56 protein-coding genes, 2 tRNA genes and 1 pseudogene (1 of these 59 running past the window's edge) are annotated in these 54,797 nt (G+C 70.6%); 37 read left to right on the forward strand and 22 right to left on the reverse strand.

The features are described 5' to 3' along the window. Positions 1-78: 78 nt before the first annotated feature. Complete coding sequence (pepN, locus tag ACCP09_RS07510) at positions 79-2,640, reverse strand: aminopeptidase N (RefSeq protein WP_433744370.1); 2,562 nt, start codon at positions 2,638-2,640, stop codon at positions 79-81. A 132-nt stretch (positions 2,641-2,772) separates the two neighbouring features. On the opposite strand from pepN, the gene ACCP09_RS07515 reads away from it, so the two are divergent. Beyond that, positions 2,773-3,384: a mycothiol-dependent nitroreductase Rv2466c family protein gene (locus ACCP09_RS07515; RefSeq protein ID WP_433744373.1), complete on the forward strand. Its 612-nt coding sequence runs from the start codon at positions 2,773-2,775 to the stop codon at positions 3,382-3,384. Here the strand turns inward: ACCP09_RS07515 and ACCP09_RS07520 are convergent. Both ACCP09_RS07520 and ACCP09_RS07525 read right to left on the reverse strand, forming a co-directional pair. After that, a complete protein-coding gene (locus ACCP09_RS07520; protein WP_433744376.1) occupies positions 3,371-4,051 on the reverse strand; it encodes an MBL fold metallo-hydrolase in 681 nt (226 codons plus the stop codon). The two genes, ACCP09_RS07515 and ACCP09_RS07520, sit on opposite strands and share 14 nt — an antisense overlap. Further along, entirely contained in the window at positions 4,048-4,725 is a 678-nt protein-coding gene (locus ACCP09_RS07525; protein ID WP_433744489.1) for a 2-phosphosulfolactate phosphatase, read from the reverse strand. The genes ACCP09_RS07520 and ACCP09_RS07525 overlap by 4 nt, the downstream gene beginning before the upstream one ends. A 44-nt stretch (positions 4,726-4,769) precedes the next feature. On the opposite strand from ACCP09_RS07525, the gene ACCP09_RS07530 reads away from it, so the two are divergent. Together ACCP09_RS07530 and ACCP09_RS07535 are read left to right on the forward strand one after the other, a co-directional pair. After that, positions 4,770-5,240, forward strand: a complete 471-nt coding sequence (locus ACCP09_RS07530; protein WP_017987650.1) for a ribose-5-phosphate isomerase — start codon at positions 4,770-4,772, stop codon at positions 5,238-5,240. Then, positions 5,240-6,049, forward strand: coding sequence for an Fpg/Nei family DNA glycosylase (locus ACCP09_RS07535; RefSeq protein WP_433744380.1), 810 nt, complete (start codon positions 5,240-5,242; stop codon positions 6,047-6,049). The genes ACCP09_RS07530 and ACCP09_RS07535 overlap by 1 nt, the downstream gene beginning before the upstream one ends. Positions 6,050-6,094: 45 nt before the next feature. Here ACCP09_RS07535 and ACCP09_RS07540 read toward each other — a convergent pair whose 3' ends face one another. Both ACCP09_RS07540 and ACCP09_RS07545 read right to left on the reverse strand, forming a co-directional pair. Next, positions 6,095-6,883 carry a hypothetical protein gene (locus ACCP09_RS07540; RefSeq protein WP_017987652.1) on the reverse strand — a complete coding sequence of 263 codons (789 nt, stop codon included), beginning with the start codon at positions 6,881-6,883 and terminating at the stop codon, positions 6,095-6,097. A gap of 46 nt (positions 6,884-6,929) precedes the next feature. Further along, positions 6,930-7,715 (reverse strand): class I SAM-dependent methyltransferase, encoded by a 786-nt coding sequence (locus ACCP09_RS07545; protein WP_433744384.1) that lies wholly within the window; start codon positions 7,713-7,715, stop codon positions 6,930-6,932. 85 nt (positions 7,716-7,800) lie between these two features. Here ACCP09_RS07545 and ACCP09_RS07550 point away from each other — a divergent pair, with 85 nt between their 5' ends. Both ACCP09_RS07550 and ACCP09_RS07555 read left to right on the forward strand, forming a co-directional pair. Then, positions 7,801-8,670, forward strand: coding sequence for an LLM class F420-dependent oxidoreductase (locus ACCP09_RS07550; protein ID WP_433744387.1), 870 nt, complete (start codon positions 7,801-7,803; stop codon positions 8,668-8,670). 11 nt (positions 8,671-8,681) lie between these two features. Continuing rightward, complete coding sequence (locus ACCP09_RS07555) at positions 8,682-9,128, forward strand: nuclear transport factor 2 family protein (protein ID WP_017987656.1); 447 nt, start codon at positions 8,682-8,684, stop codon at positions 9,126-9,128. 315 nt (positions 9,129-9,443) lie between these two features. On the opposite strand, the gene ACCP09_RS07560 is transcribed toward ACCP09_RS07555, so the two are convergent. Together ACCP09_RS07560 and ACCP09_RS07565 are read right to left on the reverse strand one after the other, a co-directional pair. After that, positions 9,444-10,079, reverse strand: coding sequence for a YdcF family protein (locus ACCP09_RS07560; RefSeq protein ID WP_433744391.1), 636 nt, complete (start codon positions 10,077-10,079; stop codon positions 9,444-9,446). Positions 10,080-10,086: 7 nt separating this feature from the next. After that, complete coding sequence (locus tag ACCP09_RS07565; protein WP_027931729.1) at positions 10,087-10,635, reverse strand: AAA family ATPase; 549 nt, start codon at positions 10,633-10,635, stop codon at positions 10,087-10,089. Between the two features lie 802 nt (positions 10,636-11,437). Here ACCP09_RS07565 and ACCP09_RS07570 point away from each other — a divergent pair. The 11 genes and pseudogenes from ACCP09_RS07570 to ACCP09_RS07620 all read left to right on the forward strand — a co-directional run bounded on the left by ACCP09_RS07570 (position 11,438) and on the right by ACCP09_RS07620 (position 22,122). Then, positions 11,438-12,688, forward strand: a complete 1,251-nt coding sequence (locus tag ACCP09_RS07570) for an ATP-binding protein (RefSeq protein WP_433744394.1) — start codon at positions 11,438-11,440, stop codon at positions 12,686-12,688. Further along, on the forward strand, positions 12,688-14,064 hold the full coding sequence (locus tag ACCP09_RS07575; protein WP_433744397.1) for a DUF6414 family protein: 1,377 nt from the start codon (positions 12,688-12,690) through the stop codon (positions 14,062-14,064). Before ACCP09_RS07570 ends, ACCP09_RS07575 begins: the two co-directional genes overlap by 1 nt. 48 nt (positions 14,065-14,112) lie before the next feature. Beyond that, complete coding sequence (locus ACCP09_RS07580; protein WP_433744400.1) at positions 14,113-15,351, forward strand: helix-turn-helix domain-containing protein; 1,239 nt, start codon at positions 14,113-14,115, stop codon at positions 15,349-15,351. A gap of 4 nt (positions 15,352-15,355) precedes the next feature. After that, a pseudogene (locus ACCP09_RS07585) lies at positions 15,356-15,915 on the forward strand (flavoprotein). Positions 15,916-16,030: 115 nt separating this feature from the next. Then, the gene (locus tag ACCP09_RS07590; RefSeq protein ID WP_433744403.1) at positions 16,031-16,306 is read left to right on the forward strand and encodes a hypothetical protein; all 276 of its coding nucleotides are present in this window, start codon (positions 16,031-16,033) and stop codon (positions 16,304-16,306) included. Positions 16,307-16,354: 48 nt separating this feature from the next. Next, positions 16,355-16,807 carry a hypothetical protein gene (locus ACCP09_RS07595; RefSeq protein ID WP_433744406.1) on the forward strand — a complete coding sequence of 151 codons (453 nt, stop codon included), beginning with the start codon at positions 16,355-16,357 and terminating at the stop codon, positions 16,805-16,807. Positions 16,808-16,824: 17 nt separating this feature from the next. Further along, positions 16,825-17,115, forward strand: a complete 291-nt coding sequence (locus ACCP09_RS07600; protein WP_433744409.1) for a GntR family transcriptional regulator — start codon at positions 16,825-16,827, stop codon at positions 17,113-17,115. A gap of 520 nt (positions 17,116-17,635) precedes the next feature. Further along, a complete protein-coding gene (locus tag ACCP09_RS07605; RefSeq protein ID WP_433744412.1) occupies positions 17,636-19,165 on the forward strand; it encodes an FtsK/SpoIIIE domain-containing protein in 1,530 nt (509 codons plus the stop codon). Next, complete coding sequence (locus tag ACCP09_RS07610; protein ID WP_433744415.1) at positions 19,165-20,775, forward strand: replication initiator; 1,611 nt, start codon at positions 19,165-19,167, stop codon at positions 20,773-20,775. Before ACCP09_RS07605 ends, ACCP09_RS07610 begins: the two co-directional genes overlap by 1 nt. A 10-nt stretch (positions 20,776-20,785) precedes the next feature. Continuing rightward, positions 20,786-20,995, forward strand: a complete 210-nt coding sequence (locus ACCP09_RS07615) for a helix-turn-helix domain-containing protein (protein ID WP_167499005.1) — start codon at positions 20,786-20,788, stop codon at positions 20,993-20,995. Next, positions 20,995-22,122: a tyrosine-type recombinase/integrase gene (locus ACCP09_RS07620; RefSeq protein ID WP_433744419.1), complete on the forward strand. Its 1,128-nt coding sequence runs from the start codon at positions 20,995-20,997 to the stop codon at positions 22,120-22,122. The genes ACCP09_RS07615 and ACCP09_RS07620 overlap by 1 nt, the downstream gene beginning before the upstream one ends. A 91-nt stretch (positions 22,123-22,213) precedes the next feature. Here ACCP09_RS07620 and ACCP09_RS07625 read toward each other — a convergent pair. Beyond that, positions 22,214-22,284 (reverse strand) — tRNA-Gly (locus tag ACCP09_RS07625). A gap of 82 nt (positions 22,285-22,366) precedes the next feature. Here ACCP09_RS07625 and ACCP09_RS07630 point away from each other — a divergent pair. The 7 genes from ACCP09_RS07630 to ACCP09_RS07660 all read left to right on the forward strand — a co-directional run bounded on the left by ACCP09_RS07630 (position 22,367) and on the right by ACCP09_RS07660 (position 27,751). Next, positions 22,367-22,443 (forward strand) — tRNA-Pro (locus ACCP09_RS07630). A gap of 281 nt (positions 22,444-22,724) precedes the next feature. Continuing rightward, entirely contained in the window at positions 22,725-23,456 is a 732-nt protein-coding gene (locus ACCP09_RS07635) for an MHYT domain-containing protein (protein ID WP_228684872.1), read from the forward strand. Between the two features lie 40 nt (positions 23,457-23,496). After that, positions 23,497-25,737 (forward strand): sensor histidine kinase, encoded by a 2,241-nt coding sequence (locus tag ACCP09_RS07640; RefSeq protein WP_433744422.1) that lies wholly within the window; start codon positions 23,497-23,499, stop codon positions 25,735-25,737. Between the two features lie 17 nt (positions 25,738-25,754). Beyond that, complete coding sequence (locus ACCP09_RS07645; protein ID WP_027931727.1) at positions 25,755-26,165, forward strand: roadblock/LC7 domain-containing protein; 411 nt, start codon at positions 25,755-25,757, stop codon at positions 26,163-26,165. Further along, entirely contained in the window at positions 26,162-26,524 is a 363-nt protein-coding gene (locus ACCP09_RS07650) for a DUF742 domain-containing protein (protein WP_051362752.1), read from the forward strand. Before ACCP09_RS07645 ends, ACCP09_RS07650 begins: the two co-directional genes overlap by 4 nt. Further along, positions 26,505-27,092, forward strand: coding sequence for a GTP-binding protein (locus tag ACCP09_RS07655; protein WP_123683418.1), 588 nt, complete (start codon positions 26,505-26,507; stop codon positions 27,090-27,092). The genes ACCP09_RS07650 and ACCP09_RS07655 overlap by 20 nt, the downstream gene beginning before the upstream one ends. 41 nt (positions 27,093-27,133) lie before the next feature. Next, positions 27,134-27,751 (forward strand): flavin reductase family protein, encoded by a 618-nt coding sequence (locus ACCP09_RS07660; protein WP_433744427.1) that lies wholly within the window; start codon positions 27,134-27,136, stop codon positions 27,749-27,751. A 522-nt stretch (positions 27,752-28,273) separates the two neighbouring features. Here ACCP09_RS07660 and ACCP09_RS07665 read toward each other — a convergent pair. Beyond that, positions 28,274-29,233: a DNA polymerase domain-containing protein gene (locus tag ACCP09_RS07665; protein ID WP_378332821.1), complete on the reverse strand. Its 960-nt coding sequence runs from the start codon at positions 29,231-29,233 to the stop codon at positions 28,274-28,276. An 87-nt stretch (positions 29,234-29,320) separates the two neighbouring features. Between ACCP09_RS07665 and ACCP09_RS07670 the strand changes: the two genes are divergently transcribed. After that, positions 29,321-30,415: a serine/threonine-protein kinase gene (locus ACCP09_RS07670; protein ID WP_433744492.1), complete on the forward strand. Its 1,095-nt coding sequence runs from the start codon at positions 29,321-29,323 to the stop codon at positions 30,413-30,415. Positions 30,416-30,419: 4 nt separating this feature from the next. On the opposite strand, the gene ACCP09_RS07675 is transcribed toward ACCP09_RS07670, so the two are convergent. After that, positions 30,420-30,875 carry a GNAT family N-acetyltransferase gene (locus tag ACCP09_RS07675; RefSeq protein ID WP_027931722.1) on the reverse strand — a complete coding sequence of 152 codons (456 nt, stop codon included), beginning with the start codon at positions 30,873-30,875 and terminating at the stop codon, positions 30,420-30,422. 85 nt (positions 30,876-30,960) lie between these two features. Between ACCP09_RS07675 and ACCP09_RS07680 the strand changes: the two genes are divergently transcribed. Then, positions 30,961-31,494: a DUF1360 domain-containing protein gene (locus tag ACCP09_RS07680; protein WP_123683414.1), complete on the forward strand. Its 534-nt coding sequence runs from the start codon at positions 30,961-30,963 to the stop codon at positions 31,492-31,494. A 58-nt stretch (positions 31,495-31,552) separates the two neighbouring features. Beyond that, on the forward strand, positions 31,553-32,935 hold the full coding sequence (locus ACCP09_RS07685; RefSeq protein ID WP_433744432.1) for an aldehyde dehydrogenase family protein: 1,383 nt from the start codon (positions 31,553-31,555) through the stop codon (positions 32,933-32,935). 206 nt (positions 32,936-33,141) lie between these two features. Here ACCP09_RS07685 and ACCP09_RS07690 read toward each other — a convergent pair whose 3' ends face one another. From ACCP09_RS07690 to ACCP09_RS07705, 4 genes are read right to left on the reverse strand one after another with little or no spacing between them, the layout of a single operon-like run. Continuing rightward, the gene (locus tag ACCP09_RS07690; RefSeq protein ID WP_433744435.1) at positions 33,142-34,338 is read right to left on the reverse strand and encodes an NAD(P)/FAD-dependent oxidoreductase; all 1,197 of its coding nucleotides are present in this window, start codon (positions 34,336-34,338) and stop codon (positions 33,142-33,144) included. Continuing rightward, complete coding sequence (locus ACCP09_RS07695; RefSeq protein ID WP_433744438.1) at positions 34,335-34,547, reverse strand: ferredoxin; 213 nt, start codon at positions 34,545-34,547, stop codon at positions 34,335-34,337. Before ACCP09_RS07695 ends, ACCP09_RS07690 begins: the two co-directional genes overlap by 4 nt. 10 nt (positions 34,548-34,557) lie before the next feature. Further along, a complete protein-coding gene (locus ACCP09_RS07700; RefSeq protein ID WP_433744441.1) occupies positions 34,558-35,469 on the reverse strand; it encodes a pyridoxamine 5'-phosphate oxidase family protein in 912 nt (303 codons plus the stop codon). A 35-nt stretch (positions 35,470-35,504) separates the two neighbouring features. Continuing rightward, entirely contained in the window at positions 35,505-35,966 is a 462-nt protein-coding gene (locus ACCP09_RS07705) for a VOC family protein (RefSeq protein ID WP_027931717.1), read from the reverse strand. 101 nt (positions 35,967-36,067) lie between these two features. Between ACCP09_RS07705 and ACCP09_RS07710 the strand changes: the two genes are divergently transcribed. Beyond that, the gene (locus tag ACCP09_RS07710; protein ID WP_431910148.1) at positions 36,068-36,613 is read left to right on the forward strand and encodes a CGNR zinc finger domain-containing protein; all 546 of its coding nucleotides are present in this window, start codon (positions 36,068-36,070) and stop codon (positions 36,611-36,613) included. Positions 36,614-36,625: 12 nt separating this feature from the next. On the opposite strand, the gene ACCP09_RS07715 is transcribed toward ACCP09_RS07710, so the two are convergent. Continuing rightward, on the reverse strand, positions 36,626-37,675 hold the full coding sequence (locus tag ACCP09_RS07715; RefSeq protein WP_123683407.1) for a LacI family DNA-binding transcriptional regulator: 1,050 nt from the start codon (positions 37,673-37,675) through the stop codon (positions 36,626-36,628). A gap of 124 nt (positions 37,676-37,799) precedes the next feature. On the opposite strand from ACCP09_RS07715, the gene ACCP09_RS07720 reads away from it, so the two are divergent. The 4 genes from ACCP09_RS07720 to ACCP09_RS07735 are packed head-to-tail and all read left to right on the forward strand — an operon-like array spanning position 37,800 to position 42,343. Then, the gene (locus ACCP09_RS07720) at positions 37,800-39,089 is read left to right on the forward strand and encodes an ABC transporter substrate-binding protein (RefSeq protein WP_027931714.1); all 1,290 of its coding nucleotides are present in this window, start codon (positions 37,800-37,802) and stop codon (positions 39,087-39,089) included. Positions 39,090-39,108: 19 nt separating this feature from the next. Then, entirely contained in the window at positions 39,109-40,089 is a 981-nt protein-coding gene (locus tag ACCP09_RS07725; RefSeq protein ID WP_027931713.1) for a carbohydrate ABC transporter permease, read from the forward strand. Then, positions 40,086-40,928 carry a carbohydrate ABC transporter permease gene (locus ACCP09_RS07730; protein WP_123683405.1) on the forward strand — a complete coding sequence of 281 codons (843 nt, stop codon included), beginning with the start codon at positions 40,086-40,088 and terminating at the stop codon, positions 40,926-40,928. The genes ACCP09_RS07725 and ACCP09_RS07730 overlap by 4 nt, the downstream gene beginning before the upstream one ends. Before the next feature lie 2 nt (positions 40,929-40,930). Further along, positions 40,931-42,343 (forward strand): GH1 family beta-glucosidase, encoded by a 1,413-nt coding sequence (locus ACCP09_RS07735; RefSeq protein ID WP_433744449.1) that lies wholly within the window; start codon positions 40,931-40,933, stop codon positions 42,341-42,343. Between the two features lie 5 nt (positions 42,344-42,348). Here the strand turns inward: ACCP09_RS07735 and ACCP09_RS07740 are convergent, their stop codons facing one another. From ACCP09_RS07740 to ACCP09_RS07765, 6 genes are all read right to left on the reverse strand, one after another. Beyond that, positions 42,349-42,789 (reverse strand): YbjN domain-containing protein, encoded by a 441-nt coding sequence (locus ACCP09_RS07740; RefSeq protein ID WP_051362751.1) that lies wholly within the window; start codon positions 42,787-42,789, stop codon positions 42,349-42,351. A 12-nt stretch (positions 42,790-42,801) separates the two neighbouring features. Further along, on the reverse strand, positions 42,802-43,521 hold the full coding sequence (locus ACCP09_RS07745; protein WP_027931710.1) for a PP2C family protein-serine/threonine phosphatase: 720 nt from the start codon (positions 43,519-43,521) through the stop codon (positions 42,802-42,804). Positions 43,522-43,606: 85 nt separating this feature from the next. Continuing rightward, positions 43,607-45,478: an ArnT family glycosyltransferase gene (locus tag ACCP09_RS07750; protein WP_433744454.1), complete on the reverse strand. Its 1,872-nt coding sequence runs from the start codon at positions 45,476-45,478 to the stop codon at positions 43,607-43,609. Positions 45,479-45,504: 26 nt separating this feature from the next. Then, a complete protein-coding gene (locus ACCP09_RS07755; RefSeq protein ID WP_433744456.1) occupies positions 45,505-46,743 on the reverse strand; it encodes a glycosyltransferase in 1,239 nt (412 codons plus the stop codon). Between the two features lie 55 nt (positions 46,744-46,798). Next, positions 46,799-48,685: an ArnT family glycosyltransferase gene (locus tag ACCP09_RS07760; protein ID WP_433744459.1), complete on the reverse strand. Its 1,887-nt coding sequence runs from the start codon at positions 48,683-48,685 to the stop codon at positions 46,799-46,801. Beyond that, positions 48,682-50,205 (reverse strand): sensor histidine kinase, encoded by a 1,524-nt coding sequence (locus ACCP09_RS07765; protein ID WP_378332811.1) that lies wholly within the window; start codon positions 50,203-50,205, stop codon positions 48,682-48,684. The genes ACCP09_RS07760 and ACCP09_RS07765 overlap by 4 nt, the downstream gene beginning before the upstream one ends. A gap of 156 nt (positions 50,206-50,361) precedes the next feature. On the opposite strand from ACCP09_RS07765, the gene ACCP09_RS07770 reads away from it, so the two are divergent. Genes ACCP09_RS07770 through ACCP09_RS07795 form a run of 6 tightly spaced genes read left to right on the forward strand, consistent with a single transcriptional unit; the run spans position 50,362 to position 53,910 of the window. Beyond that, positions 50,362-50,955, forward strand: coding sequence for a hypothetical protein (locus ACCP09_RS07770; protein ID WP_433744463.1), 594 nt, complete (start codon positions 50,362-50,364; stop codon positions 50,953-50,955). A 1-nt stretch (position 50,956) separates the two neighbouring features. Next, the gene (locus ACCP09_RS07775; RefSeq protein ID WP_378365966.1) at positions 50,957-51,172 is read left to right on the forward strand and encodes a hypothetical protein; all 216 of its coding nucleotides are present in this window, start codon (positions 50,957-50,959) and stop codon (positions 51,170-51,172) included. Further along, positions 51,172-52,071, forward strand: a complete 900-nt coding sequence (locus ACCP09_RS07780; RefSeq protein WP_433744466.1) for an FAD:protein FMN transferase — start codon at positions 51,172-51,174, stop codon at positions 52,069-52,071. Before ACCP09_RS07775 ends, ACCP09_RS07780 begins: the two co-directional genes overlap by 1 nt. Continuing rightward, positions 52,068-52,601, forward strand: a complete 534-nt coding sequence (locus tag ACCP09_RS07785; RefSeq protein WP_433744469.1) for a ferric reductase-like transmembrane domain-containing protein — start codon at positions 52,068-52,070, stop codon at positions 52,599-52,601. Before ACCP09_RS07780 ends, ACCP09_RS07785 begins: the two co-directional genes overlap by 4 nt. Beyond that, a complete protein-coding gene (locus ACCP09_RS07790) occupies positions 52,598-53,710 on the forward strand; it encodes an NADH-ubiquinone oxidoreductase-F iron-sulfur binding region domain-containing protein (protein WP_433744472.1) in 1,113 nt (370 codons plus the stop codon). The genes ACCP09_RS07785 and ACCP09_RS07790 overlap by 4 nt, the downstream gene beginning before the upstream one ends. Positions 53,711-53,712: 2 nt before the next feature. Next, entirely contained in the window at positions 53,713-53,910 is a 198-nt protein-coding gene (locus ACCP09_RS07795) for a ferredoxin (protein ID WP_228684870.1), read from the forward strand. Positions 53,911-54,245: 335 nt separating this feature from the next. Here the strand turns inward: ACCP09_RS07795 and ACCP09_RS07800 are convergent, their stop codons facing one another. Beyond that, positions 54,246-54,797: the 3' portion of a helix-turn-helix domain-containing protein gene (locus ACCP09_RS07800; RefSeq protein WP_433744475.1), read on the reverse strand. Its footprint extends 30 nt past the window's final position; the window shows 552 of its 582 coding nt (coding positions 31-582); its start codon lies off the right edge, out of view; it ends in the stop codon at positions 54,246-54,248.

Here is a 54,797-nt window from a genome sequence, read left to right on the forward strand (position 1 = left end):
TTCGTTGCCGGCTTGCGTTTGTTGAAAGCAAAAAGGGCGCCGAGCTGCTTGTGCCCGGCGCCCTTTTGCTTCTGTTGATCAGGCCTCGTCGAATTCCCGTGCTGCCAGTGCGCGCACGATGCCGGCCCGGCCTTCCGAAACCAGCCGCCGGAGGGCAGCAGGGTGGTCGCCGGCCAGCCACTCGTCCGCGGCCTGCACCGTGGCGTGTTCGACCGCCCAGGCGGGGAACAGGCCGACGACCGTGGGCTGGGCGCGTTCGCTCGATCGGCGGGACCAGACCTCGTCGATGGCGGCGAAGTAGGTGTTCACGTAGCCCGTCAGCAGGTCCTTCTGCCCGGGGTGGGAGAAGCCGCCGATGATGGCGTTGCTCATCGCGTTCGGGAGGTCGTCGTCGTAGACCGCGCGCTGCCACGCCTCCGCCTTGGCCTCCGGGGTCGGGCGCAGGGCACGGGCGTACTCGGCGTGGCGGCGGCCCGTCGCGGTGTCGTCGCGGGCCAGTTCCGCGTCGATCTCCTCGTCCGCCGCCCGGCCGTGCGCCACCAGCGCGTTCAGCAGGCGCCAGCGCAGGTCCGCGTCGACGACCAGGCCCTCCAGCGGGTTCGACCCGTCGAGCCAGCCCGCCAGCACGTCGACCGTCGCGTCGTCCAGGACCGAGCCTGCCAGCGAGTTGACGAACGCCAGCTGGTGGTCCGAACCCGGCTCGGCGGCACGGGCCAGCTCCAGCAGCTTCCGGGTGAACTGCGGCCACCCCTCGGCCGCCGCCCAGGACGGCTGCGCGTACGAGTTCAGCGCCGTCTGCGCCTGCAGCAGCAGCCGCTGCACGACACCGACCTCGGTCTCCGCGTGGATCCCGTGCAGCACGATCTGCAGGAAGTCCCTGGCCTTCAGCTCGGCCTCGCGGGTCATCTCCCACGCGGCCGACCAGCACAGGGTCCGCGGCAGCGGCTCGGTGATGTCGGCGATCCGGTCGACCAGCGTGGTCAGCGAACCGGCGTCCAGGCGCATCGTGCAGTACGTCAGGTCGTCGTCGTTGACCAGCACCAGCTTGCCCGCCGGCTGACCGACCAGGTCCGGCACCTCGGTGCGCTCGCCCTCGACGTCCAGCTCCACCCGCTGCTTGCGGACCAGCTTGCCGTTCTCGTCGTCGTAGACGCCGACCGCGATGCGGTGCGTGCGCAGCTCACCCGCACCCGGCTTCGCCCCGGTCTGCAGCACCGCGAACGAGGTGAACCGGCCTTCGGCGTCGGTTTCGAACTTCGGCCGCAGCGAGTTCAGGCCGGTCGTCTCCAGCCACTGCGCGCTCCACCCGGACAGGTCGCGGCCCGAGGCCTCCTCCAAGGCGCTGAGCAGGTCGGCCAGCGTCGCGTTGCCCCACGCGTGCTTGCCGAAGTACACCCGCAGCCCGGCCAGGAAGTGGTCCAGCCCGACGTAGGCCACCAGCTGCTTCAGCACGCTGGCGCCCTTGGCGTAGGTGATGCCGTCGAAGTTCACCTCCACGGCCTGCAGGTCCACGATGTCGGCCGCGATCGGGTGCGTCGAGGGCAGCTGGTCCTGCCGGTAGGCCCACGACTTCTCGATGTTCGCGAAGCTCGTCCAGGCGTGCTCGTACTCGGTCGCCTCGGCCTGAGCCAGCACGCTCGCGAACGTCGCGAACGACTCGTTCAGCCACAGGTCGTCCCACCAGCGCATGGTGACCAGGTCGCCGAACCACATGTGCGCCATCTCGTGCAGCAGCGTCTCGGCGCGCCGCTCGTAGGCGTAGCGGGTGACGCGGCTGCGGAAGACGTAGTCCTCCAGGAACGTCACCGCGCCCGCGTTCTCCATCGCGCCCGCGTTGAACTCCGGCACGAACAGCTGGTCGTACTTGCGGAACGGGTACGGCGTGGCGAACGCCTTGTGGTAGAAGGCGAAACCCTGCTTGGTCTCGGTGAACAGTCGCTCGGCGTCCATGTGCTCGGCCAGTGACGCGCGGCAGTAGATGCCCAGCGGGATCGTGCCGTGCTCGTCGGTGTACTGGTCGTGCCACTCCGCGTACGGGCCGGCGATCAACGCGACCAGGTACGTCGAGATGCGCTCGGAGGTGGCGAAGACCGTGCGGGTGGCGCCCTCGGCGGTCTTCTCCGTGCTCTCCACCGGCGCGTTGGACACGACCTTCCAGTCGCTCGGCGCGGTGACCGTCAGCCGGTAGGTGGCCTTGAGGTCGGGCTGGTCGAAACAGGCGAACATGCGCTTCGCGTCGGCCGTCTCGAACTGCGTGTACAGGTACACGGCGTCGTCGACCGGGTCGACGAACCGGTGCAGGCCCTCGCCGGTGTTCATGTAGCGGCAGTCGGCCTCGACGACCAGCTCGTTGGTCGCGGCGAGGTCCGGCAGTTCGACGCCGTTCTCCTCGGTGTAGCCGGAGACGTCCAGCGCCGTGCCGTTCAGCGTCGCGGAGCGGACGGAGCCGGCGACGATGTCGACGAACGTGCTCGCGCCCGGCTTCGTGGCGGCGAACCGGATGGTTGTCTTCGAGTCGAAGCTTCTCTCGCCCGGGCCGCCGTTACCGTCCGTGAGGTCGAGGGCGATGTCGTAGGACTCGACCTCGAGCAGCTCGGCACGCTGTTTGGCTTGGTCACGGGTCAGGTTAGGGGCGGGCACAGGCACCTCGGAAACGCTCGCGGTTGTCATTCTCGGTGATCCCGCTATCCAATCATGTTCCGGCGGGGAACAAGTGCACTCCGCGTGCTGTTGGCCCGTTTGACGGCCCCAGCACCCACAGGGAGAACACTGATGACCGCAGAGCGCACACGGGTGGACTTCTACTTCGACCCCGTCTGCCCGTTCGCCTGGATCAGCTCGCGCTGGATCCTCGAGGTGGAGAAGCAGCGCGACCTCGACCTGACCTTCCGCGTCATGAGCCTCGCGGTCCTCAACAGCGGGCGCGACCTGCCCGCGGAGTACAAGGAGCTGCTGGAGAAGGCGTGGGGCCCGGTGCGCGTGGCCACCGCGCTCGCACAGGAGAAGGGCGAGGCGGTCCTGCGGGACTTCTACACCGAGTTCGGCACCCGCTACCACAACCAGGGCAACAAGGACATCCCCGAGGTCACCCGCCAGGCCCTGGAAGCCGTCGGCGCGCCCGCCGACCTCGCGTCGGCGGCCGACTCCGCCGAGTACGACGACGCGCTGAAGAAGAGCCACCACGAGGGCATGGACCCGGTCGGCATGGACGTCGGCACCCCGACCATCCACATCGACGGCGTCGCGTTCTTCGGGCCGGTGCTCAGCTCGATCCCGAAGGGCGAGGACGCCCTGAAGGTGTTCGACGGCGCCCGGCTGCTGGCCAGCTACCCCGACTTCTACGAGCTCAAGCGCACCCGCACCGGCGAGCTCAACTTCGACTGAGCTCGTCGCGCTGGGCGGCCACGAAGTCCGGGCCGACCGGATCGCCGTGCCCCGGCACGATCGTGGCGGGTTCGAGCGCGAGCAGCCGGCCCAGCGCCGACGGCCAGTGTGCGGGGTGCGCGTCCGGTCCGATCGACGGTGGCGCGCCCTGCTCGACGAGGTCACCGGCGAACAGCACCCCGGCGTCCGGCACGTGCACGGCCACGTCGTGGTCGGTGTGCGCCACGCCGGGGTGGACCAGCTCGACGGACCGCCCGCCGCCGAGGTCCAGCTGGACGCTGTGGGTGAGCAGGTGGTCCGGCAGCACCAGCCGGGCCGCGGCGAGCCGCTCGGCTTCCGGCTGGCCGGCCAGCCGGCGCACCCACGCCGCCCGGTCGGACTCGCCTTCGCGGATGAGCGCGTCCCGGCAGCGTTCGTGCGCCCACACCGGGCAGGGCAGGAACGCGGCGGTGCCGAAGTGGTGGTCGAAGTGGGCGTGGGTGATGACCACGACCCACGGCAGCGCGGTGATCTCGCGGATCTCCGCCGCGAAGGCCGCGCCGTGGACCTCGTCGCAGCCGGTGTCGATCACCAGGCACCGCTCGGCGCCCACCACCAGACCGAGCGTCTGGTCCAGATGCTCGTAGCGGCGGGCGTGCACGCCGTCGGCCAGTTCGAGCCAGGTCACGCTGCCTCCAGGAGATCGCCGACGAGGACGGGGGCCACGGTGCTGACGTCCACCTGAGCGGCGAGCTCGACGTCCCGTCCGTGGCCGTTGAGGGTGAGTTCCCGCCCGGAGACACATCCTCGCAGCGCTTCGGCGATGTCGGTGCCGCGGTAGGCGGTGGCGGCCAGCAGCGCCTCGGCGGAGGCGTCGCGGCCGGACAGCGCGGCGGCAATCGCGCCCGCGCCGAGGAGGTCCTCCACACACGGCCGGAGCGGTCCGCGGGGAGCGGTGGTCGTGATGTTGATGCCCCAGCGCTCGCCGGCCGGGACGACACCGATCGGGCGCTCGCCGGCCAGCTGGTCGGCGGCGGCCGCGACCGCCGAGGCGTTGCGCAGGCAGCCCACGAGCACCGTCGCGCCGGTCCCCGCGGCCTCGGCGCACAGGGTCGCGCCGTTCGGGGACGGTAGGTCGAGCAGCCCGGGATCCGCACCGACCGCGGCCGGCAGCGGCACCTGGCCACCACGCCAGCGCAGGGGACGGACCCGGCCGCCGCGGCCGGTCACCAGGTCCACGGTCGTGCTGAACGACAGCACGTCCACGACGATCAGCACCGCGCACTGCCGCCCCAGCTCGGCGACCCCTTCCGCACCCCACTCCAACCGCAGGTCATGCCCGTCCTGGGCGAACGCGTCCACACCCCCAGCATGCCCGGCTTCCACCCGGATGCGAGACTCCACCCGTGCGCGTCTACTTGGGATCAGACCACGCCGGCTTCGAGCTGAAGAACCACTTGGTCGAGTACTTGAAGGGCCAGGGCCACGAGGTCACCGACATCGGCCCGGCCGTCTACGACGCCGCCGACGACTACCCGGCCTTCTGCATCGAGACCGCCCGCCGCGTGGTGGCGGACGAGGGCAGCCTGGGCATCGTCATCGGCGGTTCCGGCAACGGCGAGCAGATCGCCGCGAACAAGGTGAAGGGCGCCCGGGCCGCGCTGGCCTGGAAGCCGGAGATCGCCGAGCTCGCCCGCCAGCACAACCACGCGCAGCTCATCGGCCTCGGTGCGCGCATGCACACCGTCGAGGAGGCCACCGCGATCGTCGACGCGTTCCTGTCGACCCCGCCGTCGGAGGACGAGCGGCACGGCCGCCGCGTGCAGCAGATGCTCGACTACGAGCGCACCGGCACCCCGCCGCCGCTGCCTGCCTGATGCCCGAGGGGCACACCCTCCACCGGCTCGCCCGCCTGCACCAGCGGCGGTACGCGGGCGCGCCGGTTGGCGTTTCCAGTCCGCAGGGCCGCTTCGCTAGCGAGGCGGCCCTTTTGGACGGTCAGGTCATGCTGAAAGCCGAGGCCTACGGCAAGCACCTGTTCCACGACTTCGGCCCGCTCGGGTCCGTGCACGTCCACTTGGGACTGTACGGCACGTTCACCGAGGCGAAACTGCCGGAAACCCCGCCGGTGGGCCAGGTCCGGCTGCGGCTGACCGGCCGGACGCACTGGACGGACCTGCGCGGGCCCACCCGGTGCGAGCTGCTCACGCCGGACGAGGTCGACGCGATCAAGGCGCGCCTCGGCCCCGACCCGCTGCGCCGCGACGCCCGCCCGGACGAGGCGTGGCAACGGATCTCGGCGTCCCGCACGTCCATCGCCGCGCTGCTGATGGACCAAAAGGTCGTGTCGGGTATCGGGAACGTGTACCGCGCGGAGGTGCTGTTCCGGCACCGGATCAACCCGACGGTGCCCGGCCGCGCGCTGGACCACGTGCAGTGGAAGGAGATGTGGACCGACCTCGTGGCGCTGATGCGCAAGGGCGTGCGGATCGGCCGCATCGACACGGTGGACGACGAGCACCTGCCCGAGGTCACCGGCCGCGCGCCGCGGCAGGACCGGCACGGCGGCGAGGTCTACGTCTACCGGCGCACCGGGCAGCCATGCCTGGTCTGCGGCACCCCCATCGCCCACACCGAGCTGGCCGGGCGGAACCTGTACTGGTGCCCGGTCTGCCAAGCGGCCTGAAAAAGCGGGCCGGACGTGGTGTCCGGCCCGCTGTACGTTGAGGCGTCAGAAGCCGCCGAAGTCCCCGCCGAAGTCGCCTCCGCCGAAGTCGCCGCCCATGTCGCCGCCGAAGTCCCCGCCCGCGTCGCCGCCGGCGTCACCCATGTCGCCGCCGTCGGCTCCCGCGTCGGCCATGGCGTCCTCCTGGCCCGCGTCGTAGCCGGACTCCCACGCCTCGGCGCTCGCGATGCCGGCCATGCCGCTGAACATCGCGCTGAACAGGAACATCGACCCGAGGCCCCACGCGCCCGCCACGAGCGCCGGCTTCCACCACGGCTCGCTGTACCAGCCCTGCGGCACCGGGCGCCCGGCCACGCGGCCACCCGGGTAGTAGTAGGGCGTGTTGTCGCCGGGGTTCGGCGACGCCTCGTAGTGCCTGCCCTCGACGTCCACGCTGCGGTGCTCGGTGACCTTGCCGGCCCGCTCGCGCTCGGTCTCCTCGGGCAGCTTCGGGCCAGGGTCCATGCCCATCGCCTCGCGCGCGGCGCGCACGTAGTAGAGGCCTTCGAGCGCGGTCTCCTTGACGAGCTTGGCCTGCTCGGCCGTCTGCGCCTGCTCCAGCTGGGAGCCGGCCGCGTTGTAGCGCTCGGACGCGTCGGCCAGTGCCTGCTTCGCAGGCTCGTTCGAACCCACGAGGTTCAGCACCTGGCCACCCAGGCGCTCGACCAGGCGCCGGGCGTCGGCCTTGGCGTCGTCGAGCTGGCGCCGCCGCGTGGCGGCCTGGGCTTTCGCGAAGTAGGCGATGCCGCCCACGATGAGGACGAGGAGCACGATCACGGTGATCGCGGTGCCCATGGCTTACTCCCGGAAGTTCGGTGTCTTGAACCGGACAACGCGGACGCTACGCCGATGGTTCCCAGCTCGCGCACAGGACGCGCACAGGCACCTCCTCGGTGTAGACGCCGCCGGGTTCGGCTTCGCGGAGCGCCGCCCGCAGGTCGGCGTCGAAACCGCGCCGGCCTGCGGCGTCGAGCTTCTCCAGCGCGCCGGCGGAGTACAGGGCGCCGACCACCTCGTCGAGACCGAGCCGCTCGGTGTGATCAAGGCGATGTTCCCGCACCGGCGTGAACCCCGCCCGTTCGAGCAGGTCCCGGTACCGCGCGCGCTCGGCGTCGCTGCTGCCGCACGCGGGGAAGTCCAGCGCGCCCAGCCACCGCGTGGACACCTGCCGGATCGCGGTCGCCCACCGGGTGCGCTGCGTCCAGACCGGGGTGCCGTTGGCGATCACCGCGACGCCGCCACCCGGCCGGAGCAGGCGGGACAGTGCCGCGAACAGCGGGCCGGGATCCATCCAGTGCAGCGCCTGGCCGATGGTGACGAGGTCGAGGCCGCCCGCGCCGAGGAGGGGCTCCAGCGCGGGCACGTCGCTGTCCGCGCCGACGACCCACACGACGTTCGGGACCTCCGCGGCGCGGGCGTGCGCGAGCATGTCGGGGGAGGGGTCCATGCCGATCACCGCGCCCGCCCTGGCGGCCATCGGCACCGTCAGCTGACCGGTGCCGCAGCCCAGGTCCAGCACCCGGCCGAGCGGGAACTCCGCCGCCAGCAGGTCGAAGACCTCCGTCCGGTACCCGCGGCGGAAGCGCGCGTAGTTCGACGCGACGTCGCCGGCGAATTCCTGGATCACGGGGACCAGTCTGTGAGCCGGCGGAACGCGGCCGCAAGCTGTTCCGCTCTCGACGAAAACTAGAACACGTTATAGTCTCGGTCGCATGAAGTTCACCCTCTCGGTCGCGATGAACCCACTGGACCAGTTCACCGAGCTAGCGCGCACCGCCGAGGAGTGCGGCTTCTCCTCGATCGCGTTGCCGGACTCGCTGTTCTACTCCGAGCACGTGTCCGCCGAGTACCCGTACACGCCGGACGGCAGCCGGTTCTGGACCGCGGACACGCCGTGGGCGGACCCGCTGGTGGCGGTCGCGACGATGGCCGCCGTGACCGAGCGGATCGAGTTCTACACGTCGGTCCTCAAGCTCGGCTCGCGCAATCCGGTGCTGCTCGCGCGGCAGGTCGGGTCGGTCGCGGTGATGTCCGGCAACCGGTTCGGGCTCGGGCTCGGCGTCGGCTGGTCGCCGGAGGAGTTCGAGTGGTGCGGCGCGCCGTACGCGAAGCGCGGCAAGCGCGTGGACGAGGCGATCGAGGTGCTGCGGCTGATCCTGGACGGCGGGATGGTCGAGTACCACGGCGAGTTCTTCGACTTCGACAAGCTGCAGATGAGCCCGGCGCCGTCGGAGCACGTGCCGTTCTACATCGGCGGGCACACCGAGGTGGCGTTGAAGCGCGCCGCGCGGGTCGGCGACGGCTGGTCCTCGGCGATGATGAAGTTCGACGACCTGCGCTCCACGATCTCGCGGCTCGCGGAGCTGCGCGCCGAGTACGGGCGGGCCGACGTGCCGTTCGAGATCCAGGCGGTGTGCATCGACCGGTTCGGGCTGGACGGCTACCGCGAGCAGGCCGAGATCGGCGTGACCGACATCGTCACGCAGCCGTGGGTGTTCGACGGCATCGGGTTCGGCGATCCGGTCGGCCCGAAGAAGGACGCGATCCGCAAGTTCGCCGACGAGGTCATTTCCCGGTTCTGAGGGGGCGTGTCATGGGTGTTCAGGTGTGCTGGGACGTCGAGGCCGAGCAGCCGCCGGCCCGGGTCGCATCGTGGCGGTCGATGAACGCGACCTGCCGCGGCGCGAAGGACGAGTGGTTGGCGCTGTTCGCGCCGGACGCGGTGATCGAGGACCCGGTCGGCAAGTCGATGTTCGACGAGGAAGGTCGCGGGCACCACGGCCACGAGGGGATCGCGGCGTTCTGGGACCTGGCGATCGCGAAGGTCGAGCGGTTCGAATTCGTGATCAAGGATTCGTTCGCGGCGGGCGACGAGGTGGCGAACGTCGGGACGATCACGACCTACCTGCCCGGCGGGTACCGCGTGGACACCGAGGGCGTGTTCGTGTACCGGGTGGGTGACGACGGGCTGGTCCGGTCGATGCGGGCGTTCTGGGAGACGGAGCGGGCGATGGCGACGGCGCGGCAGGTGGGCGGGTAAACACTGGGCGCACGTTCGTAAGCCGTGTGTTACCGGCGGTGTGGCTGGTGTTGGTCGCGTGCTGGTGTTCGCCACGATGCCGCGCATGCACGGCAGATCGCCTTTGGAACTGTGCGTCTACTGGGGCTGGCTCCCCGACAGCGACGCCGGAGCCACCCACTGGGTCTCCCCGGCGCGCGACTACCACCCGAGGACCGGGCTGAGGTCCAACTGCGGGAGGCGCTGCATCCCGTCGGAGAGGACCCACGCGTGGCGGAAGCTGCCGCGGTGCCGGGACTGCGTGTCGTCACTGGCTGCTGCTGATCGGGCGCGCGGCTAGACCAGGCGTTTGGTGAACCCGGCGGCGATGAGGCGCTGCAGGGCATTGTGGACGTCCGCCGGGAAGGGTTGGGGGATTGCGAAACCCCGCTCGGCGTAGAGGGTGATGCGCTGCGTGTCGCCGACGAGCATGTTGATCACCCGGTCGTCGTCGCCGATGGTGTGCAGGTGCTCGTCGAGGGTTTGCGGCTTGGCGGCGCACACGAGGTCCACCTCGGGCCACAGCTTGCGGCAGGTCGCGTAGGCGCGGCGCTGCTGGTAGGGGCGCGAGACGAGGGTGACTTCGCGGATGTCGTGGTCGCGGAGCAGGTCGCGCGTGAAGGTGATGTTCTCGCCGGTGTTGGTGGCGCGGGTCTCCAGCCGGATGGCCGCCGCCGGGACGCCGCGGGCTCGAGCGTGCTCGCCGAAGTGGACGGCCTCGCCGCGCGGGAACAGGTCGATCGTGGTGGGCGCGTTGGCGCCGGTGAAGACGACCAGCGGAAACCGGCCTGCGTGGTACAGCTCGGCGGTGTGGTCGGCGACTCCCAGATCATGACTCCCGAGGCCCACGCCGACATCCGTCCGCCGCGGCTCGTGGTCCAGGTGGTGGTAGCGCCAAAGCAATTCGACGTCGGGGCGCAGGTGGTCGTCCACAGTCGTCTCAGCCCAGGCTGCGCAGCAGTGCGCGGTAGGTCCGGTCCACCTGGCCCTCCTCGACGTGCACGATCCGGGCCCGCGGCCGGGCCGCGACGACCTCCATCAAACGGTCGTACATCACGGACAGGTCGTCGAACCCGCCGTCGCGCCCGATCATCTCGTGGGCTTCGACATGCAGCGGGTCGGCAGCCGCGCGGGTGCGCTCGGCGAAGCGCCGCAGCACGTTCTCCTTGCTGTCGAGCAGCACGACCTCGTGGAACGCGGCGCCGACCTCGCGGGAGAGGCACTCGAGCTGGTCGATGAACGCCGTCCGGCCCAGGAACTGCGGGACAACCACGTCGTGCCCGGCCAACAGGTGCGCTCGAGCCGCGGCGAGCGTGACGCCACGAGCGAGCCGGCCTGCGGTGTGCGGGTCGTCACGCCAGCGGCCGATCAAGCTGCGGACACGGTCGACGTCCAGGTTCAGGGTCAGCGGATGATCGTCGGCGAAGCGCCCCGCGAGGGTCGACTTGCCACACGCGGGCGGGCCGTTGAGCAGGAGCAACCGCGGCACCCGGCGACAGTACCAACGACCGCCGCCCAGGAGACGACAAGAGCGGGCGACGGGAATCGAACCCGCACCACCAGTTTGGAAGATTGCGTCTGCTGCCCGGCCGGTTGTGCTGACCTGCTGCTTCCTGGTCCGCTGAGGTCTCCGGTTGACCGCTGTTGACCGGGGCTACTGGCACGGTAATGGCACGGCCGGTCGAGCTGCCCACACCTCTCCCATCACCCCGACAAACAGCCCAGAACACGGCCGGTGGTGCCGGGTCAAGGCACGCTTTCCAGCCTTGACGCGGTGCCACCGGCCGTAGTCACGATCGGCTGTCGGGGTGGTGATCGACTTGTGACCAGCGCTCACGTAATGCGCGGCTCCTGGCGAACGACGTTCAATCCATAGCGTTGGCGCAAGGAGACCGAGCGTGAGAGTGCCCAGGCAGGCGGCGGGTGGCTGCCCAGGTGATGAGCTGCTGCGCTCGGTCCGGCCGTATCGGCGCGCCGCCGGCGGTGGCGAAGTGCCCGGCTGGGTTGCCGCGCCACGCGGCTCGCCGGGCGAAGCGGAGCGGCAGCCCGGCGTCAGCCGCGTCTGGGACCTGCCGCGGCACCCAAGGCAACGGGCAGAGCGCGCCGCCGCCGGCGGCGCGCCTTGATCCCATAGAGCCAAATTCGGCAGCCTACGAGTAGCCTTGGGGTCTAGATGTCGCTAGCTTGCGCACGATCACCGCGCTGTCACGGTTTGCCCTTGTTGGCGCTCAGGTGTTGCCGTTTCTGGGCGGCACCTATCGATAACGGAATGATGGGAAAGTGTTATTAGGGTGACTGTCGGCGGAAACGATCCACAACGTCTCCTCGGGCGAGCGCGATTTATTGACGCGGACACAGGTATTGTATTCTTTGACCTACTTAATGGAAACATATTTCCGTATGTTCTTGACGATGACGATGACGATGACGATGAGATCGAAATTGGCGACGTCGTACTAATAGGTCCGTCGTGGCGAGACGTCACCTTAGCGCCAGAAGGGTTGTGGCCGAGAACGCCTTGGATAGGAACAGTAAAGACCGTCTTGGACGATCTTGTGGTAGTTGCTGTTAATGGGGTTCTTCGCTCGCTTCCGTTGCCGCCCGGATTCTCATTAGAGGTAGGTTTTACCGTAGAAGGAAACGACCTCGATGGGGTCGTTCGAGTCATCTCTGAAAGACCGATATCGCAACTTGATATCTCACTTGGTGAACCGTTTGACCTTTCGCGCCTTCGCGAGCACCCAGACGGCTCCCTCAGTTACGACAATTTCGGCGGCTACGAAAAAATCAAGGCGCGTACCCGTGAATTGATCGAGCTTCCTCTGCAGCGGCATGAAGAGTTGATGAAAATCAACGCCCGCGCGATAAAGGGTGTGCTATTTACCGGTCCGTCTGGAACGGGGAAGACATTACTAGGACGTATCATCGCACACCAGGCAAACGCTGAGTTCTACAAGATTAGCGGCCCTGAGATCATAAGCAAGTATGTTGGGCAGAGTGAAGAGATATTACGCGAGATATTTGAAGATGCTAAGAAGAAGGATCGTGCTATTGTATTCTTCGATGAGATTGACAGTGTTGCGCCGCAACGGGCGGATGATTCGCATGAAGCCTCGCGTCGAGTTGTAGCCCAGCTGCTGACCTTGCTTGATGGCTTCGATCAGAATGACAACGTTATCGTCATAGCTACTACCAACCGGCCACAAGATGTGGATATCGCGTTGCGACGTCCGGGGAGGCTGGATTGGGAAATACATTTCGACTATCCGTCTCGTCATGATCGGGAAGCGATACTGCGGACGATCGCCCAAGATTTGCACGTGGCGGACGGTTTGAATCATTCGCGCATCGCGGATATGACCACTGGATGGTCCTCGGCTGAGTTGCGCGCCATCTGGAGTGAGGCGGCTTTGTTGGCCGTGTCGGATGATCGTGACATTGTGATGACAGAAGACTATTTAGGTGGGTACCAGCGGGTTGCAGAACAGAGGGCTCTTATCGCCACGACGCGGCGTGGACAACACGCGGAGCGTGCGGAGTGATGAACTGGTGGAAGTTTGGTCGAGACGAGCGGCGTGACATCGCCCGCTTGGAGAAGCTTCGTCAGCTTCGTGAATTCATATACCTTGACGAAGTCAGCGTGACAAGCCTCTTTGCTTCTCGGGAAGGCAAGGTGCCGCATGAGTTCACTGACAGCGCTACCGCTGGTGTGAAGGCGGAAGTAAACGGACAGGTCGAGGCTGGCATTGCGGCGGTAGGTAAAGCCCGCATTGGTTCGAAGTATGAGTCCAGTCGAAGTGTGAACTCACAAGTGGTCAGCAAGGCCACTATTCAAACCTTATTTAAGAACTTGTACGATTCTGAAAAGAAATCCTTCGTCATCGCTACTCCTAAGTCTATTTCGTCGTCGCCTCCTAGGAGGGAACGACTGATGGAAATGCTGTCCGGTTCACGTAAGGCCGACCCGCGTTGGGTTATTCCGTTGACCGATCTACGTCGTGGCGAATTGGCAGAGCTGAATGTTGAACTGGAAGCCGACCCAATCTTTCAATTCGGCACGATCTTGTCTAGCTTTGAAGAATTGACTGACGAGAGTGAGGAGTTGCGCGCGAGTCTAAGTGGTCCAATTTTTGATCAGATGCTTGACTTCAACCGCGTTTTCGACAAGCTGATGGTAGGGCTTATTCCCATCAAATGTCGTGTCGTGGACTGGTCGGCGGTCAATTTCGAGGATAGGTCCTATATTATTCGCCAATCCGCCGCCGCAAGCCTGCTGGCTGATGTAGGCTCTAACTTAAGCATCGAACCGCTGTACCTGGTGGCGGACACAGAACAAGATCTGTTCTGGAAGGATGTTCGCCGTGTGCTTTTCAGTGCCGCTCGCTTTACGGTTCTTTGTCGTCTGAACGGGGAAGGTCTAATTCCAGAATGGAACCCAGTCAGGTTGTCAAATGCGCTAGAGCTTGTGAGCCCTGCTTTTGGTAAGCAGATGCAGGGGTTCAGTAAGAATATCTCAAAAGCTGCGGAAATGGCGCAGTTTCAGCATGACGACTCGTCGAATCGTCGAATTCTCGCGGTGGTTTCTTACGCGCAGGAAATTTCCCGCGGAACGGGTCTGGTGTTGAATGAGTTGGATCTGTTTGAGATTCGCACTATTGCTAGAGAGAACTATGCTAAATTGACTTCGGTCATTGACGCGCGTGCAGTTTTTTCTGCCGTGAAGGAACTTGTTGAACGTAAGGCGGGAATAGTAATCGACAACGAACGAGACGCGGCGGCAAGATCGCAGGTGTATGACGAGTACGGCCCTCTTGTGGGGGCTGACGTTGCTGTCAAGGTAGACTTTGTTACTACTGGCACGGAGCCGGATGCTGCGGAGAGTCTGTTAGAAGTGTCGGTTGTTGCTATGTATTGGTAGGCGGCAGAGTTGGGGCTACGCCTAGGCCGGCGCTGCTAACCTGGTCATATGCGTGGTGCGGGTGATCAGCTCAGCATCGGGGAGCGTATTGCCTTCTACCGGCGTCGTCGGGGGTTGTCGCAGGCTGTTCTAGCTGATCTGGTGGGCCGCTCTGAGGACTGGCTCAGCAAGATCGAGCGTGGTGAGCGCGATATCCGCAGGTTGGACGTGCTCGCGGACGTGGCTCGTGCGCTGCGGGTGACTCTCGGGGACCTGCTTGGGGAGCCCGTTCTCATGGAGGACGAGGAACGCAACGACGACGTGCCGGCCATCCGGGATGCGCTGATGGCTCCCAGGCGGCTCTCGCGGACGTTGTTCTCCTCGTCCATGTCGCCGGAGTACATCGATCCGGCTCCGGTGCAGCAGCTCGTGGAGGGGGCCTGGTCGAGCTATCAGAAGGGCGACCTCGGCCGGGTTGTCCAGGCTCTTCCTGGGCTGATCAAGACCACTCAGCAGATGGAGGCCGCGTCGGCGGATGATCCGGCCTACCGGCGGACCTGCGCGGCGCTCTCGGCTCGAATCCATCACCTCACCGCGACCACGTTGAGCAAGATCGGTGAGGCCGACTTGTCCTGGATCGCGGCTGAACGGGCTATGCAGGCGGCCGACGAGGCGGACGATCCGCTCGTGCTGGCGTCGGCTGCGAGGTCCGGTACTCATGCGCTCCTGGCTGTCGGCCGGTTCGAAGACGCGCTTGAGCTGGGGGAAGCCGCGGCGAAGTGGCTGCTTCCACGGATGGCGGCCGGTGATCCGGCGGCGCTGAGCCTCTACGGCATGCTCTACCTGCGGACGGCGGTCGCCGCGGCCCGTCATCAGGACCGGGCGACATCGAATGACCTGCTCGTGCACGCTACCCGCGCTGGCGAACAGCTCGGCGTGGATGCGAACTACTGGCACACCGGCTTCGGACCGGCGAACGTCGAGCTGCACCGTCTCTCGGCGGCCCTCGACCTCGGCGACGTGACGCAGGTGATCGAGCAGGCTCCGAAGGTCGACGTCGACCACTTGCCTGCGGAACGGCAGGTCACGTACCTGATCGACTACGCACGGGCGCTGAGCCTGATGGCGAAGGACGACGAAGCACTTCAAACCCTGCTGTCGGCTGAGCAGAAGTCGCCGGCCATCGTGCGGCATTCGACCGTGGTCCGCGAGGTCGTGCGGTCGATGTACCGTCGTGCTCCGGCCACGGCCGGCCGGAAGTCGTCGGCGCTCCTGGCGCTGGCTGAGCGTTGTGGAGCGGTGAGGTAGCTGCATGGGTTCGCGGGTGCTCGGTCTGGTCGGTTCCGGTGCGGGTGGTGTCGAGGAGCTGCTTCCGCGAGTCATCAAGCCTGCGCAGGAAGCAGGGTGGACGGTCGTCGTCACCCTGACGCCCACTGCCGGCCGCTGGCTCCAGAAGTCCGGGGCGCTCGCTGAGATCGAGGAGGCGACCGGCTACCCGGTGCGGTTGAGTCTCGCGACCCGGACGAGAAGAGCCCGCACCCTCCCGTTGACTGCTACCTGGTCGCTCCGGCGTCGGCGAACATGGTCGCCAAACTCGCGATGGGTATTGCGGACAACCAGGCTTTGACGCAAGTGAACGAGGCCATCGGCACCCGCAACCTGCCGGTCGTCGTGTTCCCGCGGGTGAACGCTGCGCACGCGAGGCACCCGTCATGGGAGTTCCACATCGCAGCGCTCCAGCGGGCCGGTGTGCGCCTCGTCTACGGTGAGGACGTCTGGCCGCTCCACGAGCCGCGCAGTGCGCCGGGGCGTGAACTGCCCTGGTCGGCCGTGCTCGACGCGGTGAACGAGGCCGTTCCCACCTCGCGCTAGCCCTCTGCAACACCTACCCGGACAGTTTGTCCGGGTGATCGCCCTGAACCGGGTGTCTCCTGGGTCATACCGCGCCCCACCGGACGCGGGAGAGCCAAGACCCCCAGGAGAGCAGATGGGCATTCACGTGGTGATCCAGCCCGCCGCCGGGTACGGCGCTGAGGTCGTTTCACCGTCACCCGGCATCCGGCAACTCATCGCCGGCGGGGAGGACGCCACCTTCGTCATCCAGGTTCCCGCGCGCATCGGCGGGCTGACCGATGCCGCTCGGTTCGCGCGGAGCCTGGCTGTCGCTGCCATCGAGTTCGGGGACTGGTGCGAGACGCAGAACCGCTCGCGCTCGTTCCCGTTCGACTCCGCTGATGGTCACCGCTCGAACTACACCGAATGACTGGTCGCGCTCGACCACAGAACACGAAGGCACACAAGGGGTATCGACATGGCAATTTCCAGGGGACACCGCTTCCCGATCGAGTTCGATGACGCGTTCCCGCAGGGTTTGGTGATGGTGGGCGAGATCTCGCCGGACAACGAGTACCAGTCCCGAGAGGACAGGGCGGCCGGTCGTCCCGCTCGGCAGCGCGTCGACGAGATGACCGGCAAGCGCCAGTGGAAGGCGACCGTGACCGACCCGTCGGAGCCGAACGCCAAGCGCGCGTCCTTCGAGGTCACGTTCCTCGCTGACGTGCAGCCGGTGCCGACGACGAGCGAGGTGCTGCCGGGTATGCGGCCGGTGGAGCTGGAGGGGCTGACCGCGGAGCCGCGAGTGGCCGGCAACGGCGAGTTCAAGTACCAGTCCTTCGTCTTCCGCGCGACCGGATTCAAGGCCGTCAACAGCGGTGGAGGACGCGCGGGGAAGGCTCCGGCTGAGCAGTCGGCGAAGGCCGCGTGAGTGGGCGAGGAGTGCTGATGATGACGCGTGAAGACCACGCGCCCCCGGCCCAAGCATGGCGGCGGCCGGAGGGTGGGGAGCCGGGCTATGTCTACGAGTGGGTAGCGGCCCACATCGCCGACCGCATCAACTCGGGCGAGCTTCCGGTGTACGCGCGGCTTCCTAGTGAGAAGCGGTTGGCAGTGGAGTACGGCGTTTCGCTGGGATCGGCCCGCCACGCGACCCGGATTCTGCGGGAGCGCGGGTTCGTCATGACGATCCGGTCCAAGGGCACGTTCGTCGCCCCGCGGAACGCCAAGGGCGATTGAGATCGGCACGGGAACGGACGACGCATCCGTTCCCGTGCTCTCCCTGTGGAAGGAGGTGAACGAAGTGCCATCCAGGTCCCGGAAGCCTCGTCGGCGGTGGCTGGTCCGGCGGCGTTGCTGGCTGTGCGGACGCACCCATCGGCTGATGCGGGACAAGGCGTACGTGTGCCGGACCTGTGCGGGCCGCGGCAGCGAAGGTCTCTAGAGGAAGGTCCACAGTAGACGCGAAACGCACGCGGGGACGTGCGGCGATGACGCGCGCCCTCATGGAGGAACCTCGAAACATAAGGCGCAGAAGCGGAACCTGGCTACCAACCGTGCCGCTCCTGCGCTGTCCACCCTCTGGGAGCAGACAAGTGGCAACGATAGACAACGGCGACCGAGCCGTGTCAACGGGCCGCACCCCGACGCGGTGCGCCGCATGCAAGAAGTTCACCCGACTGGCCCCCGGCGACACCGAATGTGCTGCCTGTGCCGGCCGACTGCCGCTGCCAATCACCACCAAGGCAGGTGGTCGCTGATGGACGCGCACACCTTCGGAGTCCTCTTCCTCGGCGGGGTCGGCCTGGCGGTGGTCGTCTGGGTGCTGCACAAACTCGGCTCCGCGCTGGCGTCGATCGCGGAGGCGCTGGCGGCGGCCGCGGTGGTGTTCTTCGCCCTGTGGTGGCTGCTCAAAGCCCTCGGCTGGATGGTCGCGCAGATCGTGATGCACCCGCGCACGACTATCACCGTGCTCGCGCTGGTGGCCTGGTGTTACTGGGTCGGCTGGGTCTCGCTGCTGGTCAGCCTGTGCGTGGTCGGTTCGGGCTTGGCGTGCTGGCGGTGGTTCCACCTCGTCTCCTACGACCAGTGGGCCGGGCAGTTCTTGCGCACCTGGTGGCAGAAGTGGGCCATCTACGTGCCGAAACTGCCGAGCTGGCTGCACGCCTGCGGGTTGAGCGTGAAGGACGACGCGATCCCGGTGGACCTGACGGTCACGCTCGTCGGGCGGAAGAAGATCACCCGGGACCGGGAACGTGCCGGTGTGCGCATCCCGAAGGTCAAGCGGGTGAAGTCCGGGCCGTCGTGGGATGAGGTCCGGGTGCAGTTGGTGCCGGGCCAGAAGCCGGAGGACTTCGACGACGCGGCTCGTGCGCTGGCATCGGCGCGGAAGGTCGGCCGGTGTCAGGTGCGGGAGGTCGCTCCCGACGTGGTGTCGATCGACTTCCAGCGCCGGGACCTGCTCGCTGCGCCGGTTCCCTGCCCGGAGCTCGGGTCGATGCCGGTTGACCTGCGGCACGTGTGGGCGGGACGGACTGAGTACGGGCAGGATTGGCGGGTCCCGCTGTTCGGCTCGGGCAGCCACACCCTGACCGCGGGTGCCAGCGGTGCGGGCAAGAACTCGGTGATGTGGTGCCCGCTCGTGGCGATCGCGCCGGCCATCCGGGAGGGGCTGGTCAGGGTGTCCGGGATCGACCCGAAGGGGATGGAGCTGGCCTACGGGCGGGGAATCTTCCACCGGTACGCGGTGACTCCGAAGGACGCCCTGGCGCTGCTGGACGACCTCGTGGACGCGATGGACAAGCGCAAGAGCGAGTTCGCCGGCCGCGTGCGGTCGGTGCCGATCTCCAGTGAGAACCCGCTGGAGCTGATCGAGTTCGACGAGATCGGGGCACTGACCAAGTACACCGACCGCAAGACCCGTGAGCAGATCGTGGAGAAGGTCGCCCTGCTGACCACCCAGGGGCGGGCGCTGGGCTTCACGGTCCGGGGCTATGTGCAGGAGCCGACGAAGGAGACGGTCCCGGTCCGGGAGCTGTTCCCGCGGCGCATCTGCCTCCGCGTCACCGCGAAGTCGCATGTCGGCATGGTGCTCGGCGACCAGGCGTACGAGCGGGGTGCCTGGGCGAACCGGATCGACGAGTCCGCGGCCGGTGTCGGCTACGTGTGGGGCGAAGGCCTGCGGGAGCCGTTGCGAGTCCGGGCCGGGTGGGTTCCGGACGCGTCCGTGAAGGCGCTGGAGGCCTACGTCGGCGGGCAGGTGGGCCACTGGGGAGGTGTGGCGGCCTGATGCAGCAGAGCAGGGCAGAACGGATGCGTCAGCCGCTCTCCGCGGAGGTCATGAAGGCCACGGCGGAGAAGCACGGGGTGTGCGTGCGGCCGTTCACGATGGAGGTCGGCGACCCCGACACGGGCGAACTCCGCTACGTCGCCGTGCCGTGTGGCTCGACGGTGGAGAGCGTCTGTGGTCCGTGCGCGAAGAAGGCCAAGGCGTTGCGGATGGCGCAGTGCCGGGAGGGCTGGCACCTGACGGAGGAACCGGACTTCACTCCGGCCCCGCCCACGGTCGAGCAGAAGGAGTTGATGGAGTTCCGCGCCGATTTGGTGGCACGGTATCGGGAGGCGGTCGAGCACGGGGAGGAGGGCCAGGCCGACGAGCTGCGCGACGAGATCCGCGGAGTGGATGAGGAACTTCGACAACTCGGCATGCGCGGCCGCCTGCCTTCGCCGGATCTGCCGTCGAAGCGGCCGGTGAAGCGGTCGACCAGGCGGCGGCAGGACGCGCCCAACTTGCCGCGGAAGAAGGTCGCCAAAACGACGGTGGGCCGGGAGTACGCCGGGAAGTTCCGGCCGTCGATGTTCGTGACGCTGACCTGCGACACCTACGGGCGGGTGCGAGAGGACGGCACCCCGGTCGACATGGCGACCTATGACTACCGGCGGGCGGCGCGGGATGCGGTGCACTTCTCATCCCTGGTGGATCGGTGGTGGCAGAACCTGCGCCGCGTCGTCGGGTGGGACGTGCAGTACTTCGCGACCGTGGAGCCGCAGAAGCGGACCGCTCCGCATCTCCATGCGGCGTTGCGGGGGTCGATTCCGCATGAGGTGCTGCGGCAGGTCACCGAGGCCACCTATCACCAGGTCTGGTGGCCGGCGCATGACCAGCTGGTCTACGGCGACGATCGGCTTCCGGTGTGGGACATGTGGAGGAAGTCCTTTGTGGATCCAGAGACCCGGGAGCCGTTGGCGCAGTGGGAGGAGGCTGTGGAAGCGGTCGAGGAACCGGCGCATGTCGTGACCTTCGGGCGGCAAGTGCACTCGAAGGGCATCCTCGGCGGTACCGAAGAGGCCGGGCGGCACATCGGGTACCTGACGAAGTACCTCACCAAGTCGACGGGTGAAGTGGTCGAGGCGACCTCGGCGAGGCAGCGGGAGCACCACGACCGCCTTCACGCTGAGCTGGCGGTCACCCCGTGTTCGGCGCGGTGTGCGGTATGGCTGCTGTACGGGGTGCAGCCGCTCGGGGTGACGAGTCGGACGACTCCTGGGCACTGCAAGGGGCGTGCGCACCGGCGAACCACGCTCGGGCTGCCTGGCCGGCGAGTGCTCGTCTCGCGCAAGTGGTCCGGGAAGTCGCTTGCGGATCACAAGGCGGATCGGAAGGCGTTCGTGCGGGACATGCTCGCGGGCGTCGGCATCGTGAAGCCGGAGGAGGACACCGCGCGGCTGATCTGGCGCAAGGTCGCGCCGGGGGACAGGGACGCGCCACCGCGGGCTCACCTGCTCATGCGGGCCATCGCGGAGCGGATCACGTGGAAGGCCGAGTACGACCGTGCGCTTCTCGCGGCAGGGCCACCACCAGGGGAGCCAGAAACTTCGGCAACTCAGCTCGCGGCGTGAAGGGGGATCGATGGAGAGGGGCTATCTCAACGTGGAGCAGGCGGCCGAGTACCTGAACACCTCGGTTCGCTTCATCCGGCGCATCGTCGCGGAGCGCCGGATTGCCTTCCACAAGGTCGGGTCGCACGTGCGGTTCAAGCTCGAAGACCTGGAGGCGTTCGTGCAGGCCGGGCGGGTCGAGCCGATCACACGCTCGACCTACCTGGGGAGGGCTGCGTGATGGCGAACAAGAAGGGTCGCCGACGGTTCGGTGCGGTGCGTGAGCTGCCCTCGGGGCGGTGGCAGGCTCGCTACCTCGGGCCGGACGGGCGCACTCACCCCGCGCCCCACACGTTCCCGGGGAAGCGGGACGCCGAACAGTGGTTGTCCGTGGTGGAGGCCGAGATCCTGCGCGGGGATTGGCTCGATCCCGACTTGGCGCGGATCAGCTTCGCCGACTACGGGCGGGCGTGGATCAAGGAACGGAAGGTGTCGCAGCGGACCCGCGACGAGCACGACAGCATCTGGCGCAACCACGTCGAGCCGTTCCTCGGCCGCTACCAGGTGAACCAGATCAGCACGGAGGTGATCCGCCGGTGGCGGTCCGATCTGCTCGACAACGGGCGCTCGGAGGACCGGACGGCGAAGGCGTACCGGCTGGTGCGGTCGATGTTCACGACAGCGGTCGACGACGGGCGGATCAAGCGGAACCCGTGCCGGATCAAGGGCGCGGACCAGCACCGCACACCGGAGCGGCCGCACGCGTCGATCGAGGAGGTGTACCGGCTGGCGGACCTGATGCCGCGGCGGTACCGGTTCCTGATCCTGCTGGCCGCGTTCTCCGGTCTGCGGTGGGGTGAGCTGATCGCCCTACGTGTGCGGGACCTGGACCGGGTGAACATGGTGGCGCGGGTAGCCCGCCGGACGGCTGAGCTGCGGAGTGGGCGGCTCGACGTCGGCCCCACCAAGTCCGCGGCCGGGGTGCGCACGGTGGCCCTTCCCCGCTTCCTGGCCGATGAGCTGGCGGAGCACCTGGCCGAGTTCGCCGAACCGGGTCCGGACGGGCTGCTGTTCGTCGGCAAGCGGGGAGGGGTGCTGCGCCGCGGGAACTTCCGTCGCGAGGTGGACTGGAAGAAGCTCCTGGTCAAGGCGGGGTTGCCCGACGGCTTCCACTTTCATGATCTCCGCCACACCGGTAACCAGATGGCGGCGGAAGCCGGCGCGACCACGCGGGAGCTGATGCAGCGGATGGGGCAGAGCACGGTGCGGGCGGCGCTGATCTACCAGCACGCGACGAGCGCCCGTGACCGGCAGATCGCCGACGAGTTGAACGCGCGGGTGGAGCGCTACCGGCAGCGCGGGAGCTAGTGGCACGGTAATGGCACGGAGACAACGAGCGGCGGCCCTCAGGACCGAGGACCGCCGCTCGTTGTGTGCTTTGACCTGCGAAGACAGTGAGAGCGGGCGACGGGAATCGAACCCGCACCACCAGTTTGGAAGACTGGGGCTCTACCATTGAGCTACGCCCGCATGCACCCGCATCGTACGGGCGCGTCTGCGAGTCTAGCGGCTCGCGCTAGAGTGATCGCACCGCCCCGGCCCTGGGGCGAACCGGGATGTGGCGCAGCTTGGTAGCGCATCCGCTTTGGGAGCGGAGGGTCGCAGGTTCAAATCCTGTCATCCCGACCACCATCAACCGGCCGGTCGCCCGCGTGGCGGCCGGCCGGAGTCATGTCGGGCGGCCGGCGCGGCGTCCGGCAGGCGCTTATTTTTCGTCACCGCTATCCTTAATTGTGTTCAACAACGCTTCGTGAGCCGTGAACCGGAACCTCGGGCGTCACGTTATCTGCTGACCTCGGTTAGCTACTTCGCAGTATCGTTGAGATTTTCTGCTCCTTCACTTATTGTCCCTCAGCAGACCTGGGGGTGGTGCTTTTTTCCAACGGTGAACGAAGGACGCAATGGGCTCGATGACGGAATTGACGTTCGGCTGGATCACGCCCGTTCTGTCCTACGTCATGGCGTGCGTGGGAAGCGCACTCGGTCTCCGCTGCATGGTGCGAGCGCTTTCCGCGACCGGTCGTTCCCGCCGCCACTGGCTCGTCAACGGCGCCATGGCCATCGGCACCGGGATCTGGACCATGCACTTCATCGCGATGATGGGGTTCGGCGTCACGGGCAGCGAAATCCGCTACGACGTCCCGCTCACGGTGCTCAGCCTCCTGGTCGCCATCGCGGTCGTCGGCATCGGCGTGTTCGCCGTGGGATACCTCGTTTCCAAGACGCTCGCCGTGCTCGTCGGCGGCGTCGTCGCCGGCCTGGGCGTCGCCGCCATGCACTACATCGGCATGGCCGCCATGCGCATGGCAGGCAACGTCTCCTACGACCCCGGCGTCGTCACACTGTCCGTCGCGATCGCGGTCGCCGCCGCGACCGCCGCGCTGTGGGCCACCCTCAACATCCACGGCAAGGCCGCCGCGGTCGGGGCGTCGCTCGTGATGGGCGTCGCCGTCAGCGCCATGCACTACACCGGAATGGCGGCGGTCAGCGTCGAAGTCCACGCCGGGCATTCCGTGACCAGTGGTGCCACCCCTATGCAGTTCGTGTTCCCGCTCACCGTCGTGCTGGGTTCCTACCTCTTTCTGACCTCCGCGTTCGTCGCGCTTTCCCCAGGTCCGCAAAAAGAACTGACGACGACCTGAGCGAACCGCGAACGAATTCCGCAATTGGAGAACCATGGCCGTGCGCCGAGAAAAGCATGCCCGCATTTCGCCGGCACCCCGGCTCGTCGACCGCCTGACGCCGCGGTCCGTCCGCGCGAAGATCGTCGCCCTGCTCATGGTGCCGGTGGTCTCGCTCATGGTCCTGTGGGGCCTCGCCACGGTCTCTGCCGTGCAGACCGCCTGGAACCAGCGTCAGGTCGAGGAGTTCGACACGCACCTGACCGCCCCGGTCGCCGACCTGGTCACCGGCCTGCAGGCCGAACGCGCGGTCGTCGCCGCCCACCTCGCCGGCTCCGGTGACCTGCCCGCGCTGGAGCAGCGGTACGCCCAGACCCGCGCGGCGCTCACGACGCTCCGCGACGGTGTGACGCTGGTCGCCGCCGACCTCGCCGGCATCGCACCCGACCTGAACCGCCGCCTCGGTGACCTCGTCGCCGACGTGACCAGGCTGAGCGGCGCCCAGGGCGCGGTGACCGCCCGCCAGGCCGACTGGCGCGCCACCTTCGACGCCTACTCCGGCGCGATCGACACCGCCTTCGCGGTCGAATCCGCGCTCGCCGACATCCACGACATCCCGGCCGCACTTGCCGTGCCCGCCCTCGGCCGCGTCGGCGAGATGCTCGCCCGGCAGGACGCCGCGGCCCGCGCCGCAGCCGCCGGACGCGCGAACGCCGAGACCTACCGCGCCTTCGTCGACGCGCTCGGCGGGCAACGGGTCCTCACCGCCGGGCTGCTGTCCGACCTGCCGGACGCCCAGCGGGAAGCCCTCGGCGACATCACCACCAGCGACTCCTACCGCGCCCTCACCGACGTGCAGAACTCCGTGCAGGCCGACACCGCGGGCCGCGCGCTCGCCGCGACCGTCACCTCCGGCCAGTGGGCCGCCTCGCTCGACGCAGTCACGCGCGACCTCGCCGCCGTCCGCTCGGAGGCCGCCGCGGCGGCCGCCGCCGAAGCGGACGACGCGGGCAACGCGGCCCTCACCGAGAGCGCGGTGACCGTCCTGCTGGGACTCGCCGCCGTGCTGCTCGCCCTGCTGATCTCCGTGCGGATCGGCCGCGGTCTGGTGATCGAGCTGGTCGGCCTGCGCGACTCGGCCCTCGAACTGGCCAACCGGCGGCTCCCCCGCGCGATGCGCAGGCTGCGGGCAGGCGAGAAGATCGACCCGGACGCGGACGTGCCCGTCGTCCCGCCGAGCGACGGCGAGATCGGCCAGGTCGGCGCCGCGCTCAACGCCGTGCAGCGTGCCGCGCTGACCGCCGCCGCGGAACGCGCCGAGCTGCTCACCGGCGTGTCCGGCGTCTTCGTCACACTCGCCCGGCGCAGCCAGTCGCTCGTGCACCGCCAGCTCAGCCTGCTCGACACGATGGAACGGCGCTCCGAGGAACCCGCCGAGCTGGAGGACCTGTTCCGCCTCGACCACCTCGCCGCGCGCATGCGCCGCCACGCCGAAGGTCTGATCATCATGTCCGGCGCCGCCCCCGGCCGTGTGTGGAGCAAACCCGTCCCGCTGATGACCGTCGTCCGCGCGGCCGTCGCCGAGGTCGAGGAGTTCCAGCGGGTCGAGGTGCACCGGATGGCCGACGTCGGCGTCCAGGGCGCCGCGGTCGCCGACCTCACCCACATGATCGCCGAGCTGGTCGAGAACGCCACGTCGTTCTCCCCGCCGAACACCACGGTTCTGGTGCACGGCGAGGCCGTCGGCGCCGGGTTCGTCGTCGAGATCGAGGACCGCGGCCTCGGCATGGGGCCGGAACGGCTGGCCGAGGCCAACCGGCGGATCGCCGAGGCGCACCAGCTCGACCTGTTCGACGGCGAGCAGCTCGGGTTCTACGTGATCAGCCGTCTGGCCCGGCGCCAGGGCATCACCGTCACGCTGCGGCGCTCGGCCTACGGCGGCACGACCGCGGTCGTGCTGGTGCCGACCGGGCTGCTCACCCGCGCCGAGGCGGCGCCGGCCGACGCCGAGGTCCCCACGGCCCGGTCGCGCCCGGCGCGGCGCCCCGAGCCCGTCCGGGAACGGGACAACGGGCGTCACCGTCCGCCGCCGCGTCCGCCCGCCCCGCCACGGCCCGAACCGGTGGTCGCCGAGGACGACGTCACCGGCGGTCTGCCGCGCCGCAAGCGACAGGCGCACCTCGCTCCCGGGTTGCGCGAGTCCGCGCACGACGAGGCCGCGACGCCGCGGACGTCGCCCGACGAGGCCCGCGCCACCATGTCCGCCCTGCAGCAGGGATTCACCCGCGGACGCAACGGATGACGACGAGAGGGGTAGCGGTGGACGCCACCGATAACGGCCGGGAGCTGGCCTGGCTGCTGGACGAGCTGGTGGGCAACGCGCCACGGGTCCGGAACGCGCTGCTGCTGTCCAACGACGGCCTGGCGATGGCCACCTCGACGGGGATGACCCGCGAGGAGAGCGAGCACCTCGCCGCGGTGTCGTCGGCGCTGAACAGCCTCGCGAAGGGCGCGGGCAGGCAGTTCGACGCCGGCGCGGTCCGGCAGACGATGGTCGAGCTCGACGGCGGTTTCCTGTTCGTCATCGCGGCGGGCGGCGGGACGTGCCTGTCGGTGTTCGCCGAGGCCGGCACCGACATCGGACTGGTCGCCTACGAGATGGCCCGGCTCGTTTCGCAGGTGGGTGAACACATGTACACCGCACCACGGCTGGACCGGACGGGCACGTGAGCGACTGGTACGGCGACGAGTCCGGCCCCATGGTCCGCCTGTACGCGCTGACCAGGGGCCGGGCCCGGCCGTCCGCCGAGTTCCTGGACATCATCGCGCTCGTCTCCGCCCGCACGCGGCCCGAGCACGACCTCACCCTGAGCCCCGAGCAGGCGGTGATCCTCCAGCTGTGCCAGGCGCACACGCTGTCGGTCGCGGAGATCGCCGCCCGCGCGAACCTGCCGCTCAACGTCACGCGGGTGCTGCTGGCGGACCTGCTGAACGGCGGGCACGTCGAGGTGACCCGCCCGGTCCCGGCCGCCACCGGACCGACCGACCGCATCCTGAGGGAAGTGCTGAATGGACTCCGTGCGCTCTGAACCACTGCCCGCGCCGGCGAAACCCTTCACCGCGTTGAAGATCCTCATCGCGGGTGGTTTCGGCGCGGGCAAGACCACGATGGTCGGGGCGGTCAGCGAGATCCAGCCGTTGCGCACCGAGGAGTACCTGACCGAGGCGGGCGCCGGGATCGACGACGCCGAGGGCCTGGAGCAGAAGAAGACCACCACGGTCGCCATCGACTTCGGCCGGATCACGTTCGACGAGCACCTCGCGCTGTACCTGTTCGGCACCCCGGGGCAGGACCGGTTCTGGTTCTTTTGGGACGACATCGCGCAGGGCGCGCTCGGCGCGGTCGTCATCGCCGACACGCGCCGCCTCGAAGACTGCTTCCCGGCGGTCGATTATTTCGAGCGGCGCGAGACGCCGTTCGTGGTGGCGGTGAACTGCTTCGCCGGATCCCGCCAGTACCGCGCGAACCAGGTCGCGGCGGCGCTCGACCTCGACCCCGGCATCCCGGTGGTGCTGTGCGACGCGCGGAACCGGGAGTCGGCGAAGGAAGTGCTGATCGCGCTGGTGGAGCAGGTGCGGCGGGGCAGGCACCGCTGAGTTCGGCCGGGACCGACACGACCGGTTTCTAGCGTGGCGGCGTGAACATCGCAACGGACGAGCACGTCGTGATCAACCCGAAGATCCTCTACTTCGGCACACCCGTGGTGCTGCTGTCGACCGAGAACGCCGACGGCAGCGCCAACCTCGCGCCGATGTCCTCGGCCTGGGCGCTGGGGCACGTGGTCGTGCTGGGGCTGGCCGCCGCGTCGCACACGGCGGCCAACCTCCGCGCGCGCCGGGACGTGGTGGTCAACCTGCCCGGCCCGGAGCAGTGGCGGGCGGTGGAGCGGCTGGCCCCGCTCACCGGCGCGGACCCGGTGCCGGCGCACAAACGCGGCGCGTTCCGGCACGAGCCGGACAAGTTCGCGGCGTCCGGGCTGCGGCCCGCGGAGTCCGACCTGGTCCGGCCGCCGCGGGTGGCGGACTGCCCGATCGCGCTGGAGGCGCGGGTGGCCGACGTGGGCGAGGGCTGGGGCGGCGGTTTCGTGGTGGTGCAGGCGGAGGTGCTGCGCGTGCACTGCGATGCGCGGCTGGTCGTGCCCGGCACGCAGCACGTCGACCCCGGCGCGTGGAGCCCGCTGATCTACAACTTCCGGCACTACTTCGGCCTCGGGCCGGAGCTGGGGCACAGCTTCCGCTCGGAGACGCCGCGCTAGGTCGCGGGGGCTTGCGGCTGGGGGTGGGGTGGGGCTGTCGCTGGGGGAGGGGCGGCAGGGTGGTGGCCTGCGGCTGGGCTGGCTGCTCGGGGGAGGGGCGGCAGTGTGGTGCCTTGCGGCTGGGTGGTGGGGCTGCCGCTGAGGGAGGGCAGCAGCGTGGTGGCCTGCGGCTGGGCTGGCTGCTCGGGGGAGGGGCTTCAGCGCGGGGGCTTGCGGCTGGGTGGTGGGGCTGTCGCTGGGCGGAGGGGCTTCAGCGCGGGGGCTTGCGGCTGGGTGGTGGGGCTGTCGCTGGGCGGAGGGGCAGCAGTGTGGTGCCTTGCGGGTGGGTGGCGGGGCTGCCGCTGGGCGGAGGGGCAGCAGCGCGGGGGCCTGCGACCTGGGCGGCCGGAGCCGCCGCAGCCGGAGTCGCCGCGGCAGGTGAGCCGCCGCGGCCGGAGCCGCCGGGGTAGGTGAGCCGCCGCGGGCGGAGTCGCCGCGGGAGGTGAGTCGTGGGCGAGGGTCAGCGTGCCCGAGTCACCACGGTCAGGAACCCTGCTCGCGGCGGGCGCGGGCCCGGCGTTTGCCCTCGTGCATCGCCTGCACGCGGGCGATCGGGATGGTGCGGCCGTGCTCCACCAGATCCGCCGGCAGCTCCTGCGGATCCGGCAGCGAATCGGTCCACGGATCGTCCGAGCCCAGCAGCCGCAGGGCCTCGCGGAGCGTGAAGTCGCTGGGCTGCACGTTGTCCAGGTCGCTCCACGGCACCGGGAACGACACCGGCAGCCCGGGCCGCACCCGCGGGCTGTAGACCGACACGACCGTGGCGCCGCCCGCGCGCGTCGAGTCGAGGAAGACCTTGCCCTCGCGGTCCTCGCGGATGAACGCCGTCGTCGCCAGTTCCGGGTCGAGCGCCTCGGCTCGTGCGGCCAGTGCCCGGGTTGCCGCGGCGGCCTGCTCCGCGTCCGCGCCACGCACCGGCACGAAGATGTGCACCCCCTTGGAACCGCTCGTCTTCACCGCGCCGGCCAGACCGCAGTCGTCCAGCGCGCGGCGCACCAGGTGGGCCGCGCGCACCGCCAGGTCGAAGGCCGCCGAGCCCTCCGGCGGGTCCAGGTCCAGCACCAGGTGCGTCGGCCGGTCCAGGTGCCCGGCGGTGCCCAGCGTCGGGTGGTACTCGATCGCCCGCTGGTTGCCGAACCACAGCAGCGTGCGGCGGTCGTCGCACAGGGCGTAGGTCACCTGCCGGTGCGAGCTCTCCGCCCACATGCTCACCCGCGGCACCCACTCCGGGGTGTACTTCGGCAGGTTCTTCTGCATGAACGCGTCCTGGCCGCGCAGCACCCGCACGACCGAGAGCGGCCGGTCCCGCAGCGCCGCGATCATCCGGTCGGCGACCGCGTCCAGGTAGTCGACCAGATCGCGCTTCGTGGCGCCGGCATCGGCGAACAGTGACTGGTCGAGGTTCGTCAACGACACGCCGTCCCGCACCTCTGCGCTGCTCATGGCCCCACTCTTGCCGATCCGTGTCGTCCAGGCCACCCCGGATCGGGTTTGCGGCCACCCGCGCAGGGGTAGCGATTCCTCGTGGACATGGGTGAGCGGTACCGGCTCGAGGAGCGGATCGGTGGCGGTGGCAGTGCCGACGTGCACCGCGCGTGGGACCGCGTCGCCGAACGCGAAGTCGCGATCAAGCTCTTCCGCGCCGGTTCCACACCCGCCCAGCAGCGGCGGCAGGCGCAGGAGTTCCGCATCCTGGACCCGTTGCGGCACCCGGCGTTGGTGCCGCTGTACGACTCCGGCGTGTGCGACGGACGCGTGTTCTTCGTAATGCGGCTCGTGCACGGCCCGACGCTCGCGGACCGCATCGCCGAGGGGCCGCTGGCGATGGACGAGACGATCGAGCTGGGCGCGCGGCTGGCGGACGCGCTGGCCTACGTGCACCACGCGGGGATCACGCACCGGGACGTGAAGCCGGCCAACATCCTGCTCGGGCCGGACGGCGCGGTGCTCGGTGACTTCGGCATCGCGCAGGGCCACGACAGCACCCGCTTCACCACCACCGGCACCGTGGTGGGCACCGCCGCATACATGGCGCCCGAGCAGGTGCGCGGGGAACCGGTCGGGCCGCCCGCGGACGTCTACTCGCTCGGGCTGGTGCTGCTGGAATGCCTGTCCGGGCGGCGCGAGTACCCCGGGTCGCTGACCGAGTCCGCGGTGGCGCGCCTGCTGCGCCCGCCCGCGGTGCCGGACGACCTGCCCCCGCACCTGGCGGACCTGTTGCGGCGCATGGGGAACCGGGACCCGCACGGGCGGCCGTCGGCGCGTGAAGTGGCGGCCGTGCTCGGTGGGGCGACCCGGCCGTTGGTTCCGCTGAAGCCGAAACGGCGGCTCGGTGTCGCCGCCGGGATCACCGGTGTGGCAGCCGCGGCCGCGATGGCGTTCACACTGCTGAACGGGACCACCACGGAGGCGCCGGCCTCGGTGCCCGCACCCGTGGCGCCGACCCCCGCGCCGGTGGCCGCGCCGCCGCCGGTGACGAGCGAAACACCCGCCCCGGTGGCGAAAACCGTTCCGGCGAGCCAGAGCGAGGAGGCTCCCGCGCCCGCGAAGGGCCGGAAGGACGACAAGAGCAAGGGCCAGGACAAGGGCAAGGGGCAGGACAAGAAGCCCGGCAAGGACAAGTGAGGCGTCAGACCGTCTTGCTCATGTGCACCAGCGCGCCGTCGAGGAACGGCTCCTCGCGGTCCACCCGGTAACCCAGCCGCCGGTAGAAGCGGATGTTCTCGGTGAACAGGGCGTTCGTGTAGAGCCGCACGCCGGGCAGCCCCATCGACTGGGCCAGCAGGTCCGCGTGCCGCATCAGCAGGCGCCCGTGACCGGCGCCCTGCGCGGAGGGCCGCACGGCGACGTTCTCGATCAGCAGGTGGTCCACCGCCGGGATCATCTCGATCAACGCGACCAGCTGGTCGTCGTCGTAGAGCAGGTCGATGCGGTGGGCGGTGACGGCCTGCCGGTAGTCCGTGCGCATCGGCAGGGGTTCTCGGCGGATGATGTCCACCCACTTCGCGTACGCGGCGTGGACCAGTTCCCGGATCGCGTCGGCGTCGTCGGGCGTCGCGCGTCGGAAGAGGTACTTGTGCGGCATTTCTCCTCCTTCGCGGCCGGGCGGTTGCCCGTGGGTCCGGGGGGTACCCGTTGCCCGCACGAACAGCCGAGTATCAGGAGAGCGTATGGCGCAGCACGCCGGACTCCGGGACCTCGCCGCCGCGGGTCGCGCCGAGGCCGACGCCTACCGGGGGAACCACGACCGCCCGCTGGGCGGCTACCTCGTCGTCCTGCTCGTGTACACCTCACTCGTGGCGACGGCGACGCTCGCGGCTCTGCTCACCGGCCGCAAGATGCCCCGTGACCTGCGGGTGTCCGACATCGCCCTGATGGCGATGGGTACCCACAAACTGGCCAGGACGATCAGCAAGGACGCCGTCACCAGCCCCCTGCGCGCCCCGTTCACCCGATACGCCGACACCGGCGGGCCCGCCGAGGTGATGGAGGAGGTGCGCAAGCCCTCCGGGCTGCGGCACAGCCTCGGCGAGCTGCTCAGCTGCCCGTTCTGCCTCGACATGTGGGTGGTGACCGGATTCACCGTCGGCCACGTCTTCGCGCCCCGCGTGACGCGCCTGGTCGCGGCGGCGCTGGCGGCGCTGACCGGCGCGGATTTCCTGCAGCTGGCCTACGCGAAGGCGCAGCAGATCGCCGAGGGCTGAGCCCGCCGGGTGTCGCGGAGGAGAAGCAGGGGTACTCGCACCGCGGACAGGAGGTGCGATGACTGAGCTGATGACCCGGGAAGACGCGGCCATCGAGGTCCGCGACCCCGCGAGCGGCGAGCTGGTGGGACGCGTGCCGAGCGCGACCGCGGACGAGGTCGCCGAGGCGGTGCGCGCGGCGCGGGTGGCGTTCACGGGCTGGGAGCGGACCGCGGCGGGGGAGCGCGCTGCCGCGTTGAAGGCCGCGGCTGCCGAACTGCGTGAGCGGGCCGACGAGCTGGCCGCGATGAACAACCGCGAGACCGGCAAGCTGCCGGACGAGGCACGCGAAGGTGTCCTCGCCGGCGCGGGGACCCTCGAGCAGTACGCGGAGCTGGGGCCCGCCCACCGCGGGCGCAGCCTGCAGGGCGGCTGGGACGCGACGGACCTGATGGTGCCCGGGCCGCGTGGTCTCGTGGTGGCGCTGACGCCGTGGAACGACCCGGTCGCGGTCGCGTGCGGGCTGATCGGCGCGGCGCTGGCGACGGGCAACGTCGTCGTGCACAAGCCGAGCGAGCGGTGCCCGCACGTGGGGCGGATGCTGACCGAGCTGATCGCGCGGCACCTGCCCGCGGACGTGCTGGTCTGCGTGGACGGCGACGGCCGGGTGGGCGCGCGGCTCGCGGAGTCCGCGGACGTGGATGTGATCGCGCACGTCGGCAGCACCGCGACCGGCCGTTCGGTGGCGGTGGCCGCGGCGCGGACCGGGGCGAAGGTGCTGCTGGAGAACGGCGGCAACGACGCGCTGATCGTCGACGCCGGTGTGGATCCGAAGTGGGCGGCCGAGCAGGCCGCGCTGGGGGCGTTCGCGAACGCCGGGCAGATCTGCGTGTCGGTGGAGCGGATCTACGTGCACCAGTCGGTGGCCGACGAGTTCCTGCACGCGCTCGTGGCGGAGGCGCGCAGGCGCCCGTCCGAGGTGCCGATGGCGCCGCTGGTGGACGAGCGGCAGCGCGAGCACGTGCACTCGCACGTCGAAGACGCCGTGGCGCAGGGCGCGTCGCGGCTGGCCGGCGGGAAGTTGCCGGACGGGCCGGGTGCGCACTACCCGGCGACCGTGCTGGCCGGGTGCACGCCGTCGATGCGGGTGCTGAGCGAGGAGACGTTCGGGCCGGTCGCGCCCGTGCGCGTGGTGGAGAGCTTCGACCAGGCGCTGGAAGAGGCGGCCGACGACCGGTACGGCCTCACGGCGACGGTGCTGACCGATTCGATGGCCCACGCGCAGCGGGCGTGGCGGGATCTGCCCGTGGGGACGGTGAAGGTGAACAACGTCTTCGGCGGCGCGCCCGCCGGGGCGGCCCACCCGCGCAAGGCCAGCGGCGAGGGGTTCGGCTACGGGCCGGAGCTGCTCGACGAGATGACCGTGACGAAGGTCGTCCACATCGGACCGTCCGGCGGATAGCGCGTGCCGGCCCTGCCGATGAGGGGCATCGGCACTCGCGCGCACGATCCAGCCCGTGCCGTCGAGCCGGAGATCGCGGCCAGCCGGGCCGAAGGCGCGCGGCGGAACCGGGCGGGCACCGAGGTGATCAGCGAGCGGATCCGAGCGGCACCTGCCGTCGCGCGCCTCCGCCGCTCGACGATCGTCCACATCGGACCGTCCGGCGGTCAGGCGGGCACGCGGCCGAGAGCCTCGGCCAGCTGGGCGCGGTAGGCGGCCAGCCGGCCGGGGCGGTTGCCGGTCAGCACGCCCACCAGCTCGCCGTCCCGCCGGTATGCGATGTCGAGTCTGCCGCCGTCGGGGTCGTTCTCGTGGACCTCGACGGTGTCGGCGAACGCGGGGAAACCCACGGCGCGGAGCCGGACGCCGTAGAGGTCGGACCAGAACGACGGCACCGGGCGGTAGGTGGCGGGATGGGCGGGGTCGAGCACGTTCCGGGCCGCCACCTCGGCCTGTTCGACCGCGTGCGTCCAGTGGCCGAGCACGGCGCCGTCCGGTCCCGCCGACGGGTGAGGCCAGCGGGCCACGTCCCCCGCCACCACGATGCCCGGCACCGGTGCCCCGTCGGTGCCGAGCGCTCGTGCGTGCTGGTCGCAGACGAGACCGCGGTTGATGCGCAGGCCCGCACCGGCGAGCCATCCTGTGCCCGGCGACGCGCCCAGCGCCACCACCGCGAGGTCGGCCGCCACCCGGGTGCCGTCCGACAGGATCGCGCCGGTCAGCCGGTGGCCACCGGTGAACGAGCCGACCCGCGTGCGCGTCCGCAGGGACACCCCGGCCGCGCGGTGCAGCGCTGCGACGAACTCGCCGGCGACCGGCCCCAGCGCGGAGCGCAGCGGCTGCGGCTGCGCTTCGACCAGCTCGACGGACGTCCCCCGGCCCCGGGCGGCGGCGGCCAGTTCACCACCCAGGAAACCTGCCCCGATGACCAGCAGGCGATCGCCGCCGCCGAGCCGGTGCCGCAGGGCCCGGGCGTCGTCCAGCGTGCGGAACACCCCGACCTCCGGCGGATGCGTTCCGGGCCAGGGGTTCGGCGCGGAGCCGGTGGCGACGACCAGGCCGGTGAAGGGCAGGACGTCGCCGCCGTCCAGTTCGACGGTGCGGCCCGGCACGTCCAGCCGACGGGCTCGCCGTCCGAGCACCCAATCGATCCCGAGCCCGGCGGACGGCAGTGCCGCCGCGGACTCGTCCGCGGTCGCGGCGAGGAGCTCCTTGGACAGCGGTGGCCGGTCGTAGGGGAGATGCGGCTCCGCGCCGACGACGGTCAGGCGCCCCCGGTAGCCGTGGCGGCGGAGTGCGGCGCACGCGCGCTGGCCGGCCAGGGACGCACCCACCACCACGATGCCCGCGTCACCGGCGGTCATGCGGCCGGTCTTCCGCTGCCGAACGGGCCGACGGTGATGGCGCGCACCGGGCAGGCCGACGCGGCCCGGATCACGTCCGCACGCCGTTCTTCCGGCGGGGACGGCGAATAGCGGAGCTGGTCGTCGTCGTCGAAGGAGAAGACGTCCGGCGCGCCGAAGACACATTGGCCGTGGCTCTGGCACACCGCGAGGTCGACGTGTACTTGCACGGTGTCCGTCCTATGAGGCAGTGGGGAGGGGAGGGTTGAAGCGGGAGAAGGCGGGTGCGCTCCAGCGGAGGCGACTGGCGCTGGGGATCTCGACCACGGCGCTGACGGTGAAGTCGACGACCCGTTGCGCGCCTGGCAGGGACCCGGCCGCGGCCTGCCCCCAGTCCGTGCGCGCCGTTCCGGTGAGCTGCACGGTCGTGCCCGTGGTCCAGTCCAGGAACAACAGTCCGGCGGCCGGGTTGACCTCCAGGTTGCCCAGCGTGTTGAACATGGCGTTGCCGACGTAGTCCGGCCAGCGCAGTGTGGTGCCGGACAGCACCTGGACGAAGCCCGGGTTGCCGCCGCGGTGCGAAGCGTCGACGTCGCCGTCCCGGTCGGCGGTGGCGACGAAGAACGTGTCCGCACGGCTGAGGAGTTCCCGCTGGTACGGCGACAGGGCGGACGAGGTGACCGGTTCGCCGGGCGCGGCCTGCTCCGGGTGCGGTTCCCGTTTCTGGATGTACTTCGGGCAGTTCGCGTAGACCTGCTCGAGCGCGACCCGCAAGCCGCCGGCGACCGGTGTGCTGCGGCCGTTCATCCGCATGCGGCGCCGGGAGGACGCCTCGATCGCGAGCATGCTCACCGGTGCGGGTTCGCCGAGCCGGGAGCGCAGCGGGTCGCCGGGCGCCGGGAGCGCCGCAACGGCGAGTGTGGTGTCGTCCTCGGCCCGCAGGAACCCCGGCGGTCCGGACAGGAGTGTGGCCCAGACCCGGCCCTCGGCGTCGGTGGCGCCGAGCACGAGCATGACCTGCTGGGCGAGGAAATCCCGGGCCACCGCCGGGATCGCGCGCTGGATCGCGCGGGCGGAGAACCCGCCCTGGTCGAGGAGGCCGGAGCGCCGCTGGGCGGCCCGTTCACCCTCGTGGTAGACGTCGACCGTCACAGCGGCCTCCTTTCAGCTCGGAATCAGGGTGGGGATCAGAAGAAGCCGCAGGTGGGCGCCTCGCCGCTGGGGGCGGCCGCGGTCTCGGCGCCGCTCGGGGCGTAGATCTCCAGGCGGATGCCGTCCGGGTCGGTGAAGAAGATCCCGCCGGAGCTCATGCCTTCCCCGTGCGGCACCACTCCGTCGTAGCGGAACTCGGCGCCGAGTTCGCGCAGCACCGCCTCGGCCGCTCGCACCTCGTCGATCGAGCCGACCTGGAAGGACAGGTGGTGCAGGCCGGCCGAGGACGCGGGGAACGGCGTCTCGCTCTGCTGCCACAGGGTCAGCACCAGCCGCCCGTCGCGTCCGAGGAAAGCCCAGCGTCGCTCGTCGTTCCCGCCTTCCGCCTGCACCTGGAACCCGAAGACCCGGGCGTAGAACGGCACCGCACGGTCCAGATCCGTGACGTTCAGACCGACGTGGCCGGTCTGAACGGCGCTGATCGTGGCAGTTGTCATGAGCTTCCTCCTCAGTGGGGTCTAACTGTCTTAATGAAGTTAGACGGTTAGATGATCCAGTGTCAACCACCTATTGGGAGATGACCGGATAGACTGGCCTCGTGTCAGACCCCCGCCCGTTGACCGGTGAGCCGCTGTGCCTCGATCTGCTGAACACGTATTGGATCGGCGAGAACGGCCCCGAGGACCTGCTCGACTCCACCGACGGTGTGGGCGTCTGGCTGCACTCGGCCGGCCTGGCGGACCGGGCGGTCGCGAACGAGGCGACGCGCGACGCCCTGCGTGAGACGCGGGAAGTACTCCGGGCGCTGGTGGACGGCGAAACCGGGCGGGACGCCGCTCGCGAGCTCAACCGGATCCTCGAGCGCGGGGCGCTCCGCTACCGGCTCGGGGCCGCGGGGCCGGAGACGCGTGGCACGACCGATGATCCGGCCTGGCTGCCTGCCTGGCTCGCCGCGACGGACTACCTGGGACTCGTCGACGGCAAGCCGGAGCGGATCAAGCGTTGCGCGGCGCACCCGAAGTGCGTGCTGCACTTCTACGACACGACCAAGAACGGCACGCGCCGGTGGTGCTCGATGGCGGGGTGTGGCAACCGGGCGAAAGCCGCCCGGCACTACGAACGGGAGCGAGCCGGGTCCGGCTGAAGCCGGGGCGGCTCACGCCGATTCGCGCAGCTTCAGCGACACCGGCAGCACCTGCCGCCGCGGGCGGATCGTTTCACCGGCCAGCAGGGCGGTCAGCGTGGCGACCATCTGGCGCACCTGGGCGGCCGGGTCCTGATGCACGGTGGTCAGCGGCGGGTTCATCGCGGTGGCCAGCGCCGGGTGGTCGTCGAAACCCACGACCGCCACGTCGGCGGGCACGCGGCGGCCCGCGGCGCCCAGCGACTGCAGCACTCCCGCGGCCATCACGTCGCTCGCCACGAAGACCGCGTCCAGGTCCGGCTCCCGCGCGAGCAGCCGGTCCATCGCCTCACGGCCGCCGTCCAGCGTGAAGTCCGCCTCCTCCGCCAGGCCCGCCGACTCCAGCCCCGCGTCGGCCAGGGTCTTGCGCCATCCGGACAGCCGGTGGACCGCCGCGGTCTGGTCCTGCGGGCCGGCGACCGTCGCGATGCGGCGGCGGCCCAGCGAAACCAGGTGCTCCACCGCGAGCCGCGCGCCGGACTCGTTGTCGAAGTCGATCACGTGCACGCCCCGTGCCACGCCGCCCGCCGGGCCGCCGAACACCACCGGCAGCCGCAGCAGCCGCAGCGCCCGCGGCAACGGGTCCGCCTGGTGCGGCGCGAAGACCAGCGCGCCGTCGACGTGCCCGCCCTCCAGGAAGCGCAACGTCCGCGTCAGGTCGTCCCGTCCGTCGCAGAACATCAACACCATCTGGGCCCCGGACGCGGCCAGCTCCCGGTACCCGGCGCGCATCACCGCGGTCCGGTACGGATCGCCGAGCAGGACCTCCTCCGGCTCGGACAGCACCACCGCCACCGCGCCCGTCCGCCGCGTCACCAGCGACCGCGCCGCCTGGTTCGGCGAATAGCCCAGATCCGCCGCCGCCGCGCGCACCGCTTCCCGGGCGCGGGCACTGACGTTCGGGTCGTCGTTCAGCGCCCGGGACGCCGTCGAGCGCGAGACCCCGGCGAAGGCGGCCACGTCCTCCAGCGTCGGACGGCCGTCGTGGTTGCCGTGTGCGGTCACCGGGTCACCTTCCGCCATGGATGGGAGCGCTTCCAACAATAGCGCATCTTGACACGGCTCGTGACTGGGGACACACTCAACCCCGTTCTGGGAGCGCTCCCAAAATCTCCCTCCCTGGAACCCCACAAGTTAGGGAATCGACGTGCGACATCTTCACAAGGGCGTGAGCTTCGCGATCGGACTGGCGGTGCTGGGCGCGAGCCTGGCCGCCTGTGGCGGCGGCTCGTCCGGGACGTCCGGCGACGGGCGGATCGAGCTGTCCATCGGCACCTTCACCGAATTCGGCTACGAAGACCTGATCACCGAGTACGAACGCCTGCACCCCAACATCAAGATCACCCACCACAAGACCGGCGAGGGCGGCCCCTACCACCAGAACCTGATCACGAAGCTGGCCGCGGGCAACGGGCTGGAGGACGTGGTCGCGGTCGAGGAGGGCCACTTCTCCGACATCATCGACAAGTCGTCGAAGTTCAACGACCTCACCGAGATCGGTCCCAAGGACGTGACCGCGGATCGCTGGCTGAACTGGAAGTACGAGGCGGGCAAGGACAAGGACGGCCGCCTGATCGGTTACGGCACCGACATCGGCCCGCTGGCCCTGTGCTACCGCAAGGACCTGCTGCAGGCCGCCGGCCTGCCGTCCGACCCCGAGGGCGTCAAGTCGTTGTTCGCGACCTGGGAGTCCTACTTCGCGGCCGGCGACCAGTACGTGGCGCGCACCGGCGGCAAGGCGTGGTTCGACGCGTCCTCGCAGCTGTACAACTCCATGGTCAACCAGCTCGAGACCGGTTACCTGGACCGCAACGACAACCTCACCATCGAGACGAACCCCGGCATCAAGGCGGCCTGGGACCGCATCACCGGCGCGATCCAGCGCGGCCAGTCCGCGAAGCTCATCGCGTTCGGCAACGAGTGGAAGACCGGGTTCCAGCAGGGATCCTTCGCCACCACCGTGTGCCCGTCGTGGATGCTCGGCGTGGTCGAGGAGAACGCAGGCCCCGGCAACGCGGGCAAGTGGGCGGTCACCGACGCGTTCCCCAACGGCGGCGGCAACTGGGGCGGCTCGTACCTGACCGTGCCGAAGCAGAGCCAGCACCCGAAGGAGGCGGCCGAGCTCGCGGCGTGGCTGACCGCGCCGGAGCAGCAGCTCAAGGCGTTCCAGGCGCGCGGCAACTTCCCGAGCCAGACGCAGGCCCTCACCTCGCCGCAGCTGCTGCAGCAGACCGAGCCGTACTTCGGCGACACCAAGGTCGGCCAGCTCTACTCCGAGCAGGCCAAGAAGGTGACCCGTGCGCAGTACAAGGGTCCCGGTGACGGCCAGATCCAGGAGAACGTCACCAGCCCGGCGCTGCAGGCCGTCGAGCAGGGGACACCGCCCGACCAGGCCTGGCAGCAGGTGGTCGACGAAGCCAAGAAGATCGTGCAGTGAGCGCAGGGGGAACGGGCCGATGACCAGTGTGGCCGAAAAACCACCGCGGCAGGACGTGCCGCCGGAACCGGTGAGACCGACGCTGCGGCAACGGTTGTCGCGCTGGGACGTCAGGTTCTCGCCGTACCTCTACATCGCGCCGTTCTTCGTGGTGTTCGGCCTGACCGGCCTGTTCCCCCTGCTCTACACGGGTTACGTGTCGCTGTTCGACTGGGAGATCGGCGACGACGACCCGAAGTTCATCGGGCTGGAGAACTTCGTGACGCTGTTGGGCGACGCGCAGTTCTGGAACGCGGTCGTCAACACGATCTCGATCTTCGTGCTCTCCAGCGGGCCGCAGCTGGTGATCGCGATCCTGCTCGCGGCGCTGCTGTCGCTGCGGCTGCGCTTCCCGGCGAGCTGGCGGGTCGGGATCCTGCTGCCCTACTCGGCCAGCCTGGTCGCGCTCGGCATCATCTTCGCGAACCTGTTCGGCCCGCGGTACGGCCTGGTCAACGCGATGCTGGAGGCGGTGGGGCTGGACCGGGTGGAGTGGCAGGCCAACCGATTCGCCAGCCACCTGGCGATCGCCACGATGGTCAACTGGCGCTGGACCGGCTACAACGCGCTGATCGTGCTGGCGGCGATGCAGGCGCTGCCGCGGGACGTGTACGAGGCGGCGGTGGTCGACGGTGCCGGCGCGGTCCGCCGGTTCTTCTCGATCACGCTGCCGATGCTGAAGCCCACGCTGATCTTCGTGGTGGTCACCTCGACGATCGGCGGGCTGCAGATCTTCACCGAGCCCAAGCTGTTCGACGCCATGCCCGGGTCGAACAACGGCGGTTCGCAGCACCAGTTCCAGACCCTGACCTTGTACCTGTACCAGTCGGCGTTCGAGGGCTTCGACCTCGGCTACGCCTCGGCGATCGCGTGGCTGCTGTTCCTGCTGATCGTCCTCATCGCACTGGTCAACTTCCTGATCACCCGGCGGGTCGCCGCGACGACGGGACTGAAACGATGACCGTACGGATATTCCCGCGCGGGCGCGGCGGGTCGCGCTTCTTCGTCTACGCCACGCTGATCGCGTTCGTCGCGGGTTCGCTGTTCCCGTTCTACTGGTCGTTCCTGGTGGCCAGCCGCGACACCGGCATGCTGTCGGACCACCTGCCGCCGCTGCTGCCGGGCGGGAACTTCTGGGCCAACGCCAGCCGCGTGTTCGACGCGGTGCCGTTCTGGAAGGCGCTGGGCAACAGCCTGATCGTGGCAGGCACGGTGACGCTGACGACCGTGCTGTTCTCGGCGCTCGCCGGGTTCGCCTTCGCCAAGATGCGGTTCCGCGGCTCGAACGGGCTGTTCGTGTTCATCGTGGTGACGCTCGCGGTGCCCACGCAGCTGGGCGTGATCCCGCTGTTCATCATGATGTCCGACCTCGGCTGGGCCGGGCACCTGCAGGCGGTGATCGTGCCGAACCTGGTCACCGCGTTCGGGGTGTTCTGGATGCGCCAGTACATCGTGGACGCCGTGCCGTACGAGCTGATCGAGGCCGCGCGGGTGGACGGGTGCAGCGTGTTCGGGACCTTCGTGCACGTCTGCCTGCCCGCGATCCGCCCGGCGGCCGCGGTGCTCGCGATGTTCACGTTCATGATGTCGTGGAACGACTTCCTGTGGCCGCTGATCGTGCTCGACGCGGGCAACCCCACCGTGCAGGTGGCGCTGGAGAAGCTGCAGAGCGGCCACTACGTCGACTATTCGCTGGTGCTGGCCGGGACCACGCTGGCGACCATTCCGGTTCTGATCGTCTTCCTGCTGCTCGGGCGCCAGATCGTGTCCGGGATCATGCAGGGCGCGGTGAAAGGGTGAGCATGTCGGTTCTGGGTGAAGAGGTCACCGCCGGGCTGGAGTTCCCGCCCGGGTTCGCGTGGGGGGTCAGCACGGCGGCCTTCCAGATCGAGGGGGCGACCACTGTGGACGGTCGCACCGACTCGATCTGGGACGCGTTCTGCCGCCGTCCGGGCGCGGTCGCGGGCGGTGACACGGGGGAGCCGGCGGCCGACCACTACCACCGCTTCCGGGACGACGTCGCGCTGATGGCCGAGCTCGGGCTCGGGGTGTACCGGTTCTCGCTGGCCTGGTCCCGGGTGCGCCCGGACGGCGGCGCGGTCAACCCGGCTGGGCTGGACTTCTACGAGCGGCTGGTGGACTCGTTGCTGGAGCGGGGGATCACGCCGTGGGCGACGCTGCACCACTTCGACCTGCCGCAGGCGCTGGAGGAGCGCGGCGGCTGGGCCGCGCGCGACACCGCCCACCGGTTCGCCGAGTTCGCCGCCTCGGCCGCCGAGCGGCTGGGCGACCGGGTGCCGTTCTGGTCCACCCTGAACGAACCGTGGTGCTCGGCGTTTCTGGGCTACGCCAAGGGCATTCACGCGCCGGGCAGGCAGGAGCCGCGCGCGGCGGTCGCGGCGGCGCACCACCTGCTGCTCGCGCACGGCCTCGGCCTCGCCGAGATCCGCAGGCACGCGCCGCGGGCGCAGGCGGGCATCACGCTGAACCTGTACCCGGTGCGGGCGGAGGACCCGTCGTCGGCGGCGGACCGTGACGCGGCGCGGCGGGTGGACGGGTTGCAGAACCGGCTGTTCCTCGACCCGGTGCTGCGCGGGCGGTACCCGGAGGACCTGCTGGCGGACCTGGAGCCGTTCGGTCTCGGCGCCTGCGTGCGGGACGGGGACCTGGCGCTGATCGGGGCGCCGATCGACCAGATGGGGATCAACTACTACCGCGGCTACGAGGTCACCGGCACATTGCGGCCGGGGGTCGAGCCGGGCGGGCTGGAGTGGGTGGGCGCGGACGGGATCGGGTTCGTGCCCGACACGGCGGCCTCGGTGACCCACTCGGGGTGGTTCGTGCAGCCGGAGGGGCTGACCGAGACGCTCGTGCGGGTGCACCGCGAGTACCCGGCGGTGCCGTTGTACGTCACAGAGAACGGTGCGGCCTACGACGACTCCGTGCGGCCGGACGGCTGGATCGACGACGTCGAACGGGTCGAGTTCCTCGCCGCCCACCTGCGGGCGGCGCACGCCGCGCTCGCGCAGGGGGTCGACCTGCGGGGGTTCTCGTACTGGTCGCTGCTGGACAACTTCGAGTGGGCGGAGGGCTACTCGAAGCGATTCGGGCTGGTGCACGTGGACTACCGGACACAGGCCCGCACCATGAAGCGCAGCGCCCACTTCTACGCCGAGGTGATCCGCGGCAACGCGGTGCCACCGGTCCGCGGGTGACGGTGCTACGTCTCGTCGGTGAGCAGGCGGTGCTGCTCCACGAGCCACGTGTCGAACTCGACGGACGCGTGGATCCAGGTGGCGGTGGTGGTCACGAAGTGCTCCACCGTGACGCCGGCGCCGATCAGCATCATCGCCTCACCGATCAGGGTCACCGCGCCGTCGTCGCCGGTGTGGCTGTACACCTTCGGCCACAGCGTGCGGCGGTTCCAGTCGTCGAGGAGTTCCAGCAGGTGCGGTTTGGCCTCGATCGCGTGGCGGCGGTCGTAGAAAGTGCGCACGGCGAAGGTCCGTCCCTCGTCCGCGCCGCGGAACACGAAGTACATCCGAAAGTGCTCCCACGGGGCGCCGAGATCGCCGTCCTCGTCGAGGCCGTACTCCAGCCCCATCTCCTCCAGCAGCCGCTCGACGAAGGCCTGGTCGGGAACGACGATCTCGGTGGTCATCCGGAGATCCTGTCAGGCGGGGGTGACGGTGGGCAGCGGGGTGGTGGTCAGGTCGGGCAGTGCGGGCGCCAGGTCGGCCATCAGCGCGGTCGCGTTGTCGTGGCCGCCCGCCGCCAGCACGGCGTCCACCAGGGCGTGTGCGCTGTTCGACGGCACGCGCAGCAGTTCGGCCATCGCGGCGCGGGTCAGGACCTTGTGGACGCCGTCGCTGGTCAGCAGCAGCCCCGCCGGACCGACCGCGACGGCGTGGCCGAACTCCTCGGGGCGCGCCGTCCGCACGCTGGTCGTGACCAGGTGCTCCATCCTGGGGGTGGGCACCTGGCCACGGTCGCGGAAGTACTGCGCCAGCGTGTGGTCCCTGGTCAGCTGGCGCAGCGAGTCGCCGTCCCAGGCGTAGGCCCGCACGTCGCCGACCCACCCGACGCGGTAACCGCCATCGACAGGCGTCGCGACCACCAGGACGCAGTCGCCGGCCGGCTCGGCGCGGACCGCCCGCTGCGCGGCGGCCAGTGCGGCAGCCGGCCCCTGCGACGCGGGCACCTGGACGGCCGTGGCGACGGCGACCTGGGCGGCCCGCGCGGCGCTCTGCTCGTCTCCCACGCCGTCGGCGAGGGCGAACACGACCTCCCCGGTGCTCGGGTCGGTGTAGGCCGCGGTGGCGTCGGCGTTCACCGAACGCGGGCCGCGGGCGGTCGCGGTGGCCCACACGGGGCTGGAGGTGAGGCGGTGCATGGTGGCCTCCTTCGTGCTGTTGTACCTCCACTGTCGACCGCCCGCCTGTGCTCAGGCTGAGATCGGCGTGAAGCCGGGCTATGAGTCAGCTCAGCACGTACACCGTGGTGCCCCCGATCGTCGTGGCCGTGAAATTGGCCTCGACCCACGCCTGGATCTCGCTGGACGACGTCTCACCGGAGCCGCGCATGCCCTGCCCGTCGGCGATGTAGTACTTGATCTCGCCGGCCGCGACGTAAGCCTGGAACTGCTCCAGCGTCGGCGACGCGTCGCTGCCGTCCCAGCCGCCGATCGCGATGACGGCCTTGCCGGTGGCCAGTTCCAGGCTCGCGGCCTGCTGTGACCCGCTGACCGCCGCCGCCCACTTGGTCGTGGTCTGCGACAGCAGCGTCGCCAGTTCCGCCGAGGACGACTCCCTGCCCGGGCCCATGCCGCCCATCGCGCTGGTGCCCGGGCCGGACGCCGGGGTCGAGCCGCTGTGCGCGACGCTCGCGGTGGTCACTCCGTAGGCCGCGCCGCCGAGCCCGAACACCAGCACCGCGGCGGTGACCAGCACGGCGCCGATCCGCCGGAACTGGGTGACCCCGGCCAGCAGCCCGGTCGACACGAGCAGCCCGAGCGCGGCGACCACGAACTTCAGCCATGGCAGGTAGTCCGGGGTGCGGGCGAGCAGGATGTAGTCCCACACCGCGGTCACCGCGACCAGGCCGGCCAGCACCGCGCGAGCGGCGAAGTTCGCCCGGCCCTGCCACAGCGCCCTGCCCGCGATCGCGACCAGCGCGGCGATCGCCGGGGCGAGCGCCACCGAGTAGTACGGGTGGACGGTGCCGCTCATGAAGCTGAACACGCCCGCGGTCACGACCAGCCAGCCGCCCCACAGCAGCAGCGACAGCCGGGTCTTGTCCGTGCGCGGCGCGCGGCGGGTGAACCACAGCCCGGCGACCAGGCCGAGCGCCGCGGCGGGCAGCAGCCAGGAGATCTCGGCGCCGAAGGCGGAGTTGAACATCCGGAACACGCCGGTGCTGCCGCCGAACCCGGTGCCGCCGCCCCCGCCCAGGTTGCCGTCGCCGCCGAAGATCCGGCCCAGGCCGTTGTAGCCGAGCGCCAGCTCCAGCAGGCTGTTGGTCGTCGAACCGCCGATGTAGGGCCGCGAAGACGCGGGCCAGATCTCCACCAGCGCGACGTACCACCCGGCCGACACGACGACGGCGACGAGCGCGCCGAGCAGGTGCAGCAGGCGACGCCGCAGCGAGGCCGGCGCGGCCACCAGGTACACCAGCGCGAACGCCGGCAGCACCAGGAACGCCTGCATCATCTTGGTCAGGAACGCGAACCCGATCGCGACACCGGCGAGCGCCAGCCACTTGCCGCTCGCCTTCTCGGTGGCGCGCACCGTGCCGTACGCGCCCGCGACGAGCAGCAGCACCAGCAGCGCGTCCGGGTTGTTGAACCGGAACATCAGCACGGCCACCGGGGTGAGCGCGAACACGGCGCCCGCGAACAACCCGACGACGGGTCCGGACGTGCGCTTCACGGTCGCGTACAGCAGCCCGACCGAGGCGACCCCCATCAGCGCCTGCGGCGCCAGGACAGTGAAGCTGGAGAAGCCGAAGATCCGCGCGAACGCCACCGCGACCCACAGCGCGGCGGGCGGTTTGTCGACGGTGATCGAGTTTCCGGAGTCCAGCGAGCCGAACAGCCAGGCCTTCAGGTCCTGGGTGCCGGCCTGGACCGCGGCGGCGTAGAAGCTGTTGCCGTAGCCGGATGCGGTCAGGTTCCACAGGTAGAGCACCGCGGTCGCGGCCAGCAGCGCGAGCACCGCGGTCCGCACCCAGGCGGGCTGGTTCGACGGCCCGCGCAGGAGCCGGCGCATCCGGCCGCCGGGCGGGGAGCCGGCGGGATCCTCGGCCCGGTGCCGCGGCCCGGTGCGGGCCGGCTCGGTCAGGACGCTGGTCATCTCGGATCTCTTTTCTCTCGGAGGAGTCAGCTCTGCCGGCGCGGGTGGAACACCCAGCCGCGCAGCAGGACGAACCGGAGGACGGTGGCGGCGAGGTTCGCCAGCACCAGGACGGTCAGTTCGAGCGCGAGCCCGGGCGCGGTGAGCCCGGTCAGCAGCGCGAGCGAGCCGCTGGTCAGGACGAGTCCGAGCCCGAACACGATCAGGCCTTCGAACTGGTGCCGCCCCGCGCCCTTCGCGCCGCGCACGCTGAAGGTGAACCGGCGGTTGGCGGCGGTGTTGGCGACGGCGGTGACCCCGAGCGCCAGGAAGTTGGCGAGCTGGGCGCCCATGCCGAGGCGCAGCAGCAGGAACAGCACCAGGTAGGCGAGCGTGCTGCCGGCGCCGATCGCGGCGAAGCGGACCAGCTGTGTGGCCAGCCGCGGCGGCACCCCGGGCGCCGACACGCCGATCGGGTGGCGGCCCAGCTGCGCGCGCAGGTCGCTGATCGGCAGCGTGCCCTTGGCGAACGCCCGCAGCATGCGGGCCACGCCCTTGAGGTCGGCGGTCGCCGTCGCGACGATGTCGACCGAGGAGTCCGGGTCGTCCACCCAGTCCACCGGCACCTCGTGGATGCGCAGCCCGGCGCGCTCGGCGAGCACCAGCAGCTCGGTGTCGAAGAACCAGCCGGTGTCCTCGACCAGCGGCAGCAGCTGCCGGGCGACGTCGGACCGGATCGCCTTGAAGCCGCACTGCGCGTCGGTGAACTTCGCGGCGAGCGCGCCGCGCAGGATCAGGTTGTAGCAGCGGGAGATGAACTCGCGCTTGGGGCCGCGCACCACGCGCGCGCCGCGGGCCAGCCGCGAGCCGATCGCGACGTCCGAGTGCCCGGAGATCAGCGGGGCGACCAGCGGCGCCAGCGCGGCCAGGTCGGTCGACAGGTCGACGTCCATGTAGGCGACGACCGGTGCGTCCGAAGTGGACCATACGGCGTTCAGCGCCCGCCCGCGGCCCTTGAGGTCCAGGTGGCGCACCTCGACCTCGGCGAACTCGCGGGCGAGGCGCTCGGCCACCTGCAGGGTGGTGTCGGTGCTCGCGTTGTCGGCGACGGTGATGCGGAAGCGGTAGGGGAGGGAGGTGGTCAGGTGGGCGTGCAGCCGGCGGATGCACGGCTCCAGGTCGGTTTCCTCGTTGTAGACCGGGATGACGACATCGAGGACCGGGTCGGCTGTCCGGGTGTCGATGCGGGTCGTGCCGGGGCCGGCCGCGGGGATCGTGACTGTCATGCCTCCACGGTCGCGGCGCGTGCTGTGCCGGGACTTTGAAGAAGCCTTGTGGCGACTAGGAAGTCAGGTCGTACACGGTCACACCGTCCACAGTGGTCGAAGTGAAGTTCGCGGCCACCCACTCGGCGATCTCCTCGGCCGCGTCGCTGCCGCCGGTTCTGTTGATCTCGGTGGGCTCGCCGACGAAGTAGTGGATCCGCCCGTCCGCCACGTACTGCTGGAACTGCGCCGGCGTCGGGGACGGGTCGGTGCCGTTGAACCCGCCCAGTGCCATCACCGGGAAGCCGGACGCCAGCTGGTAGCTCGCCGCCGGGTTGGAGCCGACGGTGGCCGCGACCCACGTGTAGTTCTCCGCGTCGGCCTGCAGCAGCGCGGTCATCTCGGCGCTCGGTGTCGTGGTGGTGAGCAGGTTGCCGACGCCGCCGCGCATCCCGCCGCGCTGACCACCACCGGGCGGGCCGCCCTGGCCGCCGAAGCCGCCGAACCCGCCGCTGCTCGGCCCGGCCGAGGGGATCGCGCCGGAGTGCGGTGTGGCCGCGGTCGCCACCGTGTACGCACCGGACCCGAGCAGCGAGGCGATCAGGGCCAGCGCCGCGACCCCGCGGGCGCCGGAGCGCGGCAGCCGGTCGGATACCAGGACCAGCACCGCGGCGGCCAGCCCGAGCAGCAGCACCACGTACTTCAGCCAGGGCAGCCAGGTGGATTCCCGCGTCAGCAACAGGTACCCGGTCAGCGCGGTGAGCACGACACCGCTGGACAACAGCCCGGACGCGATCGGGTGCGCCCGCGCCCGCCACAACCGGACCGCGCCGGTGCCGGCGAGCGCGGCGACCGCCGGGGCCAGCGCGACCGTGTAGTAGGGGTGGATGATCCCGCTCATGAAGCTGAACACGCCGCCGGTGACGACCAGCCAGCCGCCCCACAGGATCGTCGCGGCGCGTGTCCGGTCGGTGCGCGGCGCGCGCCAGGTCAGCCACGCGAGCGCGCCGAGCGCGATCGCCGCGGCGGGCAGCAGCCAGGCGATCCCGCCCGCCATCTCGCTGCCGAACAGCCGCGCCCAGCTGCCGCTGCTCTGCGCGCCGCCGAGGCTGCCGACTTCGTCGCCGGTGATCCGGCCGACGCCGTTGTAGCCGAGGGTCAGTTCGAGGATGCTGTTGCTCTGCGACCCGCCGATGAACGGCCGCGAGTCCGCCGGCCACAGCTCGACGACCGCGAGGTACCAGCCCGCCGAGACGACCACCGCGCCCAGCGCGCCGAGCAGGTGCAGCAGCCGCTTGCCCAGCGACGTGGGCGCGGCGACGAGGTAGGCGATCGCGAACGCCGGGAGCACCAGGAACGCCTGCAGCATCTTCGCCAGGAAACCGAACCCGACCGCGACCCCGGCCAGCGCGAGCCACTTCGGGGACGCCTTTTCCAGCGCCCGCACCACGCAGTACGCGCCGAGCACGAGCAGCAGGACCAGCAGTGCGTCCGGGTTGTTGAAGCGGAACATCAGCGCGGCCACCGGGGTCAGCGCGAGCACCGCCCCGGCCAGCAGACCCGCCGTCGGCCCGGACACCCGGCGCACGGTGGCGAACAGCGCCCACACCGAGCCGACGCCCATCAGCGCCTGCGGCACGAGGATGCTCCACGAGCTGAGCCCGAACAGCCGCACCGACAGGCCCATCACCCACAGGGCGGCGGGTGTTTTGTCGACGGTGATCGCGTTCGCCGCGTCGCTGGATCCGAAGAACCACGCCTGCCAGCTCTCCCCGCCGGCCTGCGCCGCGGCCGAGTAGAACGCGTTGGCCCAGCCGGACGCGCTCAGCCCCCACAGGTAGAGCACGGCGGTGGCGATCAGCAGCCCGCCCAGCGCCGGGCGCACCCACCCCGGACGGGGCGGGTGCGGATCGGCGGGTTCGGGGGGCGAGGGTGCGGAGCCGCGCTCGGCGAGGGCCGTCATGAGGTCACTGTGACCGCGCGAGCTTGGCCGTCGTTGTGGCGTTCCTGTGTGGAACCTGTGCGTGGCAGCCGCACCTCGAACTCGGTGCGGCCGGGTCTGCTGTGCACGCCGACCGTGCCGTGGTGCGCGTGCACCACCGCGGCGACGATGGCCATGCCGAGACCGGTGCTGCCTGCCGCGCGGGAGCGTGACGAGTCGCCGCGCGCGAAGCGTTCGAAGACGTGCGGCAGCAGGGCGGGCGCGATGCCGGGGCCGTCGTCGGTGACGGTCAGGACCGCGCTGCCGTCCGCCGACACGCTCAGCCGCGTGGTCACCGTCGTGCCGGGTGGGGTGTGCGTGCGGCCGTTGGCGAGCAGGTTGCCGAGCACCTGGTGCAGGCGCTGTGCGTCGCCGGTCACCACGACCGGGTCGGGCGGCAGTTCGAGCCGCCACCGGTGCCCGGGCCCGGTGATGTGCGCGTCGCCGACGGCGTCGGCGACCAGGCGGGTCAGGTCGACCTCGCCGGCGTCGAGGGGGCGGCCCGCGTCCAGCCGGGCGAGCAGCAGCAGGTCGTCGACCAGCGTCGTCATGCGGTCGGCCTCGGATTCGACGCGGCTCATCGCGTGCGCGATCTCCGGCGGCACGCGGCCGCCACTGCGCCGGGTCAGCTCGGCGTACCCGCGGATCGCGGCGAGCGGGGTGCGCAGTTCGTGGCTGGCGTCGGCGACGAACTGGCGCACCCGCATCTCGCTGTTCGCGCGGGCGTCGAGCGCGTTGTCGATGTGCACGAGCATCCGGTTCAGCGCGTAGCCGACCTGGCCGACCTCGGTGGAGGGGTCGGTGTCGGTGACCGGTACGCGCACCGACAACGCGACGTCGCGGCGGTCCAGGGGGAGTTCGGTGACCTTGGACGCCGCCGCGGCCACGCGGTCGAGCGGGCGCAGCGTGCGGCGCACGACGAACGCACCGACGAACCCCGCGCCCAGCACGGCGATCGCGGCGACCGCGGCGAGGATGATCCCGACGGTCAGCAGGGTGTCCTCGGCCTGGTCCATCGGCAGGCCGAGGACCAGCACGACGCCGTCGTCGATGGTCGCGATGACCCGGTAGTCGCCGCCGGACAGCGAGATCGTGTGGGCGTGGCCGTCGACCGGGGTCGCCAGCAGGGCCGCGGCGTCGGCGGCAGGCAGCGCCTGCGCCTCGTTCTCCGGGGAGCCGGGGATGGGGGCGAGGGTGGCCGCTTCGAGCACCCGGCCGCCGGCCAGCTGCGCGTACAGCGTGCCCTCCGCGGTGCCCGGGATGTGCAGTGGATCGTCCCCGGCGGGCCCGTCGAAGTGCCGGGTCCGCTCGACCGCGTCCCGCACCTGCGTGTCGACCTGCTGGGTGAGGAACCTGCTCAGCGCGAACTCGCTGATCACGCCCACCACCAGGCACACGACGGCGAGCAGCGCGACGAGCGCCGCGATCAGCTTGGTCCGCAGCGGGCGGACGCGCCGCGGTCGCGTCCCGGCCCGCCGGTGGGCGGGGTGGGGCAGGTTCATGCCACGACGATCCGTCGGGTTCGTGTGTGGTGCTTGTGCCGTCCCTGTGAGGCGGCTGTGTCCGCCCGGGCACAGGAATCCTTCACCCGTCCCACAGTCGGTCCACAGCGGAGCCGCCGAAGCTGGTCCTCGACGCACCGGCGAGAGGAACCCACGATGACCACGGAACAGCAGACCGTCCCGCAGTCCCAGGAATGGGGCGCCCAGCAACCGCCGCGGAAGTGGTCCGCGCGCAAGACCGTCGCCGCGGTCGCCATCGCGGTCGGCGTCGCGAGCGCGGGTGGCGTGGCGATCTACGCGGCGAGCGGCTCGACCGACTCGTCGGCGATGGGTCAGGGCGGGCCGGGCGGCGGCATGGGGATGCCCGGCGGCGGTTCGGCGAGCGCGATGGTGAACGCGCTGCACGGCGAGTACGTCGTCGCCGACGGCAACGGCGGCTACACCACCGAACTGATGCAGATCGGCACCGTCACCGAGGTCAGCGCGACGTCGCTGACCGCCAAGAGCGACGACGGCTACACCAAGACCTACACGATCGACAGCGACACCGCGGTCGGCGACAACGCCGACCTCAGCAGCATCGCCACCGGCGACACCGTCACGGTCGTGGCGTCGGTGTCCGGCGACACCGCGACCGCCGACACGCTGACCGAGGGCACTGCCCAGGCGGGCCCGGGCGGCGCGGGCGGCGGCCAGCAGGGCGTGATGCCGCGCCGCGACGACGGCACCTCGGACTCGGGGTCGAACTGACGTGGACGCGCGGGAGAGCGGTGCGCGGCGGGCAGGCTGGCTGACGGTCGGCCTCGCCGTCGCGGGAGTCGCCGGGGTGACCGCGGTCGCGGGCACGGTGCACGAGGCGTCGGCGACGGTGGAGTCCACTTCGGACAGCGCGACGGTGCCCGGCTTCAGCGGCGGGGACCTGTCGCAGGGCAGCGGGCAGGCGCACGCGCAGTCGGGAGGTTCGTGATGACACTGGTCCACGACGCGACGGTGGCCGAGTGGCCGGTGTGGAGCACGACGGCGCGGGTGGTCGTCACCGACCCGGCCGCGCTGGCCGAGGCCCGGTTCGTCGTCGAGTCCGAACTCGGCGAGGTCGAGCGGGCGTGCAGCCGGTTCCGGCCGTCCGAACTGGCCGCGGTCGAGGCGGCGGGGGAGGAGGTCGAGGTCAGCGAGCTGCTGGCCGAGCTGATGGGTGCCGCGCTGGAGGCCGCCAGGCGCACCGGTGGTGACGTCGACCCGACGCTCGGCGAGGCGCTCGCGCAGCTCGGCTACGACCGCTCGCTGCCGTTGCCCGCGGAAGGCGCGGCTGTGCCGGTGGAGGTGCGGCCCGCGCCCGGCTGGCAACGGATCCGGTTGGCGGGACGGCGGTTGTTCATCCCGCCCGGTGTCCGCGTCGACCTGGGTGCGACCGCGAAGGCGCTGGCCGCCGACCGCGCCGCGCGGCACGCGGCGGGCCGGCTCGGCACCGGCGTGCTCGTCGAACTGGGCGGCGACCTGGCGACCGCGGGCGCCGCACCGCCCGGCGGGTGGCGCATCCACGTGCAGGACCAGCCGGACGACCCGGCGTGCACGGTGGTGCTGCCGTCCGGCGCGGCGATGGCGACGTCCAGCACGCGCAGCCGCAGCTGGTTGCGTGGCGGGCGGCTGCTGCACCACGTCCTCGACCCGCGCACCTGCCAGCCGGTCGAGCGGATCTGGCGCAGTGTCACGGTGGTCGCCGACCGCTGCGTCGACGCGAACACCTGCACCACGGCGGCGCTCGTCCGCGGTGGCGAGGCCTTGGGCTGGCTGCGTGACCTAAGGGTGCCCGCCCGGCTGGTCGCGTGCGACGGCGAGGTGCGTGTGCTGGGCGGCTGGCCGGCATGAGCACCGATGCGCTGTGGGACTTCGGGCGTGGCAGCGGGGTGGTGGCGCTGGTGCTGGTCACGGTCAGCGTCGTGCTGGGGATCCTGACCCGGCGCGGCGAACCGGTCGCCGGGCTGCCGCGGTTCGCGGTCACCGAGGTGCACCGCAACGCGAGCCTGCTGTCGGTGGTGTTCCTCGCGCTGCACGTCGGGCTCCTGTTGTTCGACCCGTACGCGCAGCTGCGGATCTTCGACCTCGTCGTGCCGTTCGCGGGCGACTACCGGCCGTTCTGGCAGGGGCTGGGCACCGTCGCGCTGGACCTGCTCGTCGCGCTGGTCGTCACGAGCCTGCTGCGGCAGCGGCTGGGCAGGTGGACGTGGCGCGCGGTGCACTGGCTGGCCTACGCGATGTGGCCGGTCGCGGTGGCGCACTCGCTGGGCACCGGCACCGACGCGTTCAGCGCGTGGTTCCTCGCGGTCGCCGCCGTGTGCGTGGCCGCGGTGCTCGGCGCGGCGGGGTGGCGGTTCACGCGGAAGGAACTGGTGTCATGACAGTGCTCGAAGCGGCGGCCCCGGACCTGGCGGCGCACGAGAGCCGCAACGGGCCGATCCCGTGGGGGCGGGACGTGGTCGGTGACCTGGCCGCGGCGGGGCTGACCGGCCGCGGCGGCGCGGGGTTCCCGGCGGCGCGCAAGCTGGCCGGGATGAAGCCCGGCGGGGTGGTGATCGCGAACGGCGCCGAGGGCGAACCGGCCAGCCGCAAGGACCACACCCTGCTCAGCGTGGCGCCGCACCTCGTCCTGGACGGGCTGCAGCTGGTCGCGGAGGCGGCCGGCGCCCGGGAGGTGTGTTGCTACGTCTCGCCCCGCAGCGCGATGGCGGTGCGGACCGCGCTGGCCGAGCGGCGGGAGTGGGACGCGCGGGCGGTCCGGGTCGTCGTCGCGCCGGAGACCTTCCTGGCCGGTCAGGAGTCCGCGGTGATCGCCGCGGTCGAGGGCCGCCGCGCGGTGCCCGCCGACCGGCTGCGCCCGGCTGTCCACAGTGGATACCTGGTGCACAACGTGGAGACGCTGGCGCACGTCGCGCAGATCGTGCGGTACGGCCCGGCGTGGTTCCGGTCGCGCGGCACGGCCGACGAGCCGGGCACGTTCCTCGCGACCGTCGGCGGCGCGGTGCGGTCGCCGGGCGTGTACGAGGTGCCGTTCGGCACGCCGCTGCCGGTGCTGCTGGACAAGGCCGGGGGAGCGGGCCCGCTGCGGGCGGTCCTGGTGGGCGGTTACCACGGGGCGTGGATGGCGCCGGACGTCACGCTGTCCAGGGCCGCGGCCGGCTCGCTGGGCGCCGGGGTTGTGGTCGCGCTCGGCGCCGCGGACTGCGGATTGCAGGCGGCGGCGCGGATCGGGGACTACCTGGCGGGGGAGAGCGCGCGTCAGTGCGGGCCGTGCCGCAACGGGTTGCCCGCGCTGGCCGGGGTGCTGTCCGGCTTGGCCGCCGGGGACGCGGAGCTCGCGCGCGGCGCCGGTGCGCTGGCGTCGCTGGTCGAGGGCCGGGGCGCGTGCCACCACCCGGACGGGACGGCGCGTTTCGTGCGCAGCACGGTGCGGATGTTCGCCGACGAGATCGCGCGCCACGGGCGCGGGGAATGTGTTGCGAGGAGATGACCGTGCGCCTGCACATCGACTGGACCGCGTGCGACGGCCGGGGCCTGTGCACCGAGCTGTTGCCCGAACTGCTGGACCGGGACCCGTGGGGCTACCCGGTGCCGCCCGGCCGGGAGCCCGAGGTGCCACCCGGACTGGTCCCGCACGCCGAACGAGCGGCCCGCCTCTGCCCGACGCTGGCTTTGCGGCTGCGCCGCTAGCTTCGCCGGATGGGCGGGGTGTCGCGGAACCTGAACTACCAGCCTGAGTGGCCGGTCCCGGAGTTTGCGGGGCTGTCGGTCCCGCGGGCTAGTGCGCTGGCCGTCGAAACCGGCGTGGCGCTGATCGACGGGACGACCGGCGCGCCCGCCGGCCGCCGGGCGCATCGTTGGCGAGGGCTCGCGCGGCACGACTCGGCGTCGGTTGGCGCATGGTTGGGGCGTGGGTGGAGCGGGGCGCGCCGCCCTTGACCGTCTGCGGCGCGCATGGCGCGCCATTGCGCTGTCCGCGCACCGTCCCCACACGGGCACGGTCGAGCGGGGCGCGGGCCTGACCGTCAACCACGCGCCCGGGTGCGCAGGTGGATGCGCTCACCCTGCTTGCCGAACAGGCTCAGCACCTCGACGCCACCGCGGCCGGCCGCGCCGAACCAGTGCGGGGTCTGGCAGTCGAACTCGGCGGCCTCCCCGGGGCCCATCACGAAGTCCTTGCCGCCCAGTTGCACGCGGAGCCGTCCGCGCAGCACGTAAAGCCATTCGTGGCCCGCGTGGGTGCGCAGGTGCGGTTCCTCGTCGTGCGCCGGGATGATCATCTTGTACGCCCGCGGTTCGCTCTGCTGCCGGGACAGCGGGATCAGCACCCTGCCGTCCTTCCGGGTCGGCTCCTGCGGCACCCGCGGGTCGACGATCCGGGGCGCGGCGACGATCTCGTCGAGCGGCACGCCCAGCGCGGCGGTGACCGGCAGCAGCAGCTCCAGGCTCGGCTTGCGCTGACCCGACTCCAGCCGCGACAACGTGCTCGTCGAGATGCCGGTGGCGCGGGACAGCGCGGTCAGGCTGATGTTCTTCCGCTCCCGGGCGCGCCGCAGCCGGGGAGCGATCTGCTCGAT

The sequence above is a fragment of the Amycolatopsis sp. 3B14 genome, from assembly GCF_050958625.1.
Taxonomy (GTDB): Bacteria; Actinomycetota; Actinomycetes; order Mycobacteriales; family Pseudonocardiaceae; genus Amycolatopsis_E; species Amycolatopsis_E thermoflava.

What these genes read in the sequence shown, in the direction of transcription:
- ACCP09_RS07705 (WP_027931717.1), bottom strand. Translation starts at nt 35,966, where the DNA reads ATGACAACTGCCACGATCAGCGCCGTTCAGACCGGCCACGTCGGTCTG.
- ACCP09_RS07790 (WP_433744472.1), top strand. Translation starts at nt 52,598, where the DNA reads ATGACAGTGCTCGAAGCGGCGGCCCCGGACCTGGCGGCGCACGAGAGC.
- ACCP09_RS07655 (WP_123683418.1), top strand. Translation starts at nt 26,505, where the DNA reads ATGGACTCCGTGCGCTCTGAACCACTGCCCGCGCCGGCGAAACCCTTC.
- ACCP09_RS07785 (WP_433744469.1), top strand. Translation starts at nt 52,068, where the DNA reads ATGAGCACCGATGCGCTGTGGGACTTCGGGCGTGGCAGCGGGGTGGTG.
- ACCP09_RS07690 (WP_433744435.1), bottom strand. Translation starts at nt 34,338, where the DNA reads ATGACCGCCGGTGACGCGGGCATCGTGGTGGTGGGTGCGTCCCTGGCC.
- ACCP09_RS07555 (WP_017987656.1), top strand. Translation starts at nt 8,682, where the DNA reads ATGGGTGTTCAGGTGTGCTGGGACGTCGAGGCCGAGCAGCCGCCGGCC.
- ACCP09_RS07595 (WP_433744406.1), top strand. Translation starts at nt 16,355, where the DNA reads ATGGCAATTTCCAGGGGACACCGCTTCCCGATCGAGTTCGATGACGCG.
- ACCP09_RS07515 (WP_433744373.1), top strand. Translation starts at nt 2,773, where the DNA reads ATGACCGCAGAGCGCACACGGGTGGACTTCTACTTCGACCCCGTCTGC.
- ACCP09_RS07750 (WP_433744454.1), bottom strand. Translation starts at nt 45,478, where the DNA reads ATGACCAGCGTCCTGACCGAGCCGGCCCGCACCGGGCCGCGGCACCGG.
- ACCP09_RS07580 (WP_433744400.1), top strand. Translation starts at nt 14,113, where the DNA reads ATGCGTGGTGCGGGTGATCAGCTCAGCATCGGGGAGCGTATTGCCTTC.
- ACCP09_RS07755 (WP_433744456.1), bottom strand. Translation starts at nt 46,743, where the DNA reads ATGACAGTCACGATCCCCGCGGCCGGCCCCGGCACGACCCGCATCGAC.
- ACCP09_RS07575 (WP_433744397.1), top strand. Translation starts at nt 12,688, where the DNA reads ATGAACTGGTGGAAGTTTGGTCGAGACGAGCGGCGTGACATCGCCCGC.
- ACCP09_RS07760 (WP_433744459.1), bottom strand. Translation starts at nt 48,685, where the DNA reads ATGACGGCCCTCGCCGAGCGCGGCTCCGCACCCTCGCCCCCCGAACCC.
- ACCP09_RS07675 (WP_027931722.1), bottom strand. Translation starts at nt 30,875, where the DNA reads ATGCCGCACAAGTACCTCTTCCGACGCGCGACGCCCGACGACGCCGAC.
- ACCP09_RS07620 (WP_433744419.1), top strand. Translation starts at nt 20,995, where the DNA reads ATGGCGAACAAGAAGGGTCGCCGACGGTTCGGTGCGGTGCGTGAGCTG.
- ACCP09_RS07670 (WP_433744492.1), top strand. Translation starts at nt 29,321, where the DNA reads ATGGGTGAGCGGTACCGGCTCGAGGAGCGGATCGGTGGCGGTGGCAGT.
- ACCP09_RS07635 (WP_228684872.1), top strand. Translation starts at nt 22,725, where the DNA reads ATGACGGAATTGACGTTCGGCTGGATCACGCCCGTTCTGTCCTACGTC.
- ACCP09_RS07725 (WP_027931713.1), top strand. Translation starts at nt 39,109, where the DNA reads ATGACCAGTGTGGCCGAAAAACCACCGCGGCAGGACGTGCCGCCGGAA.
- ACCP09_RS07780 (WP_433744466.1), top strand. Translation starts at nt 51,172, where the DNA reads ATGACACTGGTCCACGACGCGACGGTGGCCGAGTGGCCGGTGTGGAGC.
- ACCP09_RS07615 (WP_167499005.1), top strand. Translation starts at nt 20,786, where the DNA reads ATGGAGAGGGGCTATCTCAACGTGGAGCAGGCGGCCGAGTACCTGAAC.
- ACCP09_RS07735 (WP_433744449.1), top strand. Translation starts at nt 40,931, where the DNA reads ATGTCGGTTCTGGGTGAAGAGGTCACCGCCGGGCTGGAGTTCCCGCCC.
- ACCP09_RS07590 (WP_433744403.1), top strand. Translation starts at nt 16,031, where the DNA reads ATGGGCATTCACGTGGTGATCCAGCCCGCCGCCGGGTACGGCGCTGAG.
- ACCP09_RS07610 (WP_433744415.1), top strand. Translation starts at nt 19,165, where the DNA reads ATGCAGCAGAGCAGGGCAGAACGGATGCGTCAGCCGCTCTCCGCGGAG.
- ACCP09_RS07665 (WP_378332821.1), bottom strand. Translation starts at nt 29,233, where the DNA reads ATGAGCAGCGCAGAGGTGCGGGACGGCGTGTCGTTGACGAACCTCGAC.
- ACCP09_RS07540 (WP_017987652.1), bottom strand. Translation starts at nt 6,883, where the DNA reads ATGGGCACCGCGATCACCGTGATCGTGCTCCTCGTCCTCATCGTGGGC.
- ACCP09_RS07740 (WP_051362751.1), bottom strand. Translation starts at nt 42,789, where the DNA reads ATGACCACCGAGATCGTCGTTCCCGACCAGGCCTTCGTCGAGCGGCTG.
- ACCP09_RS07535 (WP_433744380.1), top strand. Translation starts at nt 5,240, where the DNA reads ATGCCCGAGGGGCACACCCTCCACCGGCTCGCCCGCCTGCACCAGCGG.
- ACCP09_RS07680 (WP_123683414.1), top strand. Translation starts at nt 30,961, where the DNA reads ATGGCGCAGCACGCCGGACTCCGGGACCTCGCCGCCGCGGGTCGCGCC.
- ACCP09_RS07745 (WP_027931710.1), bottom strand. Translation starts at nt 43,521, where the DNA reads ATGCACCGCCTCACCTCCAGCCCCGTGTGGGCCACCGCGACCGCCCGC.
- ACCP09_RS07715 (WP_123683407.1), bottom strand. Translation starts at nt 37,675, where the DNA reads ATGGCGGAAGGTGACCCGGTGACCGCACACGGCAACCACGACGGCCGT.
- ACCP09_RS07770 (WP_433744463.1), top strand. Translation starts at nt 50,362, where the DNA reads ATGACCACGGAACAGCAGACCGTCCCGCAGTCCCAGGAATGGGGCGCC.
- ACCP09_RS07685 (WP_433744432.1), top strand. Translation starts at nt 31,553, where the DNA reads ATGACTGAGCTGATGACCCGGGAAGACGCGGCCATCGAGGTCCGCGAC.
- ACCP09_RS07765 (WP_378332811.1), bottom strand. Translation starts at nt 50,205, where the DNA reads ATGAACCTGCCCCACCCCGCCCACCGGCGGGCCGGGACGCGACCGCGG.
- ACCP09_RS07730 (WP_123683405.1), top strand. Translation starts at nt 40,086, where the DNA reads ATGACCGTACGGATATTCCCGCGCGGGCGCGGCGGGTCGCGCTTCTTC.
- ACCP09_RS07550 (WP_433744387.1), top strand. Translation starts at nt 7,801, where the DNA reads ATGAAGTTCACCCTCTCGGTCGCGATGAACCCACTGGACCAGTTCACC.
- ACCP09_RS07605 (WP_433744412.1), top strand. Translation starts at nt 17,636, where the DNA reads ATGGACGCGCACACCTTCGGAGTCCTCTTCCTCGGCGGGGTCGGCCTG.
- ACCP09_RS07600 (WP_433744409.1), top strand. Translation starts at nt 16,825, where the DNA reads ATGATGACGCGTGAAGACCACGCGCCCCCGGCCCAAGCATGGCGGCGG.